At 59.9% G+C, this 54,833-nt stretch carries 47 protein-coding genes, 9 tRNA genes and 2 pseudogenes (1 of these 58 cut by a window edge); 47 read left to right on the top strand and 11 right to left on the bottom strand.

All coding sequences use genetic code 11. The features are described from left to right. Positions 1–57: 57 nt before the first annotated feature. Positions 58–133, bottom strand: a tRNA-Asn gene (locus QYH43_RS18545). Between the two features lie 230 nt (positions 134–363). Here QYH43_RS18545 and QYH43_RS18540 point away from each other — a divergent pair. Next, a complete protein-coding gene (locus QYH43_RS18540; protein ID WP_046027137.1) occupies positions 364–594 on the top strand; it encodes a hypothetical protein in 231 nt (76 codons plus the stop codon). Here QYH43_RS18540 and QYH43_RS18535 read toward each other — a convergent pair. The 3 genes from QYH43_RS18535 to QYH43_RS18525 all read right to left on the bottom strand — a co-directional run bounded on the left by QYH43_RS18535 (position 591) and on the right by QYH43_RS18525 (position 2,569). Beyond that, entirely contained in the window at positions 591–800 is a 210-nt protein-coding gene (locus QYH43_RS18535; protein WP_095060955.1) for a hypothetical protein, read from the bottom strand. The genes QYH43_RS18540 and QYH43_RS18535 overlap by 4 nt on opposite strands. 235 nt (positions 801–1,035) lie before the next feature. Then, positions 1,036–2,232, bottom strand: a complete 1,197-nt coding sequence (locus tag QYH43_RS18530) for an amino acid aminotransferase (protein ID WP_095060953.1) — start codon at positions 2,230–2,232, stop codon at positions 1,036–1,038. A 187-nt stretch (positions 2,233–2,419) separates the two neighbouring features. After that, a complete protein-coding gene (locus QYH43_RS18525; protein WP_218232136.1) occupies positions 2,420–2,569 on the bottom strand; it encodes a hypothetical protein in 150 nt (49 codons plus the stop codon). On the opposite strand from QYH43_RS18525, the gene uvrB reads away from it, so the two are divergent. Then, on the top strand, positions 2,568–4,583 hold the full coding sequence (gene uvrB / locus QYH43_RS18520) for an excinuclease ABC subunit UvrB (RefSeq protein ID WP_095060951.1): 2,016 nt from the start codon (positions 2,568–2,570) through the stop codon (positions 4,581–4,583). The genes QYH43_RS18525 and uvrB overlap by 2 nt on opposite strands. 40 nt (positions 4,584–4,623) lie before the next feature. Here uvrB and QYH43_RS18515 read toward each other — a convergent pair whose 3' ends face one another. Both QYH43_RS18515 and QYH43_RS18510 read right to left on the bottom strand, forming a co-directional pair. Further along, positions 4,624–6,114, bottom strand: coding sequence for an MDR family MFS transporter (locus QYH43_RS18515; protein WP_177408853.1), 1,491 nt, complete (start codon positions 6,112–6,114; stop codon positions 4,624–4,626). Between the two features lie 49 nt (positions 6,115–6,163). Then, complete coding sequence (locus tag QYH43_RS18510; protein WP_095060947.1) at positions 6,164–7,252, bottom strand: HlyD family secretion protein; 1,089 nt, start codon at positions 7,250–7,252, stop codon at positions 6,164–6,166. Between the two features lie 229 nt (positions 7,253–7,481). On the opposite strand from QYH43_RS18510, the gene gltX reads away from it, so the two are divergent. The 10 genes and pseudogenes from gltX to QYH43_RS18460 all read left to right on the top strand — a co-directional run. After that, positions 7,482–8,963: a glutamate--tRNA ligase gene (gene gltX / locus QYH43_RS18505; protein ID WP_095060945.1), complete on the top strand. Its 1,482-nt coding sequence runs from the start codon at positions 7,482–7,484 to the stop codon at positions 8,961–8,963. Positions 8,964–9,180: 217 nt separating this feature from the next. After that, a tRNA-Ala gene (locus QYH43_RS18500) sits at positions 9,181–9,256 on the top strand. A gap of 79 nt (positions 9,257–9,335) precedes the next feature. Continuing rightward, positions 9,336–9,411: transfer RNA gene (locus tag QYH43_RS18495), tRNA-Glu, on the top strand. 53 nt (positions 9,412–9,464) lie between these two features. Beyond that, a tRNA-Ala gene (locus QYH43_RS18490) sits at positions 9,465–9,540 on the top strand. An 81-nt stretch (positions 9,541–9,621) separates the two neighbouring features. Next, positions 9,622–9,697 (top strand) — tRNA-Glu (locus tag QYH43_RS18485). Between the two features lie 184 nt (positions 9,698–9,881). Beyond that, positions 9,882–10,421 (top strand): TetR/AcrR family transcriptional regulator, encoded by a 540-nt coding sequence (locus QYH43_RS18480; RefSeq protein WP_301157750.1) that lies wholly within the window; start codon positions 9,882–9,884, stop codon positions 10,419–10,421. A 29-nt stretch (positions 10,422–10,450) separates the two neighbouring features. Further along, entirely contained in the window at positions 10,451–11,284 is an 834-nt protein-coding gene (locus QYH43_RS18475; RefSeq protein ID WP_095060941.1) for an alpha/beta hydrolase, read from the top strand. A gap of 48 nt (positions 11,285–11,332) precedes the next feature. After that, positions 11,333–11,770, top strand: coding sequence for a thioesterase family protein (locus QYH43_RS18470; RefSeq protein ID WP_095060931.1), 438 nt, complete (start codon positions 11,333–11,335; stop codon positions 11,768–11,770). Positions 11,771–11,942: 172 nt separating this feature from the next. Further along, positions 11,943–12,902, top strand: coding sequence for a tRNA-dihydrouridine synthase (locus tag QYH43_RS18465; protein WP_095060929.1), 960 nt, complete (start codon positions 11,943–11,945; stop codon positions 12,900–12,902). After that, positions 12,893–13,006: pseudogene (locus QYH43_RS18460) on the top strand (heat-shock protein); the annotation flags it as partial. The gene QYH43_RS18465 and the pseudogene QYH43_RS18460, both read left to right, overlap by 10 nt. Before the next feature lie 58 nt (positions 13,007–13,064). Here the strand turns inward: QYH43_RS18460 and QYH43_RS18455 are convergent. Next, a complete protein-coding gene (locus QYH43_RS18455) occupies positions 13,065–16,343 on the bottom strand; it encodes an EAL domain-containing protein (protein ID WP_095060927.1) in 3,279 nt (1,092 codons plus the stop codon). A gap of 65 nt (positions 16,344–16,408) precedes the next feature. Beyond that, positions 16,409–17,299, bottom strand: coding sequence for a LysR family transcriptional regulator (locus tag QYH43_RS18450; RefSeq protein WP_301157749.1), 891 nt, complete (start codon positions 17,297–17,299; stop codon positions 16,409–16,411). Positions 17,300–17,446: 147 nt separating this feature from the next. Between QYH43_RS18450 and leuC the strand changes: the two genes are divergently transcribed. The 32 genes and pseudogenes from leuC to QYH43_RS18290 all read left to right on the top strand — a co-directional run bounded on the left by leuC (position 17,447) and on the right by QYH43_RS18290 (position 51,533). Then, positions 17,447–18,865, top strand: a complete 1,419-nt coding sequence (leuC, locus tag QYH43_RS18445; RefSeq protein WP_095060923.1) for a 3-isopropylmalate dehydratase large subunit — start codon at positions 17,447–17,449, stop codon at positions 18,863–18,865. Positions 18,866–18,876: 11 nt separating this feature from the next. Then, complete coding sequence (gene leuD, locus QYH43_RS18440) at positions 18,877–19,521, top strand: 3-isopropylmalate dehydratase small subunit (RefSeq protein ID WP_053157879.1); 645 nt, start codon at positions 18,877–18,879, stop codon at positions 19,519–19,521. 140 nt (positions 19,522–19,661) lie between these two features. Beyond that, the gene (locus QYH43_RS18435) at positions 19,662–20,429 is read left to right on the top strand and encodes a class I SAM-dependent methyltransferase (RefSeq protein ID WP_095151828.1); all 768 of its coding nucleotides are present in this window, start codon (positions 19,662–19,664) and stop codon (positions 20,427–20,429) included. 51 nt (positions 20,430–20,480) lie between these two features. Further along, positions 20,481–21,563: a 3-isopropylmalate dehydrogenase gene (gene leuB, locus QYH43_RS18430; protein WP_095060919.1), complete on the top strand. Its 1,083-nt coding sequence runs from the start codon at positions 20,481–20,483 to the stop codon at positions 21,561–21,563. A gap of 66 nt (positions 21,564–21,629) precedes the next feature. Then, the gene (gene asd, locus QYH43_RS18425) at positions 21,630–22,742 is read left to right on the top strand and encodes an aspartate-semialdehyde dehydrogenase (RefSeq protein WP_095060917.1); all 1,113 of its coding nucleotides are present in this window, start codon (positions 21,630–21,632) and stop codon (positions 22,740–22,742) included. Between the two features lie 248 nt (positions 22,743–22,990). After that, entirely contained in the window at positions 22,991–24,001 is a 1,011-nt protein-coding gene (locus QYH43_RS18420) for an aspartate-semialdehyde dehydrogenase (RefSeq protein WP_095060905.1), read from the top strand. Positions 24,002–24,207: 206 nt separating this feature from the next. Beyond that, positions 24,208–26,892, top strand: coding sequence for a FimV/HubP family polar landmark protein (locus tag QYH43_RS18415; protein ID WP_095060903.1), 2,685 nt, complete (start codon positions 24,208–24,210; stop codon positions 26,890–26,892). A gap of 249 nt (positions 26,893–27,141) precedes the next feature. Then, positions 27,142–27,966, top strand: coding sequence for a tRNA pseudouridine(38-40) synthase TruA (truA, locus tag QYH43_RS18410; protein WP_095060901.1), 825 nt, complete (start codon positions 27,142–27,144; stop codon positions 27,964–27,966). Positions 27,967–28,029: 63 nt separating this feature from the next. Then, entirely contained in the window at positions 28,030–28,656 is a 627-nt protein-coding gene (locus QYH43_RS18405; RefSeq protein WP_301157748.1) for a phosphoribosylanthranilate isomerase, read from the top strand. A 226-nt stretch (positions 28,657–28,882) separates the two neighbouring features. Continuing rightward, positions 28,883–29,803, top strand: coding sequence for an acetyl-CoA carboxylase, carboxyltransferase subunit beta (accD, locus tag QYH43_RS18400; protein WP_095060897.1), 921 nt, complete (start codon positions 28,883–28,885; stop codon positions 29,801–29,803). After that, complete coding sequence (gene folC, locus QYH43_RS18395; RefSeq protein ID WP_095060895.1) at positions 29,800–31,107, top strand: bifunctional tetrahydrofolate synthase/dihydrofolate synthase; 1,308 nt, start codon at positions 29,800–29,802, stop codon at positions 31,105–31,107. Before accD ends, folC begins: the two co-directional genes overlap by 4 nt. Continuing rightward, entirely contained in the window at positions 31,091–31,762 is a 672-nt protein-coding gene (locus QYH43_RS18390; protein WP_095060893.1) for an SPOR domain-containing protein, read from the top strand. The genes folC and QYH43_RS18390 overlap by 17 nt, the downstream gene beginning before the upstream one ends. 98 nt (positions 31,763–31,860) lie before the next feature. Next, a complete protein-coding gene (locus tag QYH43_RS18385; protein ID WP_095060891.1) occupies positions 31,861–32,421 on the top strand; it encodes a CvpA family protein in 561 nt (186 codons plus the stop codon). A gap of 41 nt (positions 32,422–32,462) precedes the next feature. Further along, complete coding sequence (gene purF, locus QYH43_RS18380) at positions 32,463–33,968, top strand: amidophosphoribosyltransferase (protein WP_095060889.1); 1,506 nt, start codon at positions 32,463–32,465, stop codon at positions 33,966–33,968. 73 nt (positions 33,969–34,041) lie between these two features. Then, a complete protein-coding gene (locus QYH43_RS18375; protein ID WP_095060887.1) occupies positions 34,042–35,253 on the top strand; it encodes an O-succinylhomoserine sulfhydrylase in 1,212 nt (403 codons plus the stop codon). After that, complete coding sequence (locus QYH43_RS18370) at positions 35,250–36,026, top strand: SDR family oxidoreductase (RefSeq protein ID WP_095060885.1); 777 nt, start codon at positions 35,250–35,252, stop codon at positions 36,024–36,026. The genes QYH43_RS18375 and QYH43_RS18370 overlap by 4 nt, the downstream gene beginning before the upstream one ends. Before the next feature lie 207 nt (positions 36,027–36,233). Continuing rightward, a tRNA-Val gene (locus QYH43_RS18365) sits at positions 36,234–36,309 on the top strand. Between the two features lie 53 nt (positions 36,310–36,362). Then, a tRNA-Asp gene (locus QYH43_RS18360) sits at positions 36,363–36,439 on the top strand. 105 nt (positions 36,440–36,544) lie between these two features. Then, a tRNA-Asp gene (locus QYH43_RS18355) sits at positions 36,545–36,621 on the top strand. A 367-nt stretch (positions 36,622–36,988) separates the two neighbouring features. Next, the gene (locus QYH43_RS18350; protein ID WP_095058096.1) at positions 36,989–37,498 is read left to right on the top strand and encodes a sigma-70 family RNA polymerase sigma factor; all 510 of its coding nucleotides are present in this window, start codon (positions 36,989–36,991) and stop codon (positions 37,496–37,498) included. Then, complete coding sequence (locus tag QYH43_RS18345) at positions 37,495–38,445, top strand: FecR domain-containing protein (RefSeq protein ID WP_095058095.1); 951 nt, start codon at positions 37,495–37,497, stop codon at positions 38,443–38,445. Before QYH43_RS18350 ends, QYH43_RS18345 begins: the two co-directional genes overlap by 4 nt. Before the next feature lie 67 nt (positions 38,446–38,512). Then, positions 38,513–40,936 carry a TonB-dependent receptor gene (locus QYH43_RS18340; protein ID WP_095058094.1) on the top strand — a complete coding sequence of 808 codons (2,424 nt, stop codon included), beginning with the start codon at positions 38,513–38,515 and terminating at the stop codon, positions 40,934–40,936. A 78-nt stretch (positions 40,937–41,014) separates the two neighbouring features. Then, positions 41,015–41,956, top strand: a complete 942-nt coding sequence (locus QYH43_RS18335; RefSeq protein WP_095058093.1) for an ABC transporter substrate-binding protein — start codon at positions 41,015–41,017, stop codon at positions 41,954–41,956. Then, a complete protein-coding gene (locus tag QYH43_RS18330) occupies positions 41,956–42,945 on the top strand; it encodes an iron ABC transporter permease (protein WP_095058092.1) in 990 nt (329 codons plus the stop codon). Before QYH43_RS18335 ends, QYH43_RS18330 begins: the two co-directional genes overlap by 1 nt. Next, a complete protein-coding gene (locus tag QYH43_RS18325; RefSeq protein ID WP_095058091.1) occupies positions 42,938–43,969 on the top strand; it encodes an iron chelate uptake ABC transporter family permease subunit in 1,032 nt (343 codons plus the stop codon). Before QYH43_RS18330 ends, QYH43_RS18325 begins: the two co-directional genes overlap by 8 nt. A gap of 12 nt (positions 43,970–43,981) precedes the next feature. Further along, complete coding sequence (locus QYH43_RS18320) at positions 43,982–44,773, top strand: ABC transporter ATP-binding protein (protein WP_095058090.1); 792 nt, start codon at positions 43,982–43,984, stop codon at positions 44,771–44,773. Continuing rightward, positions 44,770–45,552, top strand: coding sequence for an IucA/IucC family C-terminal-domain containing protein (locus QYH43_RS18315; protein WP_095058089.1), 783 nt, complete (start codon positions 44,770–44,772; stop codon positions 45,550–45,552). The genes QYH43_RS18320 and QYH43_RS18315 overlap by 4 nt, the downstream gene beginning before the upstream one ends. A 47-nt stretch (positions 45,553–45,599) precedes the next feature. After that, positions 45,600–45,779, top strand: a pseudogene (locus QYH43_RS18310) (LysR family transcriptional regulator); the annotation flags it as partial. A gap of 175 nt (positions 45,780–45,954) precedes the next feature. Then, positions 45,955–48,786, top strand: coding sequence for a xanthine dehydrogenase family protein molybdopterin-binding subunit (locus tag QYH43_RS18305; RefSeq protein WP_095058088.1), 2,832 nt, complete (start codon positions 45,955–45,957; stop codon positions 48,784–48,786). Beyond that, positions 48,779–49,318 carry a (2Fe-2S)-binding protein gene (locus tag QYH43_RS18300; protein WP_007982256.1) on the top strand — a complete coding sequence of 180 codons (540 nt, stop codon included), beginning with the start codon at positions 48,779–48,781 and terminating at the stop codon, positions 49,316–49,318. Before QYH43_RS18305 ends, QYH43_RS18300 begins: the two co-directional genes overlap by 8 nt. A 2-nt stretch (positions 49,319–49,320) precedes the next feature. After that, positions 49,321–50,559: a cytochrome c gene (locus tag QYH43_RS18295; RefSeq protein ID WP_301157747.1), complete on the top strand. Its 1,239-nt coding sequence runs from the start codon at positions 49,321–49,323 to the stop codon at positions 50,557–50,559. A 2-nt stretch (positions 50,560–50,561) separates the two neighbouring features. Further along, positions 50,562–51,533 carry an XdhC family protein gene (locus tag QYH43_RS18290; protein WP_301157746.1) on the top strand — a complete coding sequence of 324 codons (972 nt, stop codon included), beginning with the start codon at positions 50,562–50,564 and terminating at the stop codon, positions 51,531–51,533. Between the two features lie 82 nt (positions 51,534–51,615). On the opposite strand, the gene QYH43_RS18285 is transcribed toward QYH43_RS18290, so the two are convergent. Beyond that, positions 51,616–52,899 carry an FAD-binding oxidoreductase gene (locus tag QYH43_RS18285; protein ID WP_301157745.1) on the bottom strand — a complete coding sequence of 428 codons (1,284 nt, stop codon included), beginning with the start codon at positions 52,897–52,899 and terminating at the stop codon, positions 51,616–51,618. A 184-nt stretch (positions 52,900–53,083) separates the two neighbouring features. Here QYH43_RS18285 and QYH43_RS18280 point away from each other — a divergent pair. Next, positions 53,084–53,160 (top strand) — tRNA-Val (locus QYH43_RS18280). A 204-nt stretch (positions 53,161–53,364) separates the two neighbouring features. Here QYH43_RS18280 and QYH43_RS18275 read toward each other — a convergent pair. Together QYH43_RS18275 and QYH43_RS18270 are read right to left on the bottom strand one after the other, a co-directional pair. After that, on the bottom strand, positions 53,365–53,571 hold the full coding sequence (locus QYH43_RS18275; RefSeq protein WP_095058008.1) for a hypothetical protein: 207 nt from the start codon (positions 53,569–53,571) through the stop codon (positions 53,365–53,367). Between the two features lie 359 nt (positions 53,572–53,930). Beyond that, positions 53,931–54,164: a hypothetical protein gene (locus QYH43_RS18270; RefSeq protein WP_301157744.1), complete on the bottom strand. Its 234-nt coding sequence runs from the start codon at positions 54,162–54,164 to the stop codon at positions 53,931–53,933. A gap of 54 nt (positions 54,165–54,218) precedes the next feature. Between QYH43_RS18270 and QYH43_RS18265 the strand changes: the two genes are divergently transcribed. Continuing rightward, complete coding sequence (locus QYH43_RS18265) at positions 54,219–54,401, top strand: hypothetical protein (protein ID WP_095151912.1); 183 nt, start codon at positions 54,219–54,221, stop codon at positions 54,399–54,401. 153 nt (positions 54,402–54,554) lie between these two features. Further along, positions 54,555–54,833, top strand: the 5' portion of a protein-coding gene (locus QYH43_RS18260; RefSeq protein ID WP_095058005.1) for a DUF2214 family protein. It continues 177 nt past the right edge of the window; the window shows 279 of its 456 coding nt (coding positions 1–279); its start codon is at positions 54,555–54,557; the stop codon falls past the right edge of the window.

Genomic DNA, 54,833 nt, shown 5'->3' with positions numbered 1-54,833 from the left:
CGGATCACAAAAAAGCCCCTGAACCTTTCGGTTCAGGGGCTTCTTGATATTGCTGTCTGGCTCCACGACCTGGACTCGAACCAGGGACCCAGTGATTAACAGTCACTTGCTCTACCAACTGAGCTATCGCGGAATGGCGCCTATGTTACTGATTCAAAAAGAGAAGTCAAGCGCCGGATGATCAGGTGAGCCATTCAAGGGGGCGGAAGGTGATTTGTCGGTGATTGGCGGTTACCGGATTCGCTTGCGGGGGCTAACATGGCTGCCCGGAAGTGGTAACACGCGCTGCCGGCCATTCGCCGAAAAGGTACGCGCCATGACTTGCTTGACCACAACACCGCCTCGCAACAACGAGGTGTTCGCATGAGCATCGCTCAAATCAGCCTGCCCAAAGGGGTCGGTCCTCACGCTGAAAAACTGTTCGATGCTATCACTCAGGCCAGCAACGCCGAGGAGTTGAACCGTGCAGGCGGCAAGGCTGAAGGTTTTGTTCTGGGCCTGGAAAGTACCAAAGCGATCAAGAGCCAGGTCGCCGAGTCGCTGTACGTGGCCTATGACGACGCGGCCAGCCAGCGTGCGACCGAACTGGCTTAACCGCCGAAGGTAATCGTGCCTAGCATCAGTTTGGCATAGAGCGCGGTGGCACCCAATTGCACCAGCCACAGGGCCAGGCCACCGAGAAACACACCGGCAGCGACTTGCATGACCAGGTTGTTGCCGCGTTTGGCCGGGGCGCGGGGGATGAAGCGATCCAGGTCATCCAGATCGTCGCGGTCGGCGCGCAGGTCATCGTTTTTCATATCGGCACTCGTCAGAATAGCGGGGCGTACACGAAGCCTGCAGGAGCCGGCTTGCTGGCGAAGAGGTCAGAATCTCCGACATCGATGTCGGTCTCCCGAACGCTATCGCCGGCAAGCCGGCTCCTACAAGGGTCTGTGTGCAGTCTAAGGGCTTGGTCCCGTTATTGAGCAATCAACAGGACAAATAAAAAACGGGAAGCCAAAGGGCTTCCCGTTTTTCGTCTCACGGCGTGATTCAGATCACCTGAACGATGGCGTCAGTCACAGCCTTGATGTTGCTCTGGTTCAGCGCGGCGACGCAGATGCGGCCGGTGTCCAGGGCATAGATGCCGAACTCGTTGCGCAGGCGGGTCACTTGCTCAACCGTCAGGCCGGAGTAAGAGAACATGCCACGCTGACGGCCAACAAAGCTGAAATCGCGCTGCGGCGCGTTCTTCGCCAGGGTGTCGACCATCTGGATACGCATGCCACGAATGCGCAGGCGCATTTCGGCCAGTTCGGCTTCCCACTGGGCGCGCAGTTCCGGGCTGTTCAGCACGGCGGCGACGATGCTTGCACCGTGGGTCGGCGGGTTGGAGTAGTTGGTGCGGATCACGCGTTTGACTTGCGACAGCACGCGCGCGCTTTCTTCTTTCGATTCGCTGACGATCGACAGCGCGCCAACGCGCTCGCCATACAGCGAGAACGATTTGGAGAACGAGCTGGAAACAAAGAAGGTCAGGCCCGATTCAGCAAACAGACGCACGGCGGCGGCGTCTTCGTCGATACCATCGCCAAAGCCCTGGTAGGCCATGTCGAGAAATGGCACGTGACCTTTGGCTTTCACCACGTCCAGCACGTTGTTCCAGTCCGCCGGGCTCAGGTCGACGCCGGTCGGGTTATGGCAGCAAGCGTGCAGCACAACGATCGAACCGTTTGGCAGCGCGTTCAGATCTTCCAGCAGGCCAACACGATTTACGTCGTGGGTCGCGGCGTCGTAGTAGCGATAGTTCTGCACCGGGAAACCCGCGGTTTCGAACAGGGCGCGGTGGTTTTCCCAGCTTGGGTCGCTGATCGCCACGACGGCGTTCGGCAGCAGTTGCTTGAGGAAGTCGGCACCGATTTTCAGGGCGCCCGTACCGCCAACGGCCTGGGTGGTGATCACGCGGCCAGCGGCGATCAGCGGCGAGTCATTGCCGAACAACAGTTTCTGCACAGCCTGGTCATAGGCGGCAATACCGTCGATTGGCAAATAGCCACGGGAAGCGTGTTGAGCAACGCGAATGGTTTCGGCTTCGACAACGGCGCGCAGGAGTGGAATTCGCCCCTCCTCGTTGCAATAAACACCGACCCCCAGGTTGACCTTGTTGGTACGGGTATCGGCGTTGAATGCTTCGTTGAGGCCCAGGATTGGATCGCGTGGTGCCATTTCGACAGCGGAGAACAGGCTCATTATTGCGGCGGCTCTGAATGGAAAATGGAGGGACGTGTCGCGCTCCAGCCGAATGCACTAGAGCGGTGCACAAACGGGGAGCTAGTATAGAGGCCATCTGCGATTGATGGCGACAGGCGAATCGGCTTTTCCCGTAAGTTTTTCCGATTATTTTTCGACCGTTAGTCGATTGTTGTCATCAAAGGCTTTACGCGTTGTAGGACGTTTGCCTTGAAAGCGACGGCAATCGGCTCCACATTGAGCGCAATCCAGTTTTTTCCTCGGGCGACAACGGTCGTTTGCGGTCTTTCTCGTTCGTGTCGGTTTTGCCGGCAAGAGTGATCCAGAGGTATTTCATGTCTGAATTCCAGCTAGTCACCCGTTTCGAGCCCGCCGGCGATCAGCCGGAAGCCATCCGCCTGATGGTCGAGGGTATCGAAGCCGGGCTGGCGCACCAGACGTTGCTCGGTGTGACCGGCTCGGGCAAGACTTTCAGCATCGCCAACGTGATCGCCCAGGTACAGCGCCCGACGCTGGTGCTGGCGCCGAACAAGACCCTCGCGGCGCAGCTGTACGGGGAGTTCAAGGCGTTCTTCCCGAACAACGCGGTCGAGTACTTCGTTTCCTACTACGACTACTACCAGCCCGAAGCCTATGTGCCGTCCTCCGATACCTTCATCGAGAAAGACGCCTCGATCAACGATCACATCGAACAGATGCGCCTTTCCGCGACCAAGGCGTTGCTGGAGCGCAAGGACGCGATCATCGTCACCACGGTGTCGTGCATCTATGGTCTGGGCAGTCCGGAAACCTACCTGAAAATGGTGCTGCACGTGGATCGGGGTGACCGACTCGATCAGCGGGAGTTGCTGCGGCGTCTGGCCGATCTGCAATACACCCGCAACGACATGGATTTCGCCCGTGCGACCTTCCGCGTGCGCGGCGACGTGATCGATATCCACCCGGCGGAATCCGATTTCGAGGCGATCCGCATCGAACTGTTCGATGACGAAGTGGAAAGCCTGTCGGCGTTTGATCCTTTGACCGGTGAGGTCATCCGCAAACTGCCGCGCTTCACCTTCTACCCGAAAAGCCACTACGTGACGCCCCGGGAAACCCTGATGGGCGCCGTGGAAGGGATCAAGGAGGAGTTGAAGGAGCGCCTGGAGTACCTGCGTTCGAACAACAAACTGGTGGAAGCTCAGCGCCTGGAACAGCGCACCCGTTTCGACATAGAGATGATTCTCGAATTGGGTTACTGCAACGGCATTGAAAACTACTCGCGCTACCTGTCCGGACGCGCATCCGGTGAAGCGCCGCCAACCTTATACGATTACTTGCCAGCGGACGCCTTGCTGGTGATCGACGAATCCCACGTCAGCGTCCCGCAGGTCGGTGCGATGTACAAAGGCGACCGCTCGCGCAAAGAGACACTGGTGGAATACGGATTCCGTCTGCCGTCGGCGCTGGACAACCGGCCGATGCGCTTTGACGAGTGGGAAAGCATCAGCCCGCAGACGATTTTCGTCTCGGCGACACCGGGCAACTATGAAGCCGAGCACGCTGGGCGCGTGATTGACATGGTGGTGCGTCCGACCGGGCTGGTGGACCCGCAAATCGAGATTCGCCCGGCACTGACCCAGGTCGACGACTTGTTGTCGGAAATCAGCAAGCGCGTGGCGGTCGAAGAGCGGGTGCTGGTCACCACGCTGACCAAACGCATGGCCGAGGACTTGACCGATTACCTGGCCGATCACGGCGTGCGCGTGCGCTATCTGCACTCGGACATCGACACCGTGGAGCGGGTCGAAATCATTCGCGATCTGCGTCTTGGCACCTTCGATGTGTTGGTGGGGATCAACCTGCTGCGCGAAGGTCTGGACATGCCTGAAGTGTCGCTGGTGGCGATCCTCGATGCGGACAAGGAAGGCTTCCTGCGGTCCGAGCGTTCGCTGATCCAGACCATCGGCCGTGCGGCGCGTAACCTCAATGGCCGGGCAATTCTCTACGCCGACCGGATCACCGGCTCCATGGAGCGGGCCATCGGTGAAACCGAGCGTCGTCGCGACAAGCAGATCGCCTTCAACCTGGCCAATGGCATCACCCCCAAAGGTGTGTTCAAGGACGTTGCCGACATCATGGAAGGCGCGACCGTGCCGGGTTCGCGCAGCAAGAAGCGCAAGGGCATGGCCAAGGCTGCCGAGGAAAACGCCCGGTACGAAGCGGAATTGCGCTCGCCTGGCGAGATTGCCAAGCGCATCAAAGCCCTGGAAGAGAAGATGTATCAGCTCGCTCGCGACCTGGAGTTCGAAGCAGCGGCGCAGATGCGCGATGAGATTGCCAAGTTGCGCGAAAGACTGCTGACGGTCTGAACTTAAAATGCGCTCGCCACATGTTGTGTATGGCTCAATATCAATGCGCCTCGCCAGCCTTCAACCCCTCCGGCAATTTCTTGGTCAGCAACACCGCCAGCATGCTGATCCCCAGTGCAATCCCGACAAAATGAAACGCATCGTTGTAAGCCATGATCGACGCCTGCTGATGGGCGATTTCACTGAGCTTGGCCAGCGCCGCCGTTTCATTGCCCAATCGATCGCTCAACGAGGCGATGCGCTCGGCGACCTGCGGATTGCTCGGCACCAGGGCCTCGCGCAAGTAATCGAAGTAAACCTTGGTCCGCGCATCCAGTAGCGTGGCGAGGAGGGCGATGCCAATGGCGCCGCCGAGGTTGCGCAGAATGTTGAACAGGCTCGACGCCGATCCCGCGTCCTGCGGAAGAATGTACGCCGTGGCGATCAACGAAATGGTGACCATGATCAGTGGCTGGCCGAGGGCGCGGACGATCTGGATCTGATTGAACTGCGGCCCGGCAAAGTCCGGGTTCAGCACGCCCGAGGAAAAACTCGCCAGTCCGAACAACCCGAAGCCCAGCGTGCACAGCCATTTGGGCGAGACATACTTCATCAGCTTCGGCACCAGCGGAATCAGAAACAGCTGCGGCACACCCATCCACATGATCACTTCGCCGATTTGCAGGGCGTTGTAGTTCTGGATCTGCGCCAGATACAGCGGCAACAAATAGATCGAGCCGTACAAGCCGACCCCCATCCCGACACTGGAAATGCTCGATAATCCAAAGTTACGATTGCGCAGGATGCCGAGGTTGATCAGCGGATTGGGCTTGGAGGTCTGCACGATCACAAAGGTGATCAGGCTGATCAGCGCGATACTGCCCAAGGCCACGATCAGGCTCGATTCCAGCCAGTCCTTGCGATGGCCTTCTTCCAGGAACACCTGCAAGCAGCCGAGACCGATGCCCAGCGTGAGGATGCCGGCGTAGTCGGTGCTTTTGAGTAACTCCCAGTGTGCTTCCTTCTTTTCGAGGCCGTACATCAGGCCGGCGATCATGAGCAAGCCGGGCGGGATGTTGATATAGAAGATGTATTCCCAGCCCCAGTTTTCCGTCAGCCAACCGCCGAGGGTCGGGCCAATGGAAGGGGCGAAGGTCGCCGTCATGGCAAACATCGCCATGCCTTTGGCGCGGTGATGCTCCGGGAGTTTGATCAGCGTCAGGGTGAAGGCGAGCGGGATCAGTGCGCCGCCGGTAAAACCTTGCAGGGCTCGGAACACAATCATGCTTTCCAGGCTCCACGCCATGGAGCAGAGTAGGGAAGCGAACAGAAATCCGATGGATACCCACACCGCCAGGCGTCGCGCCGAGAGCAGTTGAACCAGCCACGCGGTCAGCGGGATCATGATGATCTCGGCCACCAGGTAGGAAGTGGAAATCCACGAGCCTTCTTCCAGCGTCGCCGACAGCGCGCCTTGAATATCCTTGAGCGACGAGTTGGTGATCTGGATGTCCAGCACCGCCATGAAGGCGCCGAGCATCACGCTCATCACCGCAATCCAGTCCCGCCGGGTCGGCTCGCCGACCGGGCGGATCAGTTGATCACCGGCCATCGGCAGGGGCGTCTTTGAGGCTCACTTTCACGGTGACGTCTTCCGGGGCGTCCTTGATGTTCACCTTGGCGGTGACCGACATGCCCGGACGAATCTTGCCGCGCAGCGGATTGTCCGCAGCGAAGGTCAGTTTGACCGGAATCCGTTGCACGACTTTGGTGAAGTTGCCCGTGGCATTGTCCGGAGGCAGCAGGCTGAATTGCGCGCCCGAGGCGGCAAACAGGCTGTCGACCCGGGCTTCGATCGGTGTATCGCCATAGGCATCGAAGGTCAGCTCGGCTTTCTGGCCGGGCTGCATGTGACCGATCTGGGTTTCCTTGAAATTCGCCTGAATCCAGATGTCTTCGTCCGGCACGATCGACAACAGATAGGCACCGGCCTGCACAACTTGACCGTTACGCGCAGCACGCTGGCCGATCAGGCCGCTGATGGGGGCGTGGATCTCGCTGCGGGTCAGGTTCAGTTCGGCCTGGGCCAGGTCGGTTTTGGCGTTGGCGATCTGCGCGTCGAGGCGTTTGATGTCGGCATTCAGTGCATTGACTTGCTGGCGCTGACTTTGCGCATCGGCCTGGGCTTTGGTGACTTGCGAGCGGGCGATGTGGTTTTCTGCGGAAAGGCTCGTCACGCGTTCTTCCGAGATATAGCCGGGTTTGCGCAAGGTTTCGGCGCGAATCAGGTCGATTTGCGAGCGACCCAGGCTCGCCTGGCTGGACGAGACTTGCGCTTCGCTGGCGGCAATCAGGCTGCCTTGCTGAGTCAGTTTGCTCTGGGCTTGCAGGCGTTCGGCCTGGCGGGTGGCGAGGGCGGCGTTGGCACGGTCGACGGCGAGGCGGAAGTCTTCGCCTTCGAGCCTGATCAGCAATTGGCCTTTCTCGACATGCTGGTTGTCCTGCACCAACACTTCGTCGATGCGTGCGCCCAACTGGCTGGACACGCGGGTGATTTCACCCTGGACGTAGGCGTTATCGGTGCTTTCATAAAAACGACCGTTGAGGAACCAGTGGGCAAACAATCCCCCGGCAATCAACAGGACAATCAGCAGGAAGGTAAGCAGGCGACGCTTGAGTTGGGCAGGCATGGGCAAACTGTAGTCAAGAAATTGTAAGAGAAGTTTACAGCACCCAAATCTGTCATATCACCGATAAGCGGTAAATGCCGACGACTGATATTCGGCCATTCACCACGCCATACAGGCATTCCAGTCGCAACCTTGGCTTAAATGCCCTGTTAGCTGGAGCCGGGCGGGTGTCGCCTGTTACCATTCGCGCCTTGTTTGAACTTCGCTTTTATTCTTTTCGAGACATGCCATGACCACCGTCCGCACTCGCATCGCGCCATCGCCTACCGGGGATCCCCACGTAGGCACCGCTTACATCGCATTGTTCAACTACTGCTTTGCCAAGCAGCATGGCGGTGAGTTCATCCTGCGGATCGAAGACACCGACCAGTTGCGTTCGACCCGCGAGTCCGAACAGCAGATCTTCGACGCCCTGCGCTGGCTGGGTATCAACTGGAGCGAAGGCCCGGACGTTGGCGGCCCGCACGGTCCTTATCGTCAAAGCGAACGCGGCGATATCTACCAGAAATATTGCCAGCAGTTGGTAGAGCTCGGTCATGCCTTCCCGTGCTTCTGCACCGCCGAAGAGCTGGACCAGATGCGCGCCGAGCAAATGGCTCGCGGCGAAACTCCGCGTTACGACGGCCGCGCCTTGCTGCTGTCCAAGGAAGAAGTCGATCGTCGCCTGGCTGCCGGCGAACCGCACGTGATCCGCATGAAGGTACCGAGCGAAGGCGTCTGCGTAGTGCCGGACATGCTGCGTGGCGACGTTGAAATCCCGTGGGACCGCATGGACATGCAGGTCCTGATGAAGACCGACGGCTTGCCGACGTACTTCCTCGCCAACGTCGTCGACGACCACCTGATGGGCATCACCCACGTATTGCGTGGCGAAGAATGGCTGCCATCGGCGCCGAAACTGATCCTGCTTTACGAGTACTTCGGCTGGGAGCAGCCCGAGCTGTGTTACATGCCGCTGCTGCGTAACCCGGACAAGAGCAAGCTGTCCAAGCGCAAGAACCCGACTTCGGTGACGTTCTACGAGCGTATGGGTTTCATGCCTGAGGCGATGCTCAACTACCTGGGTCGCATGGGTTGGTCGATGCCGGACGAGCGCGAGAAGTTCTCGCTGCAGGAAATGGTCGACAACTTCGATCTGAAGCGCGTGTCCCTCGGCGGGCCGATCTTCGACATCGAGAAGCTGTCTTGGCTCAACGGCCAATGGCTGCGTGACCTGCCGGTCGAAGAGTTCGCCGCACGCGTGCAGAAGTGGGCGTTCAATTCCGAATACATGATGAAGATCGCACCACACGTGCAGGGCCGGGTTGAAACCTTCAGCCAGGTTGCACCGTTGGCCGGGTTCTTCTTTGCCGGTGGCGTGAACCCGGATGCCAAGTTGTTCGAATCCAAGAAGCTCTCGGGCGATCAGGTTCGTCAATTGATGCAGTTGATCCTGTGGAAGCTCGAAAGCCTGCGTCAGTGGGAGAAGGACAGCATCACTGCGACCATTCAGGCCGTGGTCGAATCGCTGGAGCTGAAACTGCGCGACGCCATGCCGCTGATGTTTGCGGCGATCACCGGCCAGGCCAGTTCGGTGTCGGTGCTCGATGCGATGGAAATCCTCGGGCCGGACCTGACCCGTTTCCGTCTGCGCCAGGCGATCGACCTGCTGGGCGGCGTGTCGAAGAAAGAAAACAAAGAGTGGGAAAAGCTGTTGGGCGCTATCGCCTGATCCCACAGGGTTGACCTGTAGGAGCCGGCTTGCTGGCGAAGCGACCTTGCGGCCGCCATCGCTGGCAAGCCAGCTCCTACAGTTGGGGAAAACCCCTGATTTTTCGGGGGAGGGCGGTAAGTGATTGTTATGTCGGCAAAAAATTTCAGTTTTTTTGCAAAATAAGTTTGACAGACTTTCGATGCGCCCTTAAGATTCGCCCCGTCCTCAGCGATGAGGGGCTATAGCTCAGCTGGGAGAGCGCTTGCATGGCATGCAAGAGGTCGACGGTTCGATCCCGTCTAGCTCCACCAATTTACACTTCAAGGTCTGGCCACACCGGCTTTGAAGCGATCAACACTCAGCGTTGATCTGTTGTATAGAAGGGTTTGCGTCCCCTTCGTCTAGTGGCCTAGGACACCGCCCTTTCACGGCGGTAACAGGGGTTCGAGTCCCCTAGGGGACGCCAGTTTTACAGAAGTGATGTTGCAAGATGTCACTCCGCCGCGAGGCGAAAAATCCGGGGCTTTAGCTCAGCTGGGAGAGCGCCTGCATGGCATGCAGGAGGTCAGCGGTTCGATCCCGCTAAGCTCCACCAATTTTACAAGTTCAAGGTCTGGCCACACCGGCCTTGAATCGATCAGCTCTCAGCACTGATCAGTTGTATAGAAGGGTTTGTGTCCCCTTCGTCTAGTGGCCTAGGACACCGCCCTTTCACGGCGGTAACAGGGGTTCGAGTCCCCTAGGGGACGCCACGATTACCCGCTCTGCGGGATTTTATAAGGGTCATTCAATTATTGAATGGCCCTTTTGTTTGTCTGGCGTTTGGCAAAATCTCCCTTTCTCTTTCAAACTGTTCTTCAGACCAGCGGTCACATCCACGACTTGCGAAAAATTATTATGAGAATAATATTTGAGTCGTAATATTCGGAGGCAACGATGAACGATAAAAAAGCTCAAACCCGCGAACGCATCCTCAAGGCCGCCAGCTCCGCGCTGATTCAGCGTGGCCCGGCCGAACCGAGCGTGGGCGAGGTGATGGGCGCGGCGGGCCTGACGGTCGGCGGCTTCTACGCGCACTTCGAAAGCAAGGACGCCATGATGCTGGAGGCGTTCAAGCAATTGCTCGGTCACCGGCGTGACCTGATTGCCGACATGGATAGCGAACTGACCGGCGAAGAACGTCGTGCGTTGGTGGCGGCGTTTTATCTGTCGCGCAAGCACCGTGATTCCTCCGAGTCGGCCTGCCCGATTCCCGCGTCGGTCGGTGAGCTTGGGCGGCTGCCGGATGCCTTCCGTGTCGCGCTCAGCGAGCACATGGAATTGATGGTCGCGCAATTGGCGGCCAGCCCTGAAGAAACCGATAAAGCCTTGGCCGACATGGCCTTGATGGTGGGTGGTCTGGCTCTGGCGCGGGCGCTGGGGCCGGGAGAATTGTCCGATCGATTACTGCGTGCCGCCAAATCGGCAGTGCGTTGACCTGAAGGCTGCGGCCTGGGGAGAATGCGATGAGCACGTTGAAGTGGGTTCGTGGCGTTAATGGCACCTTGGGCTGGGTTGCACCGAAACTGGTTGCAAGCAAAATGCGACTGGCTTTCATGACGCCGCGGGATCTGCCGCCGCGTGACTGGGAATTGCCGCTGTTGGCGAAGTCCGAACGCATCACTTTGCGATTCGGTCTTTCAGCGTTGCGCTGGGGGCAAGGCCCGGCGGTTTTGCTGATGCACGGCTGGGAAGGGCGGCCGACGCAGTTCGCCAGCCTGATCACGGCGCTGGTCGATGCCGGATATTCGGTGGTCGCGCTGGACGGTCCGGCCCACGGCCGCTCACCGGGCAGTGAAGCGAATGTGGTGCTGTTCGCCCGCGCCATGCTTGAAGCCGCCGCTGAATTGCCGCCGTTGCAAGCGGTCATCGGCCACTCCATGGGCGGTGCCAGTGCCATGCTGGCCGTGCAGCTGGGCCTGCGCACCGAAACACTGGTCACCATTGGCGCCCCGGCCCGCATCCTCGGCGTGTTGCGCGGGTTTGCCCGTTATGTTGGGTTGCCACCCAAAGCCCGTTCCGCGTTCATTCGCCAGGTCGAGAAAGATGTCGGCATGCGCGCAGCGATGCTCGACGTCGCCCATTATCAACTCGACATGCCCGGCTTGATCGTCCACGCCGAAGACGACAACTTTGTCTCGGTCAAGGAGTCGCAACTGATCCACGAAGCCTGGTTTGATAGCCGCTTGCTGCGCCTGCAAGAGGGTGGTCATCAGCGGGTACTGGCCGATCCTCGGGTGATTGACGGGGTGTTATCACTGCTGGCCGGTCGCAGCCTGCAATCGCGCCAATCGGCCTGAGCATCCGTTACACTGCCCCGGTCGAAACTATCTGACCGGGAGTGGGGCATGGGCTGGGATCGGGAAACGCCATTTATCATTGATCTGCAAGTGGGCGCCGAGGACATCGATGGGTTGGGTCACGCGAACAACGCGGTGTACGTGACCTGGCTGGAGCGTTGTGCCTGGCGCCACTCCCAGCGCCTGGGCCTGGATCTGGTCGAGTACCGTCGGCTGGACCGTGCCATGGCGGTGGTGCGGCACGAGATCGATTACCTGGCGGCCGCCTACGAGGGCGACGAGTTGCAGTTGGCGACCTGGATCGTCGATTGGGACCAGCGCCTGAAGATGACCCGGCATTTCCAGCTGATCCGCCCGAGTGACAACACCACGCTATTGCGCGCACAGACCACGTTCGTTTGCATCGAGCTGTCCACGGGCAGACCCAAGCGGATGCCGGCAGAATTTATCGAGGGCTACGGCCCGGCGTTGCAAGTCCCGGCCTGACACGGCCCTGTGGCGAGGGAGCTGGCTCCCGTTAGTGCGCAGCACTCTTCATTTGCAGGGGGACCGCTTCGCGCTCCAGCGGGAGCAAGCTCCCTCGCCACAAAGGTATGCGCAAGTCTTTCGCTCGATAATCCAGTAAACTGCCGCACGTTTTTCGTTGAGTGTGTTTTTCATGCAAATTGCTTTGGCGCCCATGGAGGGGTTGGTCGACGACATCCTGCGCGACGTGCTGACCCGAGTGGGCGGCATCGATTGGTGTGTGACCGAGTTCATCCGGGTCAACGACCAGTTACTCACGCCCGCCTACTTCCACAAGTTCGGACCGGAGCTGCTCAACGGCGCGCGGACCGCCTCTGGCGTGCCGCTGCGCGTGCAGCTGCTGGGTTCCGACCCGGTGTGCCTGGCGGAAAACGCCGCGCTGGCCTGCGAGTTGGGTTCCGAGGTGATCGACCTGAACTTCGGCTGCCCGGCCAAGACCGTCAACAAGTCCCGTGGCGGTGCGGTGTTGCTCAAAGAGCCTGAACTGCTCAACCAGATCGTCGAGCACGTGCGTCGTGCCGTGCCTGCACACATTCCCGTCACCGCCAAGATGCGCCTGGGGTTCGACAGCCCGGACGGTTCGCTGGTCTGCGCCACGGCCCTGGCCGAGGGCGGTGCCGAGCACATCGTGGTGCACGCGCGAACCAAGGTTGACGGGTACAAACCGCCTGCGCACTGGGAATGGATTCCACGGGTGCAAGACGTGGTCAAGGTTCCGGTGTTCGCCAATGGTGACATCTGGAGCGTCGAAGATTGGCGCCGGTGTCGTGAAATCAGTGGCGTGGAAGACATCATGCTCGGTCGCGGCCTGGTTTCGCGCCCGGATCTCGCCCGACAGATTGCCGCTGCACGTGCCGGTGAGGAAGTGGTCGAGATGACCTGGAGCGAGCTGCTACCGCTGATTCAGGACTTCTGGCTGCAAGCCAAGGCGCAGATGACAGCGCGTCAATCCCCAGGTCGCCTGAAGCAATGGCTGGCGATGTTGACCCGTAATTATCCCGAAGCCGTAGAGCTGTTCACCGTCCTGCGACGCGAGACAGAACTGGATCAGGTCTCGCGTTTGCTGGGATTGCCGGTGGCGGAAGCGGCCTGAACAACGGTCTGTTGAGCATTGACCTGCTGCGGGTGATTCCTGAAGAGGCGAAAGCCAGGCGCATCCCGATCAACGGGACGCAAAAGCCAGCTCTGCAACACTAAGCCAGAGCAAGAAAAGGGCGCCAACGGCGCCCTTTTTTGTACCTGTTCTTTGTAGGGATCATTTCAGTAATTTCTGAAACTCTTCAACCGGCAGCGGCTGGCTGTGCAGATACCCCTGATAGAAGTGACATTCCAGCCCTTGCAGAAACTCCAGCTGCTCCGCCGTTTCCACCCCTTCGGCAATCACTTTCAAGTCCAGGCTGCGGGCCATCGCGACAATAGCGCGAATGATTTCGGCGTCGTTCGGGTCGCTGGTCGCATCGCGGATGAAAGATTGGTCGATTTTCAAGGTGTCGACCGGCAGGCGCTTGAGGTAGGTCAGCGAGGAGTACCCCGTGCCGAAGTCATCCATGGCGAAGCTCACGCCGAGTTTTTTCAGGCGGCGCATTTTGCTGATGGTGTCTTCCAGGTTCTGGATGACGATGCCTTCGGTAATTTCCAGTTTCAGTATCGAGCAGGGCAGGCCTTGGCTGGTGAGGCTGCTTTCGACGCGTTCGACAAAATCGTTCTGACGGAACTGACGGGGGCTGATGTTGACGCACAGGCTGAACCGATGCGGGTCCACCAGATGTTTATCGACCAACTTCTTGAACGCCAGGCAGGCTTCATTGAGGATCCAGTTGCCGACCTCAAGAATCAGTCCACTGTCTTCCAGTACTTTGATGAACTCGTTGGGTGATTGCGCACCGAGTTCCGGATGAGTCCAGCGCAGCAATGCCTCGGCACCGACGATGCGATCGCCCCGTGCGTCGATCTGGGGTTGGTAATGCACACGAAATTCGCCTCGGGAAAGGGCCAGGCGCAAGTCGGTTTCCAGGCGCAGGCGTTCACTCGCGGCCTTCTGCATGGTGTTGTGGTACATCTGCGCGGTGTTACGCCCCGAATCTTTTGCGCGATAGAGCGCGATATCGGCGCGTTTGAGCAGGTCCGTTGGTGTCGAGCCGTGATCGGGAATCAGAGCAATGCCGATACTCGGTGTCACCTGCAGGCGATGGCCGTCGAGGAACATCGGTTCGGATAGCAGTTCGCGCAGGGTGTCGGCCAGTTCCCGCACCTGATCGCTGACTGCGCTGCGCGAACCTTCGAGGCCGCTGAGCAGCACGACGAATTCATCACCGCCCAGGCGTGCGACGGTGTCTTCCATGCGCACGCTCGCCTCAAGGCGGGCGGTGATGATTTTCAACACGGTATCGCCCACCGGATGACCGAGGGAGTCGTTGATGTGCTTGAAGTGGTCGAGGTCAAGGAACATCAACGCGCCGCGCAGATTGTGGCGTTTGAGCAGGGCGATCTGTTGGCTCAGGCGATCCATCAGCAGTGCGCGGTTGGGCAGGTTGGTCAGCGGGTCGTGGTAAGCCAGGTGACGAATTTGCGCTTCGGCATTTTTCAGCAGGCTGACGTCCCGCGCGGTCAGCAACAGGCATGCGGTTTCGTTGAGGGTGATCGGCTCAACCGAGACTTCGACGGTCAGCAACTCACCGCGCTTGTTGCGTGCGAGCATTTCCCGGTGATGGACCCGGCCCTTGGTGTGCAATTCGGCCAACAAACCCGACCGCTGTTTTTCTTCGGCCCAAATCCCGACCTCATAGACCGTGCGGCCCACCACGTCCTCGGTGCGGTAACCGGTCAAGCGGCAAAAGCCGTCGTTGACCTCCAGATAGAAGCCGGTGTCGCGCTCGGTGATGGTGATGGCATCGGGGCTGGAGTGGAACGCCTTGGCGAACTTCTCTTCGCTGGCCTTGAGTGCCGCTTCCGAGCGCTGTTGCTGGGTGATGTCGCGCAATGTGGTGACGATGCAGGGCTGTTCGCCAACGCTGATCTGGCGGCTGGAAATCACGCAGGTCAGTGACTGTCCGTCCTTGTGCTGGACCTGTATCGCGACATTGCTCAGGTCTTGTTCGCGGATGACTTGTTCGATGCGTCGCAAGCTTTGGGCCGAGGCATCCCACAGGCCGATTTCATCGGCGCTGCGATCGATCACGTCGGCGGTGTTCCAGCCGAAAGTCTGGGTGAAACTGGAATTGATCTCGATGAAGTGGCCGGTGTCCTGGCGAGTGACGCAGATCGGGTCTGGGCTGACTTGAAACAGGGTGGCGAACTTCTCTTCGGAGGCCACCAGTTTCTGTTCGCGTTCAACCTGATCCGTGATGTCGAGCAGGGTGCCGGCCATGCGCAATGGCGCACCGTTTTCATCCCGATAGAGGCGGGCTCGGCTTTCCAGGTAGCGTGAACTGCCGTCCGACAGTTGCACACGATAGGTCAGTTGATAGTTGCCGGCCGGGCCTTCGCGCAGGCTGCGGTAGGCGTCGCGCATGGTGTCGCGTTCTTCGCCCGGTACCCCTTCGAAAAAATCGTCAAAGGACTCATGGAACGGTATGGCTTCCATCCCGTGCAGTTGAGCCGCGCGTGCCGAGCCATAGAGCATGCCGCTGGGAATGTGCCAATCCCAGGTGCCGAGTTGCGCCGAGTCCAGGGCCAGGTCAAGGCGTTCCTGACTGTCCTTGAGGGCGTGTTCGGCGATTTTTCGTTCGGTGGTGTCGAGGAAGGTGCTCAGCAAGTACGGCTGGCCTTCGAGTTCGACCTTCTGGGCGCTGAGGATGCCGTCGTGAATCTGCCCGTTGCTGGCGCGAAATTGCACCTCCATGCTGACCAGATCGCCTTTGGCCTTGGTGGCCTTGACCAGTTCTGCCCGCTGTTCAGGGTGCACCCATAGGCCCAGTTCCAGCGTTGTGCGGCCGATCGCATGTTGTACCGGCCAGCCGAACAGGCTTTCGAAATACTGGTTGGCTTCGGTGATCAGGCCATCTTCCTGGCGGGTCAGCAGGACCATGTTCGGACACAGATGAAACAGCGTGGCGAAGCGTTTTTCCGAGCTGCTCAGCGCGTGCTCGCGCTGGCGCTGTTGGGTGATCTCGCGGATCACACCAATCATGCGTGGCCGGCCGTGCTTGTCCGGCAACAGGCTGCCGCTGACTTCCAGCCAGTGCAAGCTGCCATCGGGCCAGCGAATCCGGTGGTGCATGGCCTGTTCCAGTGGCGCGCCGGCGATCACCGCATGGAACGCACGAATGGTTTTCGCCCGGTCTTCCGGGGGTAGCAGGTCGAGGTATTCCATGTCCGCCGGCAACGGTCGGCGGGGGTCGAAGCCGAACAACGCCTGTGTGCCTCGTGACCAACTGATCTGCCCGCGTTCAATGTCCCAATACCAGGCACCCAGGTGCGCGCCGTTAAGTGCGGCCAGCAATTGCGAGGCACTTTCCCAACTCTGCTCCGAGTTTTTAGGGTCAATCGCCTGTATACGCGGCATCGGCGGAATACGGTCAACAGATTTCGGCATTGGCAAGCCTTAGGCTGAATGGGCGTTTGGCACAGGTGTTCGCGGCTTTATAGGCTTAGCACAATTTAGCCTTGAGTCCCTGGCAGATCGAGTTGGGCGTCCAGCAGGGCCATGAAAGCCCGGGCAGCATTCGACAATGTCCGTTCGGTGTGCAGGATATAGCCTAGCTGGCGAGTGAGCTGTATGCCCGGCAAAGGTATCCTCGCCACCTGATCGTCGAGCATGGTGCGCGGTAAAACACTCCAGGCCAGGCCGATCGAGACCATCATCTTGATGGTTTCCAGGTAGTTGGTGCTCATGGCGATGTTGGGCGTCAGGCCTTGGGCTTCAAACAGGCGCTGCACGATGTGATGGGTAAAGGTGTTGCCGCCGGGGAATACGGCGGGATGCAGGGCTATGTCCGCCAGGCTGACCTTGCCGTTGTTGAGGAGTGAGTGCTCCGGGGCAACCACGAAGTCCAGCGGGTCGTCCCATACAGGCGTGGCTTTGACCAGTGTGTGGGGTTCCGGCGCGAGGGTGATGACAGCCAGTTCAGCGCGGCCGTGGAGAATTTCCTCGTAGGCGACTTCTGAGTCGAGGAACTGAATATCCAGCGCCACCTCGGGATAGCGTCGGGTGAACTCCCTTAATAAGGGCGGCAAGCGGTGCAGGCCAATGTGGTGGCTGGTGGCCAGGGTCAGACGACCGGTCACTTCGCCCGTGAGGTTGGTCAGGGCGCGGCGCGTATCATCGAGGACATTCAGAATCTGATACGCCCGTGGCAACAGGGCGCGGCCAGCCTCGGTCAGCCCGACCTCGCGGCCCAGTCGATCGAACAGTCGCACCTTTAATTGCTGCTCCAACCCGGCGATGCGTTTGCTGATCGCCGGTTGAGTCAGGTGCAGCCGTTCGCCCGCACCGGAGAAGCTTCCGGTCTCGGCGATGGCAATAAAGGCATTGAGATTGGCCAGGTCCATGGTTGTATTCCAGTTGGTTATCCAAAGCATAAAAAATATGAATTTGAGTTATTTAATGTAACCCCATAGGATCAGCCTCACAAGCCAAAGGGTTATTGAGACTTTCAAGGCCCGGGGCATAGAAACAAGCTGATGAGGAACCGTCTGATGGCCGGCAAAACGCTCTACGACAAGCTCTGGGATTCGCATTTGGTCAAACAGCGCGATGATGGCTCTGCGCTGATCTACATCGATCGTCACATCATTCACGAAGTGACCTCGCCGCAAGCCTTCGAAGGCCTGCGTCTGGCCGGGCGCAAGCCATGGCGCATCGATGCCAACATCGCGACCCCGGACCACAACGTACCGACCACCCCGGAGCGCAAGGGCGGCATCGAGGCGATTGTCGACCAGGTCTCGCGTTTGCAGGTTCAGACCCTCGACGACAACTGCGATGAATACGGCATCGTCGAGTTCAAGATGAACGACATCCGCCAGGGTATCGTCCACGTTATTGGCCCTGAGCAGGGCGCGACCTTGCCGGGCATGACTGTGGTCTGCGGTGACTCCCACACCTCGACCCATGGTGCATTTGGCGCTCTGGCTCACGGTATCGGCACCTCCGAGGTCGAGCACGTGCTCGCCACTCAGTGCCTCGTCGCCAAGAAAATGAAGAACATGCTGGTGTCCGTCGAAGGCCAATTGCCGTTCGGCGTGACCGCCAAGGACATCGTCCTCGCGGTGATCGGCAAGATCGGCACCGCCGGCGGTAACGGCCATGCCATCGAATTTGCCGGCAGCGCCATTCGCGACCTGTCCGTCGAAGGCCGCATGACCATCTGCAACATGTCCATCGAGGCCGGCGCTCGCGTAGGCCTGGTGGCCGCTGACGAAAAAACCGTGGCTTACGTGAAGGGCCGTCCATTCGCCCCGAAAGGCGCGGAATGGGATTTGGCCGTCGAAGCCTGGAAGGACCTCGTCTCCGACGCTGATGCCAGGTTCGATACTGTGGTCGAGCTCGATGCGACCCAGATCAAACCGCAAGTCAGCTGGGGCACTTCGCCTGAGATGGTGTTGGCGGTAGACCAGAACGTGCCAGATCCTGCGAAGGAAATGGACCTGGTCAAGCGCGATTCCATCGTCCGCGCCTTGAAATACATGGGTTTGACCGCCAACCAGGCGATCACCGACATCCAGCTCGACCGCGTGTTCATCGGTTCCTGCACCAACTCGCGGATCGAAGATTTGCGCGCTGCGGCCGTGATCGCCAAGGGCCGCAAAGTGGCTTCGACCATCAAGCAGGCCATCGTGGTGCCGGGCTCGGGTCTGGTGAAGGCGCAGGCCGAATCGGAAGGTCTGGACAAGATTTTCCTCGAAGCCGGTTTCGAATGGCGCGAGCCGGGTTGCTCGATGTGTCTGGCGATGAACCCGGACCGTTTGGAGTCCGGCGAGCATTGCGCGTCGACCTCTAACCGTAACTTCGAAGGCCGTCAGGGCGCCGGTGGCCGTACCCACCTCGTCAGCCCGGCCATGGCCGCGGCCGCCGCTGTGAACGGTCGTTTCATTGACGTCCGTGAATTGATCTAAAGGAGCGCAGCATGAAAGCTTTTACCCAGCACACTGGACTTGTCGCGCCTTTGGATCGTGCCAACGTCGACACCGACCAGATCATCCCGAAGCAATTCTTGAAATCGATCAAGCGCACGGGTTTCGGCCCGAACCTGTTCGATGAATGGCGCTACCTTGATGTAGGGCAGCCGTATCAGGACAACTCCAAGCGCCCGTTGAACAAGGACTTCGTCCTTAATGCCGAGCGTTATCAAGGCGCCAGCGTACTGTTGGCCCGTGAAAACTTCGGTTGCGGTTCCAGCCGTGAACACGCGCCGTGGGCACTGGAAGAGTACGGTTTCCGCAGCATCATCGCGCCGAGCTACGCCGACATCTTCTTCAACAACAGCTTCAAGAACGGCTTGCTGCCGATCATCTTGAGCGACGCCGAAGTCGATGAACTGTTCCAGCAGGTCGAGGCTAATCCGGGCTATCAGTTGCAGGTCGATCTGCAAGCCCAGACCGTGACTCGCCCTGACGGCAAGGTGTTGAACTTCGAAATCGATGCGTTCCGCAAGCATTGCCTGCTCAACGGCCTGGACGATATCGGCCTGACCTTGCAGGACGGCGATGCGATTGCGACGTTTGAGGCCAAACATCGTGCGAGCCAGCCTTGGTTGTTTCGCGACGCGTGATTTTGTGTAAGGCGTAATGACGCCATCACCGGCAAGCCAGCTCCTACAGTTGAAACGCATTCCCCTGTAGGAGCTGGCTTGCCGGCGAAGAGGCCCGCCCAGACAACACCAGGCTAAACCCCAAAAAGGAAGAAGTCCCCATGACCAGCACCGCCCAGCACAGTCAGGTAGTCCAAAAGCAATTCGGTGAACAGGCTTCGGCCTACCTGAGCAGCGCCGTTCACGCTCAAGGTACCGAGTTCGCGCTGCTACAGGCTGAGCTGGCGGGGCAGGGCGAGGCCAGGGTTCTGGACCTGGGCTGCGGCGCCGGCCACGTGAGCTTTCAAGTTGCCTCGTTGGTGAAAGAAGTGGTGGCCTACGACCTGTCGCAGCAGATGCTCGACGTGGTGACGGCCGCTGCCATCGATCGTGGCTTGAACAATGTGTCCACGGTCAATGGTGCCGCTGAGCGTCTGCCGTTTGCCGATGGCGAATTCGATTTCGTCTTCAGCCGTTATTCGGCGCACCATTGGAGTGATCTCGGCCTGGCATTGCGCGAAGTGCGTCGGGTGTTGAAACCGGGTGGCGTCGCCGCGTTCATCGACGTGTTGTCACCGGGCAGCCCGTTGTTCGACACTTACCTGCAAAGCGTCGAAGTGCTGCGCGACACCAGCCATGTGCGCGATTATTCCGCCGGCGAGTGGTTGCGCCAGGTCAGCGAGGCGGGACTGCACACCCGCAGTACCACTCGTCAGCGCCTGCGCCTGGAGTACAGCAGCTGGGTCGAACGCATGCGCACGCCTGAAGTGATGCGCGCGGCGATCCGCGAGTTGCAGCAGTCGATGGGCAACGAAGTGCGCGAATATTTCGAGATTGAGGCTGATGGTTCGTTCAGTACCGATGTACTGGTACTGATGGCCGAGCGATAGAATTTTTCCGGGTGCGTCCATGGGCGCACCGACTGATGACATGAGGAAAGCATGAGCAAGCAGATTCTGATTCTCCCAGGTGACGGTATTGGCCCGGAAATCATGGCCGAAGCGGTCAAGGTGCTGGAGCTGGCCAGCGACAAGTTCGCCCTGGGCTTCGAGCTGAGTCACGACGTGATCGGTGGCGCTGCCATCGACAAGCACGGCGTGCCACTGGCCGACGAGACCCTGGAACGTGCCCGTGCGGCCGATGCCGTGCTGTTGGGTGCCGTTGGCGGCCCGAAATGGGATGCCATCGAACGTGACATCCGCCCTGAGCGCGGTCTGTTGAAAATCCGTGCGCAACTGGGCTTGTTCGGCAACCTGCGTCCGGCAATCCTCTACCCGCAACTGGCCGAGGCTTCCAGCCTGAAGCCGGAAATCGTTGCCGGCCTGGATATCCTGATCGTTCGTGAACTGACCGGCGGCATCTACTTCGGCGCGCCACGCGGTACCCGCACCCTCGAAAACGGCGAGCGCCAGTCCTACGACACGCTGCCGTACAGCGAAAGCGAAATTCGCCGTATCGCCCGTGTCGGTTTCGACATGGCCATGGTCCGTGGCAAGAAGCTCTGCTCGGTGGATAAAGCCAACGTGTTGGCCTCCAGCCAACTGTGGCGTGAAATTGTCGAGGAAGTGGCCAAGGATTACCCTGAAGTCGAACTGAGCCACATGTATGTCGACAACGCCGCCATGCAACTGGTGCGTGCACCGAAGCAGTTCGACGTGATCGTCACCGACAACATGTTCGGCGACATCCTGTCCGACCAGGCTTCGATGCTCACCGGTTCCATCGGCATGCTGCCATCGGCGTCCCTGGACACCAACAACAAGGGCATGTACGAGCCGTGCCACGGTTCGGCGCCGGACATCGCGGGCAAAGGCATCGCCAACCCGCTGGCGACCATTCTGTCGGTGTCGATGATGCTGCGTTACAGCTTCAATCAGCAGGCTGCAGCCGATGCCATTGAGAAAGCCGTCAGCCTGGTGCTGGATCAGGGCTTGCGCACCGGTGACATTTATTCGGCAGGTTGCACTAAAGTCGGTACGCAGGAAATGGGTGACGCAGTAGTCGCCGCGCTGCGGAATCTGTAATCTCTCGGGCCCGCTGCCAAATTCAAGACAAAGCAGCGGCCCACATTTCAAGAAGGTGTAGTTGCGATGAAACGTGTAGGTCTGATCGGTTGGCGCGGTATGGTCGGTTCCGTGCTCATGCAGCGGATGCTGGAAGAGCAGGATTTCGATCTTATCGAGCCGGTGTTTTTCACCACTTCCAATGTCGGTGGCCAAGGCCCGTCCGTGGGCAAGGACATTGCTCCGCTCAAAGACGCTTACAGCATTGAAGAGCTGAAAACCCTCGATGTGATTCTGACCTGCCAGGGTGGCGACTACACCAGCGAAGTCTTCCCGAAACTGCGTGAAGCCGGCTGGCAGGGTTACTGGATCGACGCCGCTTCCAGCCTGCGTATGCAGGATGATGCGGTGATCGTTCTGGATCCAGTGAACCGCAAGGTCATCGACCAGCAACTGGACGCGGGCACCAAGAACTACATCGGCGGCAACTGCACCGTCAGCCTGATGCTGATGGGCCTCGGTGGCCTGTTCGAAGCTGGCCTGGTGGAGTGGATGAGCGCCATGACTTATCAGGCGGCCTCCGGTGCCGGCGCGCAGAACATGCGTGAACTGATCAAGCAAATGGGCGCGACCCACGCCGCTGTCGCCGATCAACTGGCCGATCCGGCCAGCGCGATCCTCGACATTGACCGCCGTGTGGCCGAAGCCATGCGCAGCGACGCGTACCCGACCGAAAACTTCGGCGTACCACTGGCCGGCAGCCTGATCCCGTGGATCGACAAGGAATTGCCGAACGGTCAGAGCCGCGAAGAGTGGAAGGCCCAGGCCGAGACCAACAAGATTCTCGGTCGCTTCAAGAGCCCGATTCCAGTCGACGGCATCTGCGTGCGCATCGGCGCCATGCGTTGCCACAGCCAGGCTTTGACCATCAAGCTGAACAAAGACGTGCCGATCGCCGATATCGAAGGGCTGATCAGCCAGCACAACCCTTGGGTCAAGCTGGTGCCGAACAACCGCGAGACCAGCATTCAGGAACTGAGCCCGACCAAGGTCACCGGTACCCTGAACGTGCCGGTGGGTCGTCTGCGCAAGCTGAACATGGGTTCGCAGTTCATCGGTGCATTCACCGTCGGCGACCAGTTGCTGTGGGGCGCGGCCGAACCGCTGCGTCGCATGCTGCGGATCCTGCTTGAGCGTTGATCGATTGATGCAATGAAAGAACCCGCGCCTTGAAAGAGGTGCGGGTTTTTTTATGGGAGTTGTGTCGCCAGTCAGGCCGCCATCGCCAGCAAGCTGGCTCCTACAATGATGAGCTTACTCACACCTGTAGGAGCCGGCTTGCTGGCGATGGCGATCTCATCGGCGCCGCATAACCCCCAGCGGAAATTGCCTGTGTGCCACCCACCCGGTAAAGTGCCGCTCCCCCCGTTTCGCCAGAGGTAAAACCCATGAGCCAGACCATTGATATCGCCGTGATCGGCGCCACCGGTACTGTCGGCGAAACGCTCGTGCAGATTCTGGAAGAGCGCGATTTTCCAATCGGTAACCTGCACTTGCTGGCCAGCAGCGAATCCGCCGGCAGCTCAGTGCCGTTTCGTGGCAAGAACGTGCGTGTGCGCGAAGTCGATGAATTCGATTTCGGCAAAGTGCAGTTGGTATTTTTTGCCGCAGGCCCGGCGGTAACCCTGAGTTTCGCTTCGCGCGCCAGTGCTGCCGGTTGTTCGGTGATTGATCTGTCCGGAGCCTTGTCGGCCGAACAAGCGCCGCAAGTGGTGCCGGAAGCCAATCCACAGGTACTGGCCAACTTGAAAAAGCCATTCCTGGTCAGCAGCCCGAGTCCATCGGCCACCACCCTGGCGGTAGTGCTTGCACCGTTGCTGAGCTTGATGGAATTGCAACGTATCAATCTGACCGCCAGCCTCGCGGTGTCTGCCCAGGGCCGCGAAGCGGTGAGCGAGCTGGCGCGGCAAACCGCCGAACTGCTCAATGTGCGCCCGCTTGAACCGAAGTTCTTTGATCGGCAGATGGCATTCAACCTGCTGGCACAAGTCGGCAAGCCGGATGATCAGGGCCATACGCTGCTGGAAAAGCGGCTGGTACGTGAACTTCGCCAGGTCATGAACCTGCCGTCGTTGAAGATTTCTGTCACTTGCATTCAAGCCCCGGTGTTTTTTGGCGATAGCTTTAATGTGACCCTGCAGTCGGCAAGTGATATCGACCTGGCGAAGGTGAACGCAGCCCTGGAAGACGCGCCGGGTATCGAGCTGGTGGAAGCCGGCGATTATCCGACCCCGGTTGGCGATGCGGTGGGGCAGGATGTGGTCTACGTTGGTCGGGTTCGCCAGGGTATCGACGACCTGTCGGAACTTAATTTGTGGCTGACGTCAGATAACGTACGCAAAGGCGCTGCGCTCAACGCTGTGCAACTGGCTGAGTTGTTGATAAAAGACCTGCTGTAAAAGATACTTTGCTACAAATTGTCGAATGTTTCCGGGCGAGCCTATGCTTGCCCGAATGCTGACGGCAGAGCCACTCTGCGTGGCTTTGCGGAGCAACAATGAAATGACCGCGCGCGACGACCTTCGCCGTTGCGCGCAATGCCTTGCGGCAGCGACTATCAATACCTTCTCGCTGGCCGAGGAATGTTCAAACTAAGGATGAACTAATGGTTCAAGTTCGCAAACTGGTGTTAGCAATAGCGGCCGCCTCGGCGCTGTCCTCCGGTATGGCGCATGCCCTCGGGCTCGGGGAGCTGACCCTGAAATCGACGCTCAACCAGCCGCTGGTTGCGGAAATCGAGCTGCTTGATGTCAAGGACCTCACCGTTGCCGAAGTGGTGCCAAGCCTTGCTTCGCCTGACGATTTCGCCAAGGCCGGTGTCGACCGCCAGGCGTTTCTCAACGACTTGACCTTCACCCCGGTACTCAACGCCAGCGGCAAAAGCATCCTGCGCGTGACCTCCAGCAAACCACTCTCCGAGCCCATGGTGAAATTCCTGGTGCAGGTGATGTGGCCGAACGGCCGTCTGTTGCGCGATTACAGCGTGTTGCTCGATCCGTCCAAATTCTCACCACAAACCGCTGAAGCGGCTGCGCAACCGACGTCTACGGTTGCCGCGCCTGTCACCGGTGCGACCAAACCGTCCCAGCACACCACCTCGCCACGCGATACCCTCTGGGAAATTGCTGCGAAGGCGCGTAACGGCGGTTCGATCCAGCAGACCATGCTGGCCATCCAGGCCTTGAACCCGGATGCGTTCATCGATGGCAATATCAACCGCTTGAAAACCGGCCAGGTGTTGCGCCTGCCGGATCAGGCGCAGAGCACCGGTTTGCCGCAATCCAAAGCCATCGCCGAAGTGGCAGCCCAGAACACCGCATGGCGTCAGGGCCGTCGTTACGTCGCCAAGCCAGGGGCAGGGCAGCAGCAGATCGACGCCACCCATCGCGCCCGCGGTGAAGATGCTCCGAAACAGGCGGCCACCGATAAGCTGAGCCTGGTGTCTGCCGAATCCGGCAAGAACCTTGGCAAAGGTGCGGCCGGTGATGCCAAAGCCTTAAACAACAAGTTGGCGGTAACCCAGGAAAGCCTCGACACGACGCGTCGTGACAACGCTGAACTGAAAAGCCGCATGACCGATTTGCAAAGTCAGCTGGACAAGCTGCAACGCCTGATCGAGCTGAAAAACAATCAATTGGCCAAGTTGCAGGCCGAAGGGGCTGCGGGCGCACCGGCTGCCACAGCGCCAGCGATGTCGGCTGAGCTGGCTGCCGATCCCGCGGCAACGCCATCGCAGACTGCTCCAGCCCCGACGCCAGCTGTAGCTGCGCCTGAGGCGACGGCTCCAACGCAGGCACCCGTCGAAACGCCAGCAGCCACATCCGACGATCAAAAATTCAACGAACTGCTGACCAACCCATTACTGCTCGGCCTGATGGGTGGTGGCGCTGTAGTGCTTCTGCTTCTGCTGCTGTTGTTGGCTCGTCGCCGCAAAGCCCAGCAAGAAGCTGAAAAACATCTGCGCATGGCCCGTGCGCTGGCTGAAGAACAGCCGTTTTCGGCTGACCTTGATCTGCCGGAAAGCAGCTTTGAAGGTCTTGAGGTTCCATCGCCAAGTGTGAAACTGGCGACTGCACCGAAACCTGCTCCTGCGCCAGTGGTTGCACCGGTTGTGATGACCACGCCAATCGCTGCGCCGTTGGTTGCACCGTCTGCCGAGCGTTCCGATGATGTGCTGGGTCAGGCGCAATCGCACATCAACGCCGGTCGCCTGAATCAGGCCGCAGCGTTGCTGGAAGACGGCGTCAAGCAAGAGCCCCAGCGCAGCGATGTGCGCTTGAAACTGATGGAAGTCTACGGCCAGCAAGGCGACCGCGATGCGTTCGTTGCGCAGGAACGTCAGTTGGTGGCCAATGGCGACAACTACGCCCAGGTTGAAAAGCTGAAAAGCCGCTTCCCGGCGATGGTACTGGTTGCTGCCGGTGGAATCGCCGCCGCCGCGGCTACCGCCGAACTGGACGCGCAATACGTCAAGGATCTGCTGCTGGATGAGCCGCAAGCACCGGCCGCCGTTGATGACGATCTCGACAGTGCTTTCGACTTGAGCCTGGACGATCTCGAAAACGTGACACCGGCGCCGGCTGCTCCGGTCCCGGCCGAAGATGGTCTCGACAGCGCCTTCGACCTGAGTCTCGATGACTTCGAAAACATTGCTCCAGCGACACAACCTGAGCCGGATGCGACCCTGGGCGAGCTGGAAGAATTCCCGCGGGATGACGATTTGAGCTTTGAGTCGGTATTGCAGCAGCAGACCGATATCAGGGACAACCTCGACGACCTGGCAGACTTCGATCTGGATTTGGATCTGGGGGCGGAGCCAACGCCAGCCATTCTCGCTGAAGACGACTTCTTGCTGGATCTCGACGAAGGGGTGAAAGATCTGCCGTCGGTTGACGCTCCAGCGGTTGCTGAAGCACCGCTGGACGACCTGGAGCTGCCATCTGACTTTGATCTGTCACTGGCTGACGAAATGGACGCCACGGAAGCTGCAGATGCGCCGGACGCCTTTGCCGTCGAGCTGGACGACGTCAACGCCGAACTGGATCGCCTGTCCCAGAGCATCAGTGAGCCGAGCTTCACCGTGGACGATGCTCTGGCCACAGTTGACGAGGAACCCGAGTTTGACTTCCTGTCGGGTACTGATGAAGTCGCTACCAAGCTCGATCTGGCCCAGGCCTACATCGACATGGGTGACAACGACGGCGCCCGGGACATCCTCAATGAGGTGGTGACGGAAGGCGATGCCGGTCAGAAGAGCGAAGCCGAGGAAATGCTTTCGCGTCTGGTGTGAGTCAATCGTTGCAAATGAAACGGCAGCCATTGAGGCTGCCGTTTTTGTTTGTTGAGTCAAAAGATCGCAGCCTGCGACAGCTCCTACAGGGGATTGCATGCTTTTTTGTAGGAGCTGCCGCAGGCTGCGATCTTTCGATCTTCAGTCGACCAACTCTGGCATCCCCGCCCGAGCGCCTTATAATGCCCACCTTTGCGTCAATCAGCAGGCTGTCACTCCTTGGCAAATATAGATAATCCGGCCGCCGAAATGGCGGCCGACGGCTTTTTCCGGGTCGCGTTGGGCGTGGAATACAAAGGCTCGCGGTATCGTGGCTGGCAGCGTCAGGCCTCTGGCGTGCTCACCGTGCAGGAAACCCTCGAAAACGCCTTGTCCAAAGTCGCCGACTCCCCGGTGTCGCTGCTTTGTGCCGGTCGTACGGATGCCGGAGTGCACGCCTGCGGACAAGTGGTGCATTTCGATACGCAGGTCGAGCGCTCGATGAAGGCCTGGGTCATGGGCGCCAATATCAATTTGCCCCACGACGTCAGCGTCAGTTGGGCCAAGGTTATGCCGCCGCACTTCCATGCGCGGTTCAAGGCGATCGCCCGGCGCTATCGCTACGTGATTTACAACGATCAGATTCGTCCCGCGCATCTGAATGAAGAAATCACCTGGAACCACCGTCCGCTGGACGTCGAACGCATGGCCGAAGCGGCTCAGTATTTAGTCGGCACCCATGATTTCAGCGCTTTTCGCGCCGGTCAGTGTCAGGCCAAGTCGCCGATCAAGGAGCTTCATCACCTGCGCGTCACGCGCCACGGCAAGATGATCGTGCTGGATATTCGTGCCAGCGCGTTCCTTCACCACATGGTGCGCAACATTGCCGGCGTGCTGATGACGATTGGCGCCGGCGAGCGTCCGGTGGAGTGGATGAAAGAAGTGCTGGAAAGTCGTATACGCCGTTCCGGCGGGGTGACGGCGCATCCGTTTGGTCTTTACCTGGTGCAGGTCGAGTATCGCGACGAATTCGAGTTGCCCGAGCGTTACATCGGTCCACACTTCTTGACCGGTTTCTCGGAACTTGACGGCTGACGCCCTCGAACGCTTTTGCTACCATCCGGGACTTTCCCGGATTTGTCTTGGAGTTGTGCCGACATGTCAGCCGTTCGCAGCAAGATTTGTGGGATTACCCGCATAGAAGATGCGTTGGCAGCCGTCGAGGCCGGGGCGGATGCCATTGGATTCGTGTTCTATGCCAAGAGCCCCCGGGCAGTGACGTTCCAGCAGGCGCGCTCGATCATCCAGGCGCTGCCGCCGTTCGTGACCACTGTCGGTTTGTTCGTAAATGCCAGCCGTTGCGAATTGGGGGAAATTCTCGATGCGGTGCCGTTGGACCTGCTGCAGTTTCATGGCGATGAAGTCGCCGCGGACTGCGAAAGCTGGCACCGACCCTACATCAAGGCGCTGCGGGTCAAGGCCGGTGATGACATTGCGGCAGCCTGTAATGCTTACCCGAGTGCCAGCGGAATTTTGCTCGATGCCTATGTCGAAGGCATTCCCGGGGGAACCGGTGAAGCGTTCGACTGGTCTTTGATACCGCAAGGCCTGAGCAAACCGATTATCCTGGCCGGTGGCCTTACGCCCGATAACGTCGCAGATGCCGTGGCGCGGGTTAGGCCCTATGCCGTGGACGTCAGCGGCGGGGTAGAGGCAAGCAAAGGCATCAAGGATCATGCAAAGATTCGCGCCTTCATCAAAGCAGCCGTAGGAGCTGTCTCGTGAAACGAGGCTGCGATTTGTCGATGTGACGGCTGGCACACTGCCGCCGTCTTTAACTGCACTTGCACAAAGCAGGCAAGGCTGAGGGTTTTCGGGGTTGCACGCAGGTCATGTTTCGCGCTGACCGTGGCGACCCTTCGATCATCGCCGTACACATGAATTTAGCTCAAGGGCATACACGGGGTTGCGAACCAGAGCGTTCGGGCCACCGGTACTGGAGAAAGAAAGCATGAGCAACTGGTTAGTAGACAAACTGATCCCTTCGATCATGCGTTCCGAGGTCAAGAAGAGCTCGGTGCCTGAAGGTCTTTGGCACAAATGCCCGTCTTGCGAGGCGGTGCTGTATCGTCCCGAGTTGGAAAAGACCCTGGATGTTTGCCCCAAGTGCAACCATCACATGCGTATCGGCGCCCGCGCCCGTATCGACATCTTCCTCGACGTCGAAGGCCGTGCCGAGCTGGGTGCGGACCTGGAGCCGGTTGACCGCCTGAAATTCCGCGACGGCAAGAAGTACAAGGATCGCCTGACCGCTGCACAAAAGCAGACGGGCGAAAAAGACGCCCTGGTCTCCATGAGCGGTACCTTGCTGGGTATGCCGGTTGTGGTCTCGGCGTTCGAGTTCTCCTTCATGGGTGGTTCGATGGGCGCCATCGTCGGTGAGCGTTTTGTTCGCGCCGCCAACTACGCCCTGGAAAAACGCTGCCCGATGATCTGCTTCGCCGCTTCCGGTGGTGCGCGAATGCAGGAAGCGCTGATTTCCTTGATGCAAATGGCCAAGACCTCCGCGGTGCTGGCGCGTCTGCGTGAAGAGGGCATCCCGTTCATCTCCGTGCTGACCGATCCGGTCTACGGCGGTGTTTCCGCCAGTCTGGCGATGCTGGGCGACGTGATTGTCGGTGAGCCGAAGGCGCTGATCGGTTTTGCCGGTCCGCGTGTTATCGAGCAGACCGTTCGCGAAAAACTGCCGGAAGGCTTCCAGCGCAGCGAGTTCCTGCTGGAGCACGGTGCCATCGACATGATCGTTCACCGTCAGGAGCTGCGTCCGCGTCTGGGCAATCTGCTGGCGCAAATGATGGGCCTGCCGACGCCGACATTCGTCGCTGCACCTATTGAGCCGATCGTGGTTCCACCGGTACCTGCCAACGTATGACCGAGCGCACCCTTGGCGAATGGCTCGCCTACCTTGAGCAGTTGCACCCTTCGGCCATCGACATGGGCCTGGAGCGTTCGCAACAGGTAGCGTCCCGCATGGGACTGGGCAAGCCGGCGCCTCGGGTGATCACCGTCACCGGCACCAACGGCAAGGGTTCTACCTGTGCCTTCGTGGCGTCATTGCTGCGGGCGCAGGGCCTGAAAGTCGGGGTGTACAACTCTCCGCACCTGCTGCGATACAACGAGCGGGTGCAGGTTGATGGCGTCGAAGCCACTGACGCGCAGCTGTGTGAAGCCTTTGCTGCGGTGGAAGCGGGTCGCGGCGAAACCTCCCTGACTTATTTCGAGATGGGCACGCTCGCGGCATTCTGGCTGTTTCAACAGTCAGCGCTCGATGCAGTGGTGCTGGAGGTCGGTCTGGGCGGGCGTCTGGACACGGTCAACGTGGTGGATGCCGACATTGCGCTGGTCACCAGTATCGGCGTCGATCATGCGGATTATCTGGGTGATACCCGCGAATCCGTGGCCTTCGAAAAGGCCGGCATTTTCCGCCAGGGCGCGCCTGCACTCTGTGGTGACCTGAATCCCCCTCAACCCCTGCTGGATAAAGCGCGCGAGCTCAGCTGCCCGTTTTTCCTGCGTGGGCGTGATTTTGATCTGGGTGTCACCGATCACAACTGGCAATGGCGCGGTCTTGATGCTCAAGGTCGTGTGGTTGAGTTGCACGATCTGCCGTTGCTCGACTTGCCGATGGAGAATGCCGCGCTGGCTCTGCAGGCTTACCTGTTGCTCGGTTTGCCTTGGGTGGATGCGCAGATTGTCAAGGCGCTGCAAGCGACGCGTGTCGTTGGTCGTCTGGACCGTCGTGAGATCGACTGGCAGGGTAAACGCCTGAATTTGTTGCTGGATGTAGGGCATAACCCCCATGCGGCGGAGTATCTGGCCCGTCGTCTGGCGAGTCGTCCTCCGGTTGGCAAGCGCCTGGCGGTGTTCGGGCTGCTGGCGGACAAGGATCTGGATGGTGTTGTCGGTGAGTTGAGTGCTAGTGTCCAGCACTGGGCCGTTGCGCCGCTGGATTCTCCGCGCGCTCGGCCGGTTGCTGAGTTGCAGGGCGCGTTACAGAGCCTTGGCGCGTCGGTAACGTGTTACGACAGTGTGGCCGCCGCCCTGGAAGGGCAGTGCGCGCAAGCAACGAACGACGATGAAATCCTGTTGTTCGGATCATTTTATTGTGTCGCCGAGGCCCTTGAATGGCTGGCCCGGCGCTCCACGGAGGAAGCGGCAAATGGCATTGCTGGATAAAGCATACAAACAGCGTATGGTCGGCGCCCTGGTGCTGGTAGCGCTGGCGGTGATTTTTCTGCCCATGCTGTTTTCCCGTCAGGATGAACAGCGTTCGGTGACGGTTGACGCTCCGTCGGCACCACAGGCTCCGGCGATGCCCCAGGTACAAGTGGAGCCAGTGGTGGTGCCTGAGCCGCAAGCATTGCCTCAAGAGCCGGTGCCTAGCGATGACGAAATCGCTCAGCAGGAAACGCCTGTTGTGCCGGCTGTACCGAGTGCGCCAGTGGCGCCGGTTCCCGCGGTCAAATCGGCAGCGCCTGCGCTGGCCCCGAATCCAGCGTTGGCCGCCAAGCCTGCTACTGCGCCTGCTCAGCCGATCACCACGGCACCGAGCAAACCAGACACCACACAAAGCCGCGTCGATGCCAATGGGCTGTCGGTCAGCTGGTCGGTGCAACTGGCCAGCCTGTCCAGTCGTGAAAGCGCGGAAAAACTGCAAAAGTCCCTGCGTAGCCAGGGTTACAACGCCTACATTCGTGCTGCTGACGGCAAAAACCGGGTGTTTGTCGGGCCGTTGATCGAGCGCGCCGAAGCGGATCGCCTGCGTGACTTGCTCAGCCGTCAACAGAACCTCAAGGGGTTCGTCGTGCGCTTTCAGCCAGAGCGCGGTTAAAACTATCGCTCCTATTTGAAATGCACTGACAATCGCAGCTTACCGATAAGCATGGGCTCTGCTAAAATGCGCCGCCTTATCCGTCTGTAGGCTGCACTGTGCCATTTACCTGGGTTGACTGGGCGATCGTTGCTATCGTCGCCATCTCCGCATTGATCAGTCTGAGCCGCGGCTTCGTCAAAGAAGCTTTGTCGCTGGTGACCTGGATCATCGCAGGAGTCGTTGCCTGGATGTTTGGTGGCTCATTGTCCGAGTACCTCGCCGGATACATCGAAACGCCATCGGCTCGTACAATCACGGGCTGTGCCATCATGTTTGTCGCCACGTTAATCGTAGGCGCAATGATCAATTATCTTATCGGCGAATTGGTACGCGTCACCGGGCTTTCCGGGACCGATCGATTCCTCGGCATGGCCTTCGGCGCCGCACGCGGTGTGTTGCTGGTGGTTATTGCTGTCGGGCTGTTGAGCCTGGGGCCGGTACAGCAGGACGGGTGGTGGAAAGAATCACAGCTCGTGCCAAAATTTCTATTGGTCGCCGACTGGTCCAAAAACCTGATTCTCGGGTGGAGCAGTCAGTGGCTTGCCAGCGGTATCAGCGTACCCGCTGAAATACCGTTCAAGGAACACCTCTTGCCGATGGCCAAAACGCCTCAGTGAGCAGTGTTCAGTTCAGATCCATTAAGTAGGGGTTGCGTCGCATGTGTGGCATCGTCGGTATCGTCGGTAAGTCGAACGTCAATCAGGCGCTGTATGACGCGCTAACCGTGCTCCAGCACCGCGGCCAGGACGCTGCCGGTATCGTGACCAGCCATGATGGCCGGTTATTCCTGCGCAAGGACAACGGCCTGGTGCGTGATGTGTTCCAGCAGCGTCACATGCAGCGTCTGGTTGGCCACATGGGCATTGGCCATGTGCGCTACCCGACCGCGGGCAGCTCGACTTCGGCCGAAGCGCAACCGTTTTACGTCAACTCGCCTTACGGCATCACCTTGGCGCACAACGGTAACCTGACCAACGTTGAACAACTGGCCAAGGAGATTTACGAATCTGACCTGCGCCATGTCAACACCAACTCCGACTCGGAAGTGCTGCTCAACGTGTTCGCGCACGAACTGGCCCAGCGCGGCAAGTTGCAGCCAACCGAAGAAGACGTTTTTGCTGCCGTCACTGATGTGCACAACCGTTGCGTCGGTGGTTATGCCGTTGTAGCGATGATCACCGGCTACGGCATCGTCGGTTTCCGCGATCCGCACGGCATCCGTCCGATCGTATTCGGCCAGCGTCACACCGACGAAGGCGTCGAGTACATGATCGCTTCGGAAAGCGTTTCCCTGGACGTGCTCGGTTTTACCCTGATTCGCGACCTGGCACCGGGCGAAGCGGTCTACATCACTGAAGAGGGCAAGCTCTACACCCGTCAGTGCGCGACCAACCCGTCCCTGACGCCGTGCATCTTTGAGCACGTCTACCTGGCGCGTCCGGACTCGATCATCGACGGCGTGTCGGTCTACAAGGCTCGTCTGCGCATGGGTGAGAAACTCGCCGAGAAGATCCTGCGCGAGCGTCCGGAGCACGACATCGATGTGGTCATCCCGATCCCGGACACCAGCCGCACCGCGGCCCTGGAGCTGGCGAACCACTTGGGCGTGAAATTCCGCGAAGGCTTCGTGAAGAACCGCTACATCGGCCGGACCTTCATCATGCCGGGCCAGGCAGCACGGAAAAAATCCGTACGCCAGAAACTCAACGCCATCGAGTTGGAATTCCGCGGCAAGAACGTGATGCTGGTGGACGACTCCATTGTTCGCGGTACTACTTGCAAGCAGATCATCCAGATGGCCCGCGAAGCCGGCGCCAAGAACGTTTACTTCTGCTCCGCGGCCCCGGCTGTTCGCTACCCGAACGTCTACGGCATCGACATGCCGAGCGCTCACGAGCTGATCGCCCACAACCGTACCACTCAGGACGTGGCCGACCTGATCGGCGCCGACTGGCTGATCTATCAGGACTTGCCTGACTTGATCGAAGCGGTCGGTGGCGGCAAGATCAAGATCGACAAGTTCGATTGTGCGGTGTTCGACGGCCATTACGTCACCGGTGACGTCGACGAGGCTTACCTGAACAAGATCGAGCAGGCACGCAACGATGCCTCCAAGGTCAAGACGCAGGCAGTCAGTGCGATCATCGATCTGTACAACAACTGAGTAATTACCGGCCCTGAGGGGCCGGTTTTGTATCTGGCTTTTAAACTACGAGAATAGGGAAAGGAGTGACAGCATGAGTCAGGATTGGGATGCCGGTCGGTTGGACAGCGACCTCGAAGGCGTAGCGTTCGATACCCTGGCCGTACGTGCCGGTCAGCACCGCACGCCGGAAGGCGAACACGGTGATCCGATGTTCTTCACCTCCAGCTACGTATTCCGTACCGCCGCCGACGCCGCTGCGCGTTTCGCTGGCGAAGTGCCGGGTAACGTTTACTCGCGCTACACCAACCCGACCGTGCGCGCCTTTGAAGAGCGCATTGCCGCGCTGGAAAGCGCCGAGCAGGCCGTGGCCACCGCGACCGGCATGGCCGCGATCATGGCGGTGGTGATGAGTCTGTGCAGCGCTGGCGATCACGTGCTGGTGTCGCGTAGCGTGTTCGGGTCGACCATCAGCCTGTTCGAGAAGTACTTCAAGCGTTTCGGCATCGAAGTCGATTACGTAGCCCTGGCGGACTTGTCCGGTTGGGACGCGGCGATCAAATCCAATACCAAATTGCTGTTCGTCGAGTCGCCGTCCAATCCACTGGCTGAATTGGTGGACATCGCGGAACTGTCGAAAATCGCTCACGCCAAAGGCGCGATGCTGGTGGTCGACAACTGTTTCTGCACGCCGGCATTGCAGCAGCCGCTGAAAATGGGCGCAGACATCGTCGTGCACTCGGCCACCAAGTTCATCGACGGTCAGGGCCGTTGCATGGGGGGCGTCGTTGCAGGTCGTGGCGAACAGATGAAAGAGGTGGTCGGCTTCCTGCGCACTGCCGGGCCAACGCTTAGCCCGTTCAACGCCTGGATCTTCCTCAAGGGCCTGGAAACGTTGAACCTGCGGATGAAGGCGCATTGCGCCAACGCCCAGCAACTGGCCGAGTGGCTGGAGCAGCAGGACGGTATCGAGAAAGTCCATTACGCCGGGCTCAAGAGCCATCCGCAGCACGAGTTGGCCTTGCGCCAGCAGAAGGGTTTCGGGGCGGTGGTGAGTTTCGAGGTCAAGGGTGGCAAAGAGGGCGCCTGGCGCTTTATCGACGCCACGCGACTGATTTCGATCACCGCCAACCTGGGCGATAGCAAAACCACCATCACGCACCCGAGCACAACTTCGCACGGACGTCTGGCGCCGCAAGAGCGTGAAGCAGCCGGTATTCGTGACAGTCTGATTCGCGTTGCTGTCGGCCTCGAAGACGTGGCCGATCTGCAAGCCGATCTGGCACGCGGTCTGGCTGCGCTGTGATCGAGTTGTCCACGCCGTCCGCTGGCTCCAATGGTCGTGTCGCACTGGTAACCGGTGCGGCGCGAGGTATTGGCTTGGGGATTGCCGCCTGGCTGATCAGCGAAGGCTGGCAAGTCGTATTGACGGACCTGGACCGCGAGCGCGGGTCGAAAGTGGCGAAGGTCCTGGGTGATAGCGCCTGGTTCATTGCCATGGATGTCTCGAACGAAGGGCAGGTGGCACTCGGTGTTGCCGAGGTGTTGGGCCAATTCGGGCGTCTTGATGCGCTGGTCTGTAACGCCGCGGTTGCGGATCCGCACAACATCACTCTGGAAAGCCTTGATCTGGCCTACTGGAATCGTGTGCTGGCGGTAAACCTCAGTGGGCCGATGTTGTTGGCCAAGCACTGTGCGCCGTACCTGCGCGCTCACAGCGGGGCGATCGTCAATCTGGCTTCGACCCGTGCCGGGCAGTCGGAGCCTGACACAGAGGCTTACGCGGCGAGCAAGGGCGGCCTGCTGGCCCTGACTCACGCGCTCGCAATCAGCCTGGGCCCGGAGATTCGGGTCAACGCCGTCAGCCCTGGCTGGATCGATGCGCGCGACCCTTCGGCACGCCGTGCCGAACCACTGACTGATGCCGATCATGCCCAGCATCCGGCGGGCAGGGTGGGGACGGTTGAGGATGTGGCGGCGATGGTGGCGTGGCTGTTGTCCAGGAACGCAGGGTTCGTTACGGGCCAGGAGTTTGTGGTCGACGGCGGTATGACCAAGAAAATGATCTACAGCGAGTGACGCTGGCGGATCTGATCAACCGTAGGAGCGAGCCTGCTCGCGATCGGTCGGAACATTCGGCATCCAGGTTGGCTGGCAGGCCGCCATCGCTGGCAAGCCAGCTCCTACAGGTTTTATGCGGATTTCGTCTTTTTCAGAAAAACTTCAATCCTACTATTGACTTAGGTTCGCTACCTGCGTAAATTTCGCGGCCTCGGAGATGCAAACGGGTGATTAGCTCAGCTGGGAGAGCGTCTGCCTTACAAGCAGAATGTCGGCGGTTCGATCCCGTCATCACCCACCACTTCCGAGAGACTTGCGAAAGCAAGAGGTAGGCTGAAATGCCTCCACCGACGCGCAGCGGTAGTTCAGTCGGTTAGAATACCGGCCTGTCACGCCGGGGGTCGCGGGTTCGAGTCCCGTCCGCTGCGCCATATTTTCCGAGTCAGGTTCGCCCTGATTCGAGATTAAAAGAGAGATTGAAAAGTCTCAGAGCTTTTAATCAGACGAGTTAATTGAGCGTCAGCTCAAAGCGATACGCAGCGGTAGTTCAGTCGGTTAGAATACCGGCCTGTCACGCCGGGGGTCGCGGGTTCGAGTCCCGTCCGCTGCGCCATATCTGCCCCGAGGCCCACTGAACGCCTTGGAGCTACGAAGAAACCACTGGTTACTTCGAGTCGATAGCAAAGACCCTGGTCGAAAGACCGGGGTTTTTTGTGTCTGCGATTTGTCTTTTTCTCCTTCCTCACGACCTTCAGGGTTTCGCATCTGCCGACCAAGCGCGGATGGCCGATGCCTCTTGAAAATCCCCTCAATAGTCCGCTGCCTCGATAAACCGGCGCCGCGCGGCCGATATCTCGGTCTGTGATCAAATTATTCAAGCCTTTACCGGGTGCAATTCGCACAAAGGACTTGGTTTGACCTCTCAACACTAATTAGAATGAGTCGCATTTAAAATATTTCTTCGCGCAGGGTTTCTTTAGATGAGTGATGCAGCGTTGCCGCCGGAGCAAACCTTCCACGACCTGTACCGCGACCATCGGAGCTGGCTCGAAGGATGGTTGAGACGACGCATGGGCAATGGCAGCGACGCGGCGGATCTGAGTCAGGATACCTTCGTTCGTTTGCTCGCCAGCTCCCAGCGCATCGCCGACCTGCAAGAGCCTCGCGCCTACCTGGCGACAGTCGGCAAGCGGCTGCTGGCCAACTTCTACAAGCGCCGCAGCCTGGAGCAAGCTTATCTCGATGCATTGGCGTTGCTGCCCGAGGACTGCGTCCCGTCTCCCGAGGAGCGCTGGATCCTGCTGGAAACCCTGCAAGCCCTGGACGAATTGCTCGATGGGTTGCCGGGCCCGGTACGCCGAGCATTTCTTTTGAGTCAACTGGAAGGCCTGGGCTACCAAGAGATTGCCGAGCGTCTGCAAGTATCGGAGCGCACGATCAAGCGCTACATGGCTCAAGCCTACGAACATTGCCTGCTGGTGGAAATGTGATCGGCTCGCCACCTTCGGCTGAAACCCGCCAAACCGTGCGGGCCGCCGCGCAGTGGCTAGCCCTCATGGAATCCGGCTACGCCAATGAGCGGGACCGGGCGTTGTTGCAGAGCTGGCGCGATAGCGATTCCAGCCATGAGCAGGCCTGGCAGAAAGCACAACTCTTGCGCCAACGCTTTGCCGTTCTGCCTTCGGCCTTGGCCATGGCCAGTCTCGACCGACCACAAGCCAGTCGACGTACGGTGCTCAAGCGCGCCGTCGGGGCGGTGGCTTTGCTGCCGACTGCCTGGCTGATCAGTCGACAGTTACCTCTGGATGTCTGGAGCGCCGACCTTCGGACCGCCACCGGGGAAAGTAAAAAAGTCCGGTTGGTCGATGGCAGCGCTGTGCAACTGAACACCGCCAGTGCCGTCGATATCGACTTGAAGAGCCGGCACCTGACCCTCGTGGAAGGCGAAATGGCACTGAATGTACCCGGGATGTCGCCGCTGACAATTCTCACGCGCTTTGGGCAAGTGGTCGTCAGTCAGGGCGAGGTGTGTGTTCGTCAGGGGCAGATGGGCTGCAAGGTCTCGGTGCTCAAGGGCACAGTGCAGTTGCAGCCTCTGCACGGACCGGTCTTTTCGTTGCGCGGCGGCCAGCAGGTCAGCCTTCAAGCGGCGGGTGCTAGTGTCGTAGAGCCATTTGACGTACTCGCCCCGGGCTGGCGTGAGGGTGTGCTGATGGCGCAGAACCAACCCTTGGGGGATTTCCTGCGCGAACTCCGCACCTATCGTCCGGGCGTGTTGCGCTGGGAACCCGAGCTGGAATCGTTGCGCATCACCGGCAGTTTTCGCCTTGAAGACACCGATCGTATTCTGGCTTTGCTGGCGGCCAGCCTGCCACTGGAAGTGCATTCACGTACGCGTTACTGGGTAACGCTGGTACCGCGCAAAAATAGTGTTTAAAGCGTGTCCCCTTTTTTCGTGTCGCTTGTCATTCAAGGCAAGTGAAACGAAATCAGAGAGATTCTCAATGCTCGCAGTGATGTCTAGCAGTATGCGTCCGGCTCCATCCAGGTTGCGCCCGTTGTTGCACTTGAGTCTGTTGTTGAGCCTGAGTGCCTGCCCCTTATTCATCACTGCCGGTTGGGCCGAAGACGCGCCTCGGCGCAGCTATCAGGTGCCAGCCGGTAGCCTCGACGCTGCGCTGACTCGTTTCGCGGGGTTGGCCGGGGTCAATCTGTCAGTGGACCTGGCACTGGTGAGGGGGCGCACCAGCCCCGGTCTGTCCGGCGACTTCGCGGTGGAGGAGGGCTTCGCCCAATTGCTGCAGGGTTCCGGTCTGCAATTGCAGCCGGTGGGTGAACAGGCGTACATGCTGACCCCGGCACCAACCGGCGGCAGCCTGCAATTGGGTGCTACCTCCATTTACGCGACGGCGGACACGGCGGACGGTGATCCGTATGTCGGCGGGCAGGTGGCACGCCGTGGGTCGCAAGGCTTGCTGGGCTCGAAAGATTTCATGGAAACGCCGTTCAGCGAGACCACCTACACCAGTGAGTTGGTGAAAAACCTGCAGGCGCGTACCTTGGGCGACCTCGTGGCCAGCGATCCCTCGGTTCGCGCCACCAACCCGGCGGGTGGGCGGTATGAGCAGTTCACCATTCGCGGAATGAGCCTGTTCAACAGTGACGTCTCCTACAACGGTCTCTACGGCATTCTGCCGACATACACCATCGATATGGAAATGGCCGATCGCGTCGACATCCTCAAAGGCCCGAGCCAGCTCATAAATGGCATCTCGCCACGGGGTAGCGTGGGTGGCGGGATCAACGTGGTGCCCAAGCGCGCCACCGACGTGCCCATCACTTCGTTTACCGGCAACTACGCTTCCGACAGCCAGGTCGGCGGGGCCGTGGACATCGGTCGGCGCTTTGGTGAGGGGGACATGTTCGGTGTTCGTTTCAACGGCGTGAAGCAGTCCGGCGATACCGAATGGGATCACCAGAGTGTTGATCGCGAGATGGCTGTGCTGGGCCTGGATTTTCGCGGTGAACGCCTGCGGCTCTCGACGGACGTCGGACATAACGAACGTGACACCGACGCCCCGCAGGAACGCGTGCAGGTCGGCGCCAACGCTCAGGTTCCGCACGCCAGCGATGTTCGCCACAACTATGCGCAGCCGTGGAGCAATGCGCGTACCAAGGACACCTTCGGTACGGTGACCGGCGAGTACGATGTCAGCGATGCCGTCATGGTGTACGCCGGTGCGGGCGCGCGTAAAAGTAATCATGACTTCCTCCGGCACGCCGTAGCGGTCACCAACAACGCAGGTAACTTCAGCGTTCTGCCACGTGACTTCACTCGTGACGAAAATGTCCGGACGGCCAACGTCGGGGTGCGCAACTGGTTCCATACCGGTCCGGTGAGCCATGAGGTCAACCTGGCTGCCAGTTATTTCTATATGGATTTCGAAAACGGCGGCGCCCGTTATGCCGCTGCGCCGAGCAACATCTACAACCCGGTGCAGACACCGACCCCCATCAATCCCACGCGCCTTGATTCCGAGGTGTATACCGAGAACCGCTCCAGCAGCGTCGCGTTGTCCGACACACTGGGCTTTTTCGATGATCGGGTGCTGCTGACCCTCGGCGCTCGCTGGCAGCGAGTGCAGGTCGATGATTGGGCGGACGATGTCAAAGGCGACACGGCCTACGATGAGGAAAAGGTTTCGCCCTCGGGCGGCATCCTGTTCAAGGCCACCGACAAGCTCTCGTTGTATGCCAACTACATGGAAGGCCTGAGCCAGGGCAAGATCGCGCCTTCGACCTCGGTGAACGAAGACGAGATATTCCCGCCGTTCATCAGTCGGCAGGTCGAGGTCGGTGCCAAATATGATGCGGGGGCGTTTGCCATCACCACCGCGGTGTTCCGGATCAAGCAACCGGCTTATGAAACCAACGCCACGACGCGGGTTTTCGGTCCGAACGGCAAACGCGAAAACAAGGGTGTGGAAGTCAGTGTGTTCGGTGAGCCGCTCGAAGGTTTCCGTCTGCTCGGCGGTGTCATGTACATCGACAGCGAGCTGACCGATACCACCAAGGGCACCTTTGACGGCAACCGCGCGCCTGCCACGCCGGAATACAACGTCAACCTGGGCGCCGAGTGGGACGTGCCGAATGTACAAGGCCTGACCTTGACCAGCCGCAGTCTCTATTCCAGCTCGCAGTACCTGGACCAGTCCAATAACAAGGAAATCGATTCCTGGACGCGTGTCGACGTGGGCGCGCGCTATGCCTTCAAGGTCGAGGAAAAGAACATCACCCTGCGGGCCAATGTCGAGAACGTGGCTGACAAGCGCTACTGGAGTTCCGCCGGGGCCTCGGATGACAGTGAGCCTGGATTGACGCTCGCGACGCCACGAACCTACCTCCTTTCGGCAACCGTCGACTTCTGAATCGATTCAACCGTGCGTTGCGCCACAGGGAAGGGCGCTGCCGAGTTGTGTCATGCATCGATTGCAGAGGACCAGAGCATGCCCAGCCTCACTTGCCCGCTCAAGAACGGACAGATCAACACGCCCTCCAGGCGTACGCTGTTGCGCCTGTCTTTGGGCGTACTTGCACTCAAGTGTGTCCCGTCGGCGTGGGCCCGGGCCGACGTCGCGCCACTGCGGGTGATCACCCTGTTTCAGGGCGCCACCGACAGCGCCGTGGCGTTGGGTATCACACCTTGCGGCATCGTCGATTCCTGGAGTGAAAAGCCCACCTATCGCTATCTGCGCTCGACGCTGGAGCTGGTGCCCCATGTCGGCCTGGAAACCCAGCCCAGCCTTGAGGACATCGCGCTGCTCAAGCCGGACGTGATCATCGCCTCGCGCTTTCGCCATGAGCGCATCGCACCGCTGCTCGGGCAGATCGCCCCGGTAGTGATGCTGGAGGAAGTGTTCGAGTTCAAAAAGACCTTGGCGTTGATGGGCCTGGCCTTGCACCGCCAGCAGCGGGCCGAGGAGGTGTTGGCCCGCTGGCAGCTACGCACGGCACAACTGCGCCAGCAACTGCAGCACAAGTTTGCCGGGCGCTGGCCGCCAACGGTGTCGATTCTGGATGTCCGTGAAGACCATATCCGCAGTTATTTACCGGCAAGCTTTCCTGGTTCGGTGATCACCGAGCTGGGGTTCGGTTGGAGTGACGCCAGTCGGGCGGCGAATGGGGTATCGATCAAACTCACCAGCAAAGAGAGTCTGGCGGTGGTCAATGCCGACATTTTCTTTGTCTTCTTGCGCGAGGATAAACCGGCAGTGCAACGAAACTATGAAAGCCTGGTGCAGCATCCGTTGTGGCAGCAAATGCGAGCACCGCAGCAGGCGCAGGTGTGGCGGGTCGATGGGGTGGCCTGGAGTCTGTCGGGCGGAATGCTCGGGGCGAACCTCATGTTTGATGACGTTGCGCGGCTGATCACGGCGGACCTGTCCTGATGAGCAATGGTTTGAAGCTGTGCTGCGCCGGGATCGTGTTGCTGCTCAGCGGCGTAATGAGCCTGGCGGTCGGAGCGACCTGGATTCCGTTGTCGCACATTGCAGCAGCGTTCGTGAATCCCGACCCGCTCAGCGTCAGCCATGTGCTGGTGACCACCACACGCCTGTCGCGCACCTTGATGGCGATGGCCGTGGGCGCGAGCCTGGCCGTGGCGGGGGCCTTGATGCAGGCGCTGACGCGCAATCCGCTGGCGTCCCCCGGTTTGTTCGGGATCAATGCCGGCGCGACCTTCTTTATCATCCTGTGCTCCTCGGTGTTTTCCCTGTCCTCTCCGGATACCTGGCTGTGGTGTGCGTTCATCGGCGCGGCCGTGTCCGGTAGCATCGTGTGGCTGATCGGCAACATGGGGCAGGGCAGTCTCAGCCCGTTGCGCATTGTGCTGGCGGGGGCGGCGATGGCCGCGTTGTTCTCCGCATTCAGCCAGGCGTTGCTGGTGGTCAATCAGGAGGGGCTGGACACGGTGCTGTTCTGGCTGGCGGGCTCGTTGACCGAGCGCAGCCTGTCGGTCGCCGCGCCCCTGCTGATATGTGGCGTACTCGGGCTGTTCGGCGCGATGTTGCTGGCGGGGCAGGTCAACGTGCTTAACGCCGGCGAGGAGATCGCCACCGGCCTGGGCCAGCGCACCGGGTTGATCCGGCTGCTGATGAGCGTGCTGGTGGTCTGTCTGGCGGGCAGTGCCGTGGCCTTGGCCGGCAGCATCGGGTTTATCGGCTTGCTGGTGCCGCACATGGTACGCAAGGGCCTGTCCATCGATCATCGCTGGTTACTGCCGGGTTGCGCGCTGCTTGGTGCGATTGTCCTGCTGCTGGCCGATACCTTGTCGCGGGTGTTGATCCTGCCGCAGGAGGTGCCGGTGGGTGTGATGACGGCATTGTTCGGCGCTCCTTTTTTCATTCTGCTGGCCCGGCGTGGAGGTCGTTATGGATAAGGTCCTGACCTGGCGCCGTAGCGGGTTTTCCCGGCGGATCAACGTCACCACTGTGTGGCGGTTGCTGTCGGCATTGATGGTGACGGTGCTGATCATGCTCGGCTCGCTGTCGCTGGGCAAAGTCATGCTGTCGCCGCTGGAGGTGCTGAGGGTTCTGCTGTCGAACCAGGACGCCAGCCTGACGTTCATTGTCGAGCAACTGCGCTTCCCACGCATGCTGCTGGCGGCGTTGGTGGGGGCGGCGTTGTCGGTGTCCGGGCTGATTCTGCAAAGCATCATCCGCAACCCGCTGGCGTCGCCCGACCTGCTGGGTATCACCAGCGGCGCCAGTGCGGCGGCGGTGCTGTATCTGTCGTTTTTCTCCGTCGCATTGGGCCAACAGTATCTGCCGCTGGCGGCGATGCTCGGGGCGGGGCTGGCGGCATTGGCGATTTATTTGCTGGCCTGGAAGCAGGGGGCCTCCCCGCTGCGCCTGGTGTTGATCGGGGTCGGCATCAGCGCGATGTTGACCGCCGCGACCACCTTCATTCTGGTCTTCAGCCCGTTGACCACAACCCTGTCGGCGTATGTCTGGCTGACCGGCAGCGTGTACGGCGCCAGTTGGCCGGAGCCGTTGGCGCTGGGTGGCTGGTTGTTGGGTATTTGCCCGCTGCTGGTGCTGCTGGCCCGGCAGGTGAGGGTGCAACAGCTGGATGACTCTCTGGCTCAGGGCATCGGCGTTCGCGTGCAGTGGCTGCGTGCCGGTTTGTTGCTGGTGAGCGTGGCATTGGCCGGTGCGGCGATTGCCTGGGGCGGGGCGATAGCCTTTGTCGGGCTGATTGCGCCGCACATTGCCAGGCGTCTGGTGGCCCCGGGTTTCGGTGGTCAGGCAGCGATGGCGGCGCTGGTCGGGGCGAACCTCGTGGTGCTGGCCGACCTCGCCGGGCGTGTCCTGTTTTTGCCGCTGGATCTGCCGGCCGGGATTTTTGTCGCCGTGCTGGGCACACCCTTTTTTCTCTATTTGTTGATCAAACAGCGTCATTGAGGAATTCAACGTATGACGTCGATTGCAAGTCGCGGCCTGACCCTGAGTTATCAGCGCCAGGTGATTATTGATGCGCTGGACATGCAACTGCCCCAGGGCAAGATTTCGGTACTGATCGGCAGCAACGGCTGCGGCAAAAGCACCTTGCTCAAATCCTTCGCCCGACTGCTCAAACCGCAACAGGGCATGGTGATTCTCAACGGTGTGGATATCCAGCAAAAGTCCACGGCCGCCGTGGCCCGGGAGTTGGCCATTCTGCCTCAGACCCCCAGCGCGCCGGAGGGCATCACCGTCAGGCAGCTGGTGGCGCTGGGGCGTTATCCGTATCAGAGCTGGATGCAACAGTGGTCGGCGCAAGACGAAGCCATGGTCAACCGCGCGCTGGCGCAAACCAGTCTGCAGGCCCTGGCGGACCGACCGGTGGACGCGTTGTCCGGCGGGCAACGCCAGCGTGCGTGGATCGCCATGACTCTGGCCCAGGACGCCGGCATCGTGCTGCTTGATGAACCCACCACCTTTCTCGACCTGGCGCACCAGATCGAAGTGCTGGACTTGCTGCGCGACCTCAATCGGCTCGAAAACAAAACCATCATCATGGTGCTGCACGACCTCAACCTGGCCTGTCGTTACGCCGACCACATGGTCGCGGTGCACAACCGGACGGCCTTTGCCCAGGGGCGACCCGACGAGGTGTTGACCGAGGCGCTGGTCAAGACCGTGTTCGACCTCAACTGCCGAATCATTCCCGATCCGTTCTTCGGGACGCCGCTGTGCATTCCCTTCGGTCGGGAGTTGCCGCAATGAGTCTGGCGCGTCATTTCACGGCAAAGGAGTGGGCGATGCTCTCGGGTGGGTTGCGGCTCAAGGACGGCACCGGACGCGATCCGTTGCGTTCGCTGATGGCCCGGGACTTGTTGCAGGAGGAACGGTGCGAACAACTGCTGGACGCCTTGGGCCCGATGATCGGCTCGCCAACCCGGGCGATTACGGCCTCGCTACTGGGCAAGCGTTTGTCGTTTCTGGCGACCGGTGCCTGTTTGTATGCGATGTCGGCGTATGACAAAGGGTTGTTGCTGACGCTCGACAACACGGTGATCGAATACGGTCACGATGAGGGGCTGTGGACGTCTTCGATACCGCTGCATCATGGTTCGCCGCTGACCTATGGTCTGAATGAGCGCGAGGCCTGGCGGGAAGCCCTGGTGCAGGGACTGTTCGCCGGACTGCTGAAACCGTTGTGGCAAACCTTCAACCGGGTCAGCGGAGTTTCCCGGCGCATTCTTTGGGAAAACACGGCTGTGCGGGTGTATTCGCTGTATGAAAAGCGTATGGCGAAAATCGAGGACCCGTCAGTGCGCGAGCGCTGTGAAGCGGATTTCAATTGGCTGCTGACACAAGCCGAGCCTGCGCTGTTCGGTCTGGATTACAACCCGCTGAGCCATTTCCGCCGACCGCCGACGCTGGTGGACGAAGGGCAGCGCAGCATTCGCTTTCGCCGAACCTGTTGCTTCTATTACCTGGCCACCGAGCCCGCTGATTACTGTTCGACCTGTCCGTTGCTACGTCCGGGGAAATGCCGATGAGTGAGCGGATCGACCCTCGCCAGCAAAGAGATAGCCGCTGTTCAACGACCGACGCGATCATGGTGCTGTCGTAAACTGCATTGCGCGACTATCTTGAAATGGGCCAGGTGATGGCGCTGGATGTCTAGATGACGCCATTCGGGTTGATGTTGCGCAAGGGCGAACATATCAGTCGGGAGTTGGGCTTGTTCATTGATCTGCTGCGTCGAAAAGCCGCGGTTTTTTGATTCTTCAGTCAGTTTTTTGTTTTCCATAAGCCCATAAACCTTTAAAGTTAACCTTTCGGTCAGCTTTGCACTGTCATCACAGCCCTTTGCTTCGTCAAAAAGGGCTTCTGCAAGACTCGAGATTTCCAGCACATAACCAGAAGGGCGGACCCCATAACCGCCCAGAGGATGATCCATGTCCAACCGTGAAATATCCCGGCGCTCGTTCCTTCAAGGCGGGCTGGTAGCGGGTGTGAGCGTGACGCTCACACCATTGAGCAGCCAGGCGCTGGCAGCCTTGATGGAAAACAGCGTGACCGTGCCGTCCGAACAGTGGCTCGGCAACAACGGCAAGGCGCGTGCCCGTAACGATGCCTTGTCCAAGGTCTGCGGCAGCAAGGTCTTTGCCCGCGACATCCGCGCCAAGGACATGCCGGGCTGGCCGCAGCAGCAGGGCCACGCCATGTTGCTGAAAACCATCAAGGCCGACCGCATCTACGCAGGCTACGACCTGTCGTGGCTCGGCGCCGATTTGCAGCCGGATCGCATCGTCACCGCCGAAGACCTGATCAAGGACGGCATCGTGTTCCCCGAAGAACACGCCCCCGATCCGTTGCTGCCGGCCGGCAAGGTGCCGATGTTCATCGGTCACCCGGTGGCGATCCTGATCTGGAACGATTTCGAGCGTTTCCGCCAGGCCAAGAACCAACTCAAATTCAATGACAAAGCGATTCGTTACGGTGCTCAGGTGCCGTTCTACGAAGGCGATCCGTACGGCAGTTTCCGTTACGTGCGCGTCGGCGGCGCGACCTCGGCGGACGAAGACGAGTTTGCCAGTCTCAAGGATTCGATCCTGTTCCCGATGTTGAAAAACCGGCGTCCGGTGTGGAACTCCCAGCCCAATCTGCACGGAAACCTGACCGAGCGCGGGTTGTTCTACGCCGAGCGCATGAAGCAGCAGATCGACACGCCACCGGATAACTGGCTGGTATTCGACGAGCGCTACAAGACGCCGTCAATCGAACCGGCCGCGATGGAGCCGGACAACGGCAATGGCTGGTACGACCCGGCGACCAAGACCCTGCATTTCGTGGTGGCGACACAGTGCCCGCTGGAAACGGCGACCGAGACCGCGAAGATGATCGCGCCGTCGCGTTTCGGCCTGGCCAACCTGAACATGCACCCGGGTTACACCGTCGGTTACGGCTCGAAAGACCACAACATTTTCGTCTACTACGCAGCGCTGGCCGCGTTGTACGGCGCCGGTGTGCCGGTGCGCCTGGCCAACGACCGCTACGAGCAGTTCCAGAGCGGCATCAAGCGTCACCCGTTCGATATTCGCTACCAATTGGCGGTGGACAAGACCGACCACAGCTTCAAGATTTTCCGCTCCGAGATGAGCGTCGACGGCGGCGGACGGATCAACTACAGCCCATCGGTGGCGGCAGTTGGCGCCACGGCGGCGCAGTCGATCTACTACATGCCGCAGAACGATTTGCAGGTCACGGCCTATCACTCCCGCGCCGTCGAGGCCGGGTCGATGCGCGGTTACGGCACCCTGCAGAGCATGGCGGCCACCGAGATGATGGTCGATGAAATCGCCGGTCGCCTGGGTGTCGATGCCATTGAGCTGCGCCGCAAGAACGCACTGCGCTCGGGCATGAAAAATACCCAGGGCGCGATCCCGGCCGGTGCTTTGCGCCTGCACGAGATTCTCGACAAAGCGGCCGTTCACGACACCTGGAAAAACCGCGACGCGATCAAGAAACAGCGTGAAGCCGCGGATCCGGATAACTGGTACGGCGTCGGTTTTGCCATCTGCCAGAAAGACTTCGGCACCGGTTCCGAAGCGCCGATGGCCAGCGTCGAGTTCACCGCCGATGGCCGTATCAATCTGCGTCACATCGGTATCGAAATCGGCACCGGTATGTCCACCTCCCAGGCGATGGTGGTGGCCGACTTCCTCGGTCTGCCGGCGCATGAAGTGAAGACCGGCGAAACCGAATGGAAAGAGTTGCAGCTGATCAGTGGCGGCAATCCGTACATCATGAGCCAGGCCGAGCAGGACAGCTTCCTGCGCAATCCTCGTTGGGTTGGCAAGGTTGCATCGGCCTCGTCGGCGACCAACTCGGCGTACTACTTCAGCCACGCCACCCGTGAAGCGGCGCGCGTGCTGTTCAACCACGGCTTGTGGCCGGCGGCGATGGAGATCTGGCGACAAGGTCCTTACGGCGGCCAGGCCAACCCTTACGTGGTGCGCCGCGAAGACGCCCATTGGGTCGACGGCAAACTCACTGCCAACGGCATGGAGCCCCTGCCTTTCGCCGTGCTGGCCAAGCGCGCTCACGAGCGCGGCCTGGTGACCGGCGCAACCGTGCATGGCTTCAACCGCTGGAGCTGGGCCGAAGCCGAGTACAGCATCGATGGCGTGCGTGAGCGTTTGCCGCTCGATGGCCTCGCGGTCAAGTACGGCGACGGTGCGCCGAAGGCGAAGCTCGCGCAGATGAACAGCGCCGGTTTCCATCTGCTGGATCGGCAGAACATCGCCTACCCGGCAACCCAGTTGAACAACGCAGCGGTGACTTACTACAGTCCGGTCGCGACGCTGGTGGAAGTGAAGGTCAACAAGGGTTCGAACGAAGTGTCGGTACTCAACCATCACTCGTGGGTCGAGTGCGGTCGGGTGCTGGTGGAAGAGCTGGTCAAGGGGCAGCTCGAAGGCGGCATCGCCATGGGCATCGGCCATGCGCTGATGGAAGAAATGCCGTTGTACGAAGGCGGGCCGGGGGAGGGTGACTGGAACTTCAACCGTTACCGCTTGCCGATGGCGCGCCACGTTGCGGTGTGGAAACAGACGGCGGAAATCCTGCCGCCATTGTCGCCAAGCGATCCATCGAAGGGCATCGCCGAAGTGGTGATGATCCCGGTGGTGGGTGCCATCGGTAACGCCGTGGCCCATGCCATCGGTAAACGTGTCCGCGACCTGCCTATCACTTCTGCTCGCATCAAGGAGGCCCTCAATGGCTAACCGTCCGCTTCAACTGACCCTCAACGGTCAATCCGTCGGCCCGGTGGACATCCCTGATGACCTGCCGATGATCGACTACCTGCATGAATACAAGAACCTCACCGGTTCGCGCCTGGGCTGCGGCCAGGGCATCTGCCACGCCTGCGTGGTGATCGTCGACAACCCGGACGGCACCAGCGAAGAAGTGCGCACCTGCATCACCGGCGCGCACTATTTCGAAGGCAAGAAAGTACGCACCATCGAAGGTCATGCGACCCGCGACGAACAGGGCAAGGTCACTGAACTGAACCCGATCCAGCAGCGCTTCGTTGATGAGTTCGCCTTTCAGTGCAGCTACTGCGCGCCGGGCTTCGTCAATGCCGCGACCGTGCTGGTGGAAAAACTGCAGCGTCAGCCGATCGTCAAAAGCCAGCTGGAAAAAGTCATCGAAGACAGCCTTGGTCATCACATCTGCCGTTGCACCGGGTACGTGCGCTACTACAGTGCCACGCGCAACGTGCTGACCGATCTCGGCCTGGTCAAGGAGGGTTAAGCATGAAGCATCTACTGTCCCGCCTGACGTTGGCGGTCGGCCTGGCCGCGCCGGTATTGCTGGCCCACGCCGATGACACGCAGGTCAAGCAAGGCGAATACCTCGCTCGCGCCGCCGATTGCATGGCGTGCCATACCGCACCGGGTGGCGCGCCGTATGCTGGCGGCCTGCCGATCGTCTCGCCGTTCGGCACGATCTACGGCACCAACATCACCCCGAGCAAAGAGCACGGCATTGGTTCGTACAGCGATGAAGACTTCTTCGCCGCACTGACCGAAGGCAAGCGTCGCGATGGCGCGAACCTGTATCCGGCGATGCCTTACACCTCGTATCACCTGATCCCGCGTGCAGACTCCGACGCGATTCATGCGTACCTGAAAACCGTCGAGCCGATCGAGCGTGCCGCGCCGGTCACCAGCCTGAGCTTTCCGTTCAACGTGCGCCTGGGCCTGATGGGCTGGAACATGATGTACGGCAAGGATGTGAAGCTGGAGTCTGCCGAAGGCAAAAGCGAAGACTGGAAGCGTGGCCAGTACATGGTCGACGTACTAGGTCACTGCGGTGAGTGCCACACACCACGTGGCTTGCCCGGTGCGATGCAGATGGACAAGCGCATGACCGGCGGCATTCTCAATGGTTATCTGGCGCCGAGCCTGCTGGCCACTGACCTGGCGGCTCGCGGCTGGAACCACCAGGATCTGAGCTCGTTCCTCAAGCATGGCATGAGCGCCCAGGGCACGATGTTCAACGAGATGTTCCCGGTGTTCCACAACAGCACTCAGGGCCTCACTGACCCTGACTTGGCGGCGATGGCGACCTTCCTGCTCGGCGATCAGCCACCGGCGGCGAAAGTCCTCACTGAAGTGCCTTTCGACAAACTGAGCCCAAGCGCCCAGCGTGGCCGTCAGGAATACTTGAATGTCTGCGCCGGTTGCCACGCGCCAGGTGGCGAGGGCAAGCCGCACATCGCGGTGGCCATGCGCGGCAACACTACGTTGCGCCTGGAAGATCCGCGCAATCTGGTGCGTGTAATCGACGACGGTATCGGTGAACAGAAATTCTCCGGGTTCGAGCACATGCAGCCGATGCCGGGGTTCGTCCAGAAGCTGAACGACGAACAGCTCACCGACCTGCTGAACTATCTGCGTCAGGGATGGGGCGGTCAGCCGGGTGATCTTGCGGTGAACAACGTGCAGAAGTTGCGGGCCGATGCGCCGCCGCTCGAGCACAAGGCGCACTGACCATGCAGCATCTCGATCTGCAAGTGATACGCCGGGCGCTGGAGTGGTCGACGGCCGGTCAGCGCATCTGGCTGTGCACGGTGCTCGCGACCTACGGCTCGGCGCCGCGCGCGCCGGGCTCGTTGTTGGCGGTGAATGCTCACGGGCAATGGATCGGCTCGCTGTCCGGTGGCTGCGTTGAAGAGGATTTCCTCGAGCGCGTCGCCGAGGGGGCGTTCGAGAACGCAGTCAGCGTCGTTCGTTACGGCGAAGGCGATGATCCGCGCTCGCGGGTGAGCCTGCCCTGCGGCGGTGTGCTCGATGTGTTGGTGGAGAAGCTTGAAGCCGATTGTGAGGTTCAGGCGCATCTGCGAGAACTGGAGTCAGCGCTGTTGGGGCGACGTCGGTTGATCCGTGAAGTCGACCTGGCCAACGGTGCGCGCAGTCTGTTCGATGATCGTGAACAGGGCGTGCGCATCGAGCGTGAGATCGATCGGGTTCGTGTGCGTATCGGCGCGGCCCAGCGCTTGCTGCTGGCTGGGTATTCCAGCGTCGCTCAAGCCTGTGCCGAGTTCGCTGTCGGTCTGGGGTTCGAGGTGATCCTGTGTGATCCGAGGGACGAAGTGCTTGAAGGCGTCGTGTTGAATGGCGTGGAGATTCGCCGTCAACTGCCGTCGGTGTTCATCGCCGATGGCGGCTGCCACAGCGATACCGCGGTGGTGGCGTTGACCCATGATCCGCGTATCGATGACCTGGCGATGATGGAGGCGGTTCGCACTGATGCGTTTTACATCGGCGTAATGGGTTCCATGCAGACGTCGCAAAAGCGTTTCGAGCGCTTGCGGCGGATTGGTGCGCTGGGGGATGCAGAGTTGGCGCGGATTCACGCGCCCATCGGCCTGAACCTGGGCAGCAAGACGCCAGCGGAAATTGCGCTGGCGGTGCTGGCGGACATTCTGCGGATTCGCAGCGGTATCCCACGGGATCGTCTTTAAGATCAGTAGATCGCAGGCTGCGATCTTTCGATGTTGATCTAGACAAAAGGCCCGCATCGCAGCGGGCCTTTTGTTTTAGCAATCAATACCCAAACTTGTCCCGCAACCCGTAATACCACGCGCCCAATGCCGCAAACGGCGTGCGCAGCATTTGTCCGCCGGGGAAAGGGTAGTGAGGCAGGTCGGCAAACGCATCAAAACGTTCTGCCTGACCGCGTAGTGCTTCGGCCAATACCTTGCCTGCCAAATGCGTGTAGGTCACGCCGTGGCCACTACAGCCCTGGGAATAGTAGATGTTGTTGCCCAACCGTCCGACCTGGGGCAGGCGCGACAGGGTCAGCAGGAAATTGCCGGTCCAGGCGTAATCGATTTTCACATCCTTGAGCTGCGGGAACGCCTTGAGCATCTTCGGGCGAATGATCGCTTCGATGTTCGCCGGATCCCGCGCACCATACACCACGCCACCACCGAAAATCAGACGCTTGTCGCCGCTCAGGCGGTAGTAATCGAGCAGATAATTGCAGTCTTCGACGCAGTAATCCTGTGGAAGCAGGGCTTTCGCCAGTTCTTCGCCCAACGGCTCGGTGGTGATGACCTGCGTGCCGCAAGGCATCGATTTGGCGGCGAGTTCCGGAACCAGATTGCCGAGATAGGCATTGCCGGCCACGATGATGAACTTGGCCCTGACCTTGCCTTGCGGGGTATGCACTACCGGGTTCGCGCCGCGCTCGATGCGCACCGCCGGCGATTGTTCATAAATCGTTCCGCCCAGGGACTCGACTGCCGCCGCTTCACCCAGCGCCAGGTTGAGCGGGTGAATATGCCCGCCGCTCATGTCGAGCATCCCGCCGACATATTGATCGCAGGCCACGACTTCACGAATTCGGCGTTGATCCATCAGCTCGAGTTGAGTGTGACCGAATCGCTCCCACAGACGCTTCTGGGACTCGAGATGTCCCATCTGCTTGGGAGTCATGGCAGCGAACACGCCACCGTCCTTCAGATCGCATTGAATGTTGTAGGTGGCAACCCGCTCGCGAATGATCCGTCCACCCTCGAACGCCATCTGACCCAGCAACTGCGCCTGTTTTGGGCCCACGGTGCGCTCGATCACATCGATATCACGGCTGTAGCTGTTAACGATCTGGCCACCGTTACGCCCCGACGCCCCAAAACCTACCTTGGCCGCTTCGAGTACAGTCACCTTGAAACCGTTCTCCAACAGGAACAGGGCAGCGGACAACCCGGTATAACCGGCGCCGATCACGCAGACATCCGTCTGGACTTCATCCTGCAATGCCGGCCGTGGCGGAACCGCATTGGCCGATGCGGCGTAGTAGGACTCTGGGTAGGGAGTGTTCGCCATCCGGCAGCCTCTGTTTAATATATTTTACGAGTGCGTTGATCCTACCCGAGATAAAAATCCCCCGCCAGCCACCCGGAAAATCCACTTCGCACTCGCGAAATTAAATATTTTGCATATTCATAGGGTTAGCTCGAAAAAAGGTGTTGACACCCCTCCGGAATTCCGTAGAATGCCGCCTCACAGCAGGCACGTAGCTCAGTTGGTTAGAGCACCACCTTGACATGGTGGGGGTCGTTGGTTCGAGTCCAATCGCGCCTACCAAACAAAATCCGCTCTGCTGGGCGGTCTAGAAGGGCTCACCGAAAGGTGGGCCCTTTTTTGTTGTGTGCGATTTGCGAAACTTTTGCAAAGCACCCACCTCAGAACGCCAGATCGGCACCCATCTCCAGGTGCCTATATATGCGGAGGTAGGCGATCACGTGCGGCAGAGTCCAGTCAGCAAGTGATCGCAGCTTCGGCAACCGGTCAGGGCGCGTAACCGACTGTATGGACGTTGTGACTGTCCTGCGCGCTCGCGATCAAGTGCAATGGAACGTCCTGTTGCGCACCAAGTGGTGCTACTTCGAAGCTCACCACGATGTGCACACGTCGGTCGCTCAAATCGGTCATCTCTTCAGCCTTTTGCTTGGCCAATCTCGCGTGGTTCATGGCGATTTCATTGAGCGTTGACACGTTACATCTCCTGGTGACTTCCCAGCGCTTGCTGGAGTTTTTAAGCGTTGATTAGAGGTCGCTGCGTCAGAATTATGTCGTTCCTGGCTGCTACGAGCGTCCTGTGCAATCCTTAAGCCATTGCGTGTCAGGAATGTGACATCGAGTCATTTGAAGCGACGAGTGGCGAGTGGCAGAGCGCTTTTCGGACATACCAAATAGCCATCGTTTAAACTGCTTGGATGTTGGGGCCAATGCATCGTGGCCTCTTTGTTGAAACAGCGCTCTAAGAGGCCATGGAAGTGCCAAACGAAAACTCCCGACCCCTTCAGAAAAACACCGACGCTAAACGAGCCCAGTGGTATTGGCGGGCTCTGTACTTAAAGGTGTGGATGCTCGCGACATTTTTGATAATCGCCTTGTTCAGCTTGGGTGTCATGGCGCTCACGGCAGCTTTTGAGATGGGGCTTGAATGGCATCAGCGATTGGTCGCGTTCGGTCTCGGCGCCGTAATAACGGCTGGTGGACTGGCGATATTGAAGGCGATCCTCCCGCAAAATTCGTTTGTCAGGCTGTTTAAAAGACGCGGATGAGTTCGGGCCAGTTGTGCTCATACGCATCCTTTCGGGCGTAAACTGGCGGTGCTACCTCATCAAAAGGAGCCGCACATGAACGACGATCAAATGAACAGAGACAGGGCTGTTTGGGATCAATACTTCTGCGCTGCATTGATTGCCGAGAGCAATCTGACGGCCCCGGTTGTCGGTGGGGCCACTCACGAAGACAGGCAGAACCTGTTGATCGAGAGAGCAAAAGCCCTCGCTGACAAAATGATGGAAAACCGAAAATAACCAGAGCCCAGCCTTCGCGCCGGGCTTTTTGCGTCTGGGGCTGAGCCGATTCCTGCGCTCAATGAGTACGCAGAGTCTGTAGACATGCAAGCTGCCCGTTCATGGACTACTACTGACTGGCTGATTCAACTTCGTCCTGAAAGGAGTTTTCCGATGCTGACTCACTGGTTTCTTGCGGCGGTTCATCTTCTGGCGGTTGCCCTGGGATTGTGGGCGGTGCTGGCGCGTGGCGTGGCGCTTCGGCGTCTGGGCGACGGCACGGGCGAGGCGCGCAGTGTTCTGATTGCGGACAATGTGTGGGGTGTTTGCGCAATCACGTTGCTGATCAGTGGCGGGGTGCGAGCGTTTGGCGGGTATGAGAAAGGCACGGACTATTATCTGCATCAGCCGCTGTTCCACCTCAAAATGACGCTTTTCGTTCTGATCTTGCTG

The sequence above is a fragment of the Pseudomonas sp. C32 genome (assembly GCF_030417915.1).
Taxonomy (GTDB): domain Bacteria; phylum Pseudomonadota; class Gammaproteobacteria; order Pseudomonadales; family Pseudomonadaceae; genus Aquipseudomonas.
Note: the sequence above shows the minus strand (reverse complement) of the source record. Positions and strands in the feature narration are given on the sequence as shown.

What these genes read in the sequence shown, in the direction of transcription:
- QYH43_RS18540 (WP_046027137.1), top strand. Translation starts at nt 364, where the DNA reads ATGAGCATCGCTCAAATCAGCCTGCCCAAAGGGGTCGGTCCTCACGCT.
- QYH43_RS18535 (WP_095060955.1), bottom strand. Translation starts at nt 800, where the DNA reads ATGAAAAACGATGACCTGCGCGCCGACCGCGACGATCTGGATGACCTG.
- QYH43_RS18530 (WP_095060953.1), bottom strand. Translation starts at nt 2,232, where the DNA reads ATGAGCCTGTTCTCCGCTGTCGAAATGGCACCACGCGATCCAATCCTG.
- uvrB (WP_095060951.1), top strand. Translation starts at nt 2,568, where the DNA reads ATGTCTGAATTCCAGCTAGTCACCCGTTTCGAGCCCGCCGGCGATCAG.
- QYH43_RS18525 (WP_218232136.1), bottom strand. Translation starts at nt 2,569, where the DNA reads ATGAAATACCTCTGGATCACTCTTGCCGGCAAAACCGACACGAACGAG.
- QYH43_RS18510 (WP_095060947.1), bottom strand. Translation starts at nt 7,252, where the DNA reads ATGCCTGCCCAACTCAAGCGTCGCCTGCTTACCTTCCTGCTGATTGTC.
- gltX (WP_095060945.1), top strand. Translation starts at nt 7,482, where the DNA reads ATGACCACCGTCCGCACTCGCATCGCGCCATCGCCTACCGGGGATCCC.
- QYH43_RS18480 (WP_301157750.1), top strand. Translation starts at nt 9,882, where the DNA reads ATGAACGATAAAAAAGCTCAAACCCGCGAACGCATCCTCAAGGCCGCC.
- QYH43_RS18475 (WP_095060941.1), top strand. Translation starts at nt 10,451, where the DNA reads ATGAGCACGTTGAAGTGGGTTCGTGGCGTTAATGGCACCTTGGGCTGG.
- QYH43_RS18470 (WP_095060931.1), top strand. Translation starts at nt 11,333, where the DNA reads ATGGGCTGGGATCGGGAAACGCCATTTATCATTGATCTGCAAGTGGGC.
- QYH43_RS18465 (WP_095060929.1), top strand. Translation starts at nt 11,943, where the DNA reads ATGCAAATTGCTTTGGCGCCCATGGAGGGGTTGGTCGACGACATCCTG.
- QYH43_RS18455 (WP_095060927.1), bottom strand. Translation starts at nt 16,343, where the DNA reads ATGCCGAAATCTGTTGACCGTATTCCGCCGATGCCGCGTATACAGGCG.
- QYH43_RS18450 (WP_301157749.1), bottom strand. Translation starts at nt 17,299, where the DNA reads ATGGACCTGGCCAATCTCAATGCCTTTATTGCCATCGCCGAGACCGGA.
- leuC (WP_095060923.1), top strand. Translation starts at nt 17,447, where the DNA reads ATGGCCGGCAAAACGCTCTACGACAAGCTCTGGGATTCGCATTTGGTC.
- leuD (WP_053157879.1), top strand. Translation starts at nt 18,877, where the DNA reads ATGAAAGCTTTTACCCAGCACACTGGACTTGTCGCGCCTTTGGATCGT.
- QYH43_RS18435 (WP_095151828.1), top strand. Translation starts at nt 19,662, where the DNA reads ATGACCAGCACCGCCCAGCACAGTCAGGTAGTCCAAAAGCAATTCGGT.
- leuB (WP_095060919.1), top strand. Translation starts at nt 20,481, where the DNA reads ATGAGCAAGCAGATTCTGATTCTCCCAGGTGACGGTATTGGCCCGGAA.
- asd (WP_095060917.1), top strand. Translation starts at nt 21,630, where the DNA reads ATGAAACGTGTAGGTCTGATCGGTTGGCGCGGTATGGTCGGTTCCGTG.
- QYH43_RS18420 (WP_095060905.1), top strand. Translation starts at nt 22,991, where the DNA reads ATGAGCCAGACCATTGATATCGCCGTGATCGGCGCCACCGGTACTGTC.
- QYH43_RS18415 (WP_095060903.1), top strand. Translation starts at nt 24,208, where the DNA reads ATGGTTCAAGTTCGCAAACTGGTGTTAGCAATAGCGGCCGCCTCGGCG.
- truA (WP_095060901.1), top strand. Translation starts at nt 27,142, where the DNA reads ATGGCGGCCGACGGCTTTTTCCGGGTCGCGTTGGGCGTGGAATACAAA.
- QYH43_RS18405 (WP_301157748.1), top strand. Translation starts at nt 28,030, where the DNA reads ATGTCAGCCGTTCGCAGCAAGATTTGTGGGATTACCCGCATAGAAGAT.
- accD (WP_095060897.1), top strand. Translation starts at nt 28,883, where the DNA reads ATGAGCAACTGGTTAGTAGACAAACTGATCCCTTCGATCATGCGTTCC.
- folC (WP_095060895.1), top strand. Translation starts at nt 29,800, where the DNA reads ATGACCGAGCGCACCCTTGGCGAATGGCTCGCCTACCTTGAGCAGTTG.
- QYH43_RS18390 (WP_095060893.1), top strand. Translation starts at nt 31,091, where the DNA reads ATGGCATTGCTGGATAAAGCATACAAACAGCGTATGGTCGGCGCCCTG.
- purF (WP_095060889.1), top strand. Translation starts at nt 32,463, where the DNA reads ATGTGTGGCATCGTCGGTATCGTCGGTAAGTCGAACGTCAATCAGGCG.
- QYH43_RS18375 (WP_095060887.1), top strand. Translation starts at nt 34,042, where the DNA reads ATGAGTCAGGATTGGGATGCCGGTCGGTTGGACAGCGACCTCGAAGGC.
- QYH43_RS18350 (WP_095058096.1), top strand. Translation starts at nt 36,989, where the DNA reads ATGAGTGATGCAGCGTTGCCGCCGGAGCAAACCTTCCACGACCTGTAC.
- QYH43_RS18340 (WP_095058094.1), top strand. Translation starts at nt 38,513, where the DNA reads ATGCTCGCAGTGATGTCTAGCAGTATGCGTCCGGCTCCATCCAGGTTG.
- QYH43_RS18335 (WP_095058093.1), top strand. Translation starts at nt 41,015, where the DNA reads ATGCCCAGCCTCACTTGCCCGCTCAAGAACGGACAGATCAACACGCCC.
- QYH43_RS18330 (WP_095058092.1), top strand. Translation starts at nt 41,956, where the DNA reads ATGAGCAATGGTTTGAAGCTGTGCTGCGCCGGGATCGTGTTGCTGCTC.
- QYH43_RS18325 (WP_095058091.1), top strand. Translation starts at nt 42,938, where the DNA reads ATGGATAAGGTCCTGACCTGGCGCCGTAGCGGGTTTTCCCGGCGGATC.
- QYH43_RS18320 (WP_095058090.1), top strand. Translation starts at nt 43,982, where the DNA reads ATGACGTCGATTGCAAGTCGCGGCCTGACCCTGAGTTATCAGCGCCAG.
- QYH43_RS18315 (WP_095058089.1), top strand. Translation starts at nt 44,770, where the DNA reads ATGAGTCTGGCGCGTCATTTCACGGCAAAGGAGTGGGCGATGCTCTCG.
- QYH43_RS18305 (WP_095058088.1), top strand. Translation starts at nt 45,955, where the DNA reads ATGTCCAACCGTGAAATATCCCGGCGCTCGTTCCTTCAAGGCGGGCTG.
- QYH43_RS18300 (WP_007982256.1), top strand. Translation starts at nt 48,779, where the DNA reads ATGGCTAACCGTCCGCTTCAACTGACCCTCAACGGTCAATCCGTCGGC.
- QYH43_RS18295 (WP_301157747.1), top strand. Translation starts at nt 49,321, where the DNA reads ATGAAGCATCTACTGTCCCGCCTGACGTTGGCGGTCGGCCTGGCCGCG.
- QYH43_RS18290 (WP_301157746.1), top strand. Translation starts at nt 50,562, where the DNA reads ATGCAGCATCTCGATCTGCAAGTGATACGCCGGGCGCTGGAGTGGTCG.
- QYH43_RS18285 (WP_301157745.1), bottom strand. Translation starts at nt 52,899, where the DNA reads ATGGCGAACACTCCCTACCCAGAGTCCTACTACGCCGCATCGGCCAAT.
- QYH43_RS18270 (WP_301157744.1), bottom strand. Translation starts at nt 54,164, where the DNA reads ATGAGCACAACTGGCCCGAACTCATCCGCGTCTTTTAAACAGCCTGAC.
- QYH43_RS18265 (WP_095151912.1), top strand. Translation starts at nt 54,219, where the DNA reads ATGAACGACGATCAAATGAACAGAGACAGGGCTGTTTGGGATCAATAC.